Below are 54,838 nucleotides of genomic sequence, written 5' to 3'. Positions count from 1 at the left end.
TCGGACGACTTGTGAGCGCGCCTCGAGGATCTCGCGAGGCCCTCGGCGGGGCCGTCGAGAACTCGACTCCATGCGCCTTTCGCGCGTTATGATGAAACGCCCGCGCGCGCTTCGGAAACGTCTCCAGATCTTCCTCCCGACCCGACAAGGCAGTCGATGACGCTTCAGCCCGGCAACATCATCGAAGGCAAATACCGCATCCTCCGGCTCCTCGGGCAGGGCGGCATGGGCGCGGTGTACGAGGGCGAGAACGAGCGCATCCACCGCCGCGTGGCCATCAAGGTCCTGCACGCGTCCGTCTCGGGCAAGGAGGACGTCGTCCAGCGCTTCGAACGCGAGGCGCAGGCCGCGGGGCGCATCGGCTCCGAGCACATCGTCGAGGTGCTCGACCTCGGCAACCTGCCGACCGGCGAGCGCTTCATGGTCATGGAGTTCCTCGACGGCCAGAGCCTCGGCGATCGCATCAAGAAGCGAAAGCGCCTCACGCCGCAGGAGCTCGCGCCGCTCATCCACGGCCTGCTCGAAGGGCTCGCGGCCGCGCACGACGCGGGGATCGTCCACCGCGATCTGAAGCCCGACAACGTCTACCTGATCAACAACAAGAACCAGCGCGACTTCGTCAAGATCCTCGACTTCGGCGTGTCGAAGTTCTCCGCGCTCGACACCGACATGAGCATGACCAAGACCGGCGCGGTCATGGGCACGCCCTACTACATGTCGCCGGAGCAGGCGCGGGGCGGCAAGATCGACGCGCGCAGCGACCTCTACTCGGTCGGCGTGGTCATGTACCAGGCGATCACGGGACGACTGCCCTTCCAGGCGCAGACGTTCAACGAGCTCGTCTTCAAGATCGCGCTCGAGTCGCCCGACCCGGCCGAGCTCGTCGTGCCGAACCTCGATCCGGGCTTCGCCGCGATCATCGCGAAGGCCATGATCCGCGACGCGAACATCCGCTTCCAGACGGCGCGCGAGTTCCAGGCCGCCGTCGCGCAATGGATGATGGCGAACCCGGCGGGCCCCGAGCTCAGCGCGGGCCGCATCCCCACGATCCAGCCGGGCATGTTCGACCCGCGCATGAGCCAGCAGAACCCGCTCGTCGGCACGGGGCCGCTCGGTTTGCCCGCGGGGTTCGACCCGCGCATGAGCCAGCAGAACCCGATGGTCGGCGCGGGCATCCCCGGGACGTTCGATCCGCGCATGAGCCAGCAGAACCCGATGGTCATGGGTCAGCCCATCCCGGGGACGAGCCTCGGTATGTCGCACCCGAACCTCGGCATGTCGCATCCCGGGCTCACGGTCGTCGGCGCGCCGCCGCAGCGCAGCGGCAACGGCGCGATGATCGCGATCGGCCTGCTCGGCACGCTGCTCGTCGCGGCGAGCGGGCTCATCGTCTGGAAGTTCGTACTCGACAAACCGGCCGCGGGGACGCCGCCGGCCGTGACCACGCAAGCCGCGGCGACCACGCCCCCGCCGATGCCGACGCCCACGCCGACGCTCGCGCCGACGCCCGCGGCCACGCCGACGGAAGCGCCGACGCCGGCCGAGACGAACACGGCCGCGCTCGGCACGGCGACGCCTCCGGTCGGCACGGGCGGGCCGCTCCCGACGGGCGCGCGCACGAGCGGCACCGCGCCGCTCGGCACGGGCACGGGGACCGCGAAGAAGCCGCCGCCCACGCCGACGGCCACGTCGACCGGCGGCGGCCGCAAGATGGGCAGCGACCTCTGATCTAGCGGACGGCCGTGTAGAACGTCGCCTTGTCGCGACGAACCCGCAGGAGGAGCCGCCCGTCCTGCGCCGCCTTCTGCACGTCCGCGGACGTCGGCAGCCGCGCGAAGTCCGCCTCGAGCACCACGTCGCCGCGCTTGAGCCCCGCCCGGTCCGCCGGCGAGTCCGGCGACACGGCCACGATCTGCGCGAGCGTACTGCTGCCGTCGCCCTCCACGTCGCGCAGCGTGATCCCGAGCCCCTGCGGGCTCGACGCCTTCCGCTCGACCGGGAGCGCCGGCGGCGAGGTCTCGCTCTTCGCTTCGAGCGTCACCTTCGTCTGGTAGCGCTTGCCGCTGCGGATCACCTCCATCGCGAGGACCTCGCCGTCGTCGTGCAGGAAGAGCTCGCGGATCACGTCCTGCGCGTCGGCGATCGTGCGCGCGCCGATCTTCGTGACGATGTCGCCCGGCTCGAGGTGCGCCTTCTGCGCGGGCCCGCCGGCGACCACGGTGTTCACGAGCGCGCCCGAGGTCGGCGCGCTCGGGATCTCGGCCGCGAGCTGCGGCGTGAGGTCCTGGATCCCGATGCCGATCCAGGCGCGCATCACGCGCCCCGTCTTCAGGATCTGCGTGGCCACGCGCCGCGCGATGTTCGACGGCACCGCCAGGCCGATGCCCTGGCCCTTGCTCACGATCATCGTGTTGATGCCGAGCACCTGGCCGTCGAGGTTCACGAGCGGCCCGCCGGAGTTGCCCGGGTTGATGCTCGCGTCCGTCTGCAGATAGTCCTCGATCGCGTTCATCCCCACGCCGCCGCGGCCCTTCGCGCTGAGCACGCCCGTCGTCACCGTGTGCCCGAGGCCGAAGGGCGATCCGATCGCCACGACCCACTCGCCGACACGCGCGGCGTCGCTGTCGGCGAACGACGCGACGGGCAGGTTCGTCGCGTCGACGCGGAGCACGGCGAGGTCGGTCGCGGGGTCACGACCGGCCACGCGCGCGGACAAGGTGCGGCCGTCCTTGAGGCGCACGTTGATGGCGCGCGCGTCCTCGATGACGTGGTTGTTCGTGAGGATCGCGCCGTCGGCCGAGAAGATCACGCCCGAGCCCATGCCGCGCGTCGTCGCGTCGGCGCGGAACCAGCGGCCCGCGGAGCTGTCGCCGCTCGAGACCGTCACGTCGATCTGCACGACGGCCGGGCTCGTCTTCTCGGCGACCGCGACGAACGTATCGCCGAGCGCGCGCACCTCGGCTGCCGAGGGCAAACCTCGCGCGGGCGCGGGGAGCGCGGGCGGCGGCGGGGCCTTCGGGCGCGGCGGCGGGACTTGCGCGGAAGCGAGCGAAGAGGCCGAGCCGAGCCCGGCCATGACCAGCATCGAGGCGAGCATGCAGCGAGGGCGCATCGTTCCTCCGAGGAAGGCGGTAGCTCGATTATGGCTCTCCCGGGGCCGCGATGGCACGCGGAAGACGCGCGTGATTCACACCCCGGTCTCGCTCGGCCACGCCTCCCGCCCCTCGTCCGCGAGCGTCACCGAGACCAGGTACAGCCCATCCGGCGGCGCGGTGATGCCCGCGTCCTCCCGGCGCTTCGAGGCGAGCGCGCGCGACACCGCGCCGGGCGCGAGCCGCCCGCGCGCGACGTCCACGAACGTCCCCACGAGGATACGCACCATGTTGTGCATGAACGCGTCGCCCTCGACCTCGATCCGGACGAGGCGTGGATCGTCCCGGTCGACCTCCACCGACACGCGCCGCAGCGTGCGCACCGTGTTCTCCCGTGGATCCGCGGCCGATCGGAACGCGGCGAAATCATGCGTGCCCACGGCGAGGCTCGCCTCGGCCGCCGCGCGCGTGATGGAAGCATCGTCCCGGAGCTGCTCGACGCGCCAAACCCGACCTTCGAGGAACGGATCACGCACGAGGTCGCGCAGGAGCAGATACCGGTACCGCTTGCCCTGGCTCGCGAATCGCGGCGTGAATCCACGCGGCACGAGCGACGCGCGACGCACCGCGATCTCCTTCGGCAAATGCCTCGCCGTGCCGAGCACCCATCCGCGCGGCGGGACCTGGCGCGACGGATCGAACGCGACGCGCTGGCCGAAGGCGTGCACGCCCGCGTCGGTGCGGCTCGCGCCGCGGATCTCGCGGATCGTCGGGTCGAGGGCGCGCAGCGCGGCGAGAAGCTCGCCGGCGATCGTGCGGCGATCGGGCTGGTGCGCGTAGCCCGAGAAGATGCGGCCGTCGTAAGCGACGGTGAGAAGAATGCCGTCGGGCAGAGAGCTCGGGCCGCCCTCGTCAGCGGGCTCGTTCATGGGAAGAGCTGCTGGCTAGTTGCCGCCGCCGCCGCCGTCGCCGCCGCTGCCCGGCGCGGGCCCGGCGCCGTATCCGTAGAGGCAGGCCGCGAGCGCGTAGCCCTCGAGGGGGTTGCCCTGCAGGTCCTCTTTGCAGCACTCGGCCGGCGGCGAGACCTGGCCGTTGACGACGCAGGTGGCGAACGGATTGCAGCCGTTCTCGACGTTGTCGATGTGCCCCTCTCCGTCGAGGTCCTGGGTGCACGTGGGCGTCGTGCCCTCCTCGGAGGCGCACGCCGAGGCGCCGCAGAGCAGCGCCACGAAGATCGCCGCGAGGAGCGGAGAGGCTGGGCCTTTGCCTTTCGAGGAAGCGAAGGGTTTCATCGAGGTCGTGCTCATGGCTGGAAAGGGGTGAGGCGATACCTTACCCATCCGCGGCCCCGGAGGGAACGTCCTCCGCGCGCGTGTACAAGGAGATCGCCGTATCTCCGTAAATCCGGGTCTCGTCGAGCACGAGGCGCCCGGGCTTCGGCGGGGCGTCGCGGCTCGCGTGTTCGAACACGACGCGCGCCCCGGGCGCCGCCAGGTTCGACGTCTCGGCCGCGATCGCTTCGAGCACGCGCGCGGCCTCCGCGAGCGCGGCGTACGGCGGATCGAGCAGGATGAGCTCGAAGGGACCGAAGGGCGAGAGCGACGCGAGGGCGCGCGTGACCGGCTGCGTGACCACCCGCGAGGCGCCTTCGATCCCGAGCGACGCGAGGTTTTGCCGGAGCGCCGCGAGCGCGGGGCGGCCGTTCTCGACGAACACCACGCGCGAAGCGCCGCGCGAGATCGCCTCGATCCCGAGCGCGCCCGTGCCTGCGTAGAGGTCGAGCACGGCCGCTCCGGAGACGTCGCCGAGCACGTTGAAGAGCGCCTCGCGCACGCGATCGCTCGTCGGCCGTGTGGCGTGCCCCGACGGGGCGACGAGCCTTCGTCCGCCGAGCGAGCCGCCGATCACGCGCATGGGTGGAGGGGTGGGGAGAGCGCCGCCGCGTGCTTCGTGGTCAGAAGCGGAAGCCGACGTCGAGCTTGCCGCCGGTCCGATCGACGCGGGGCAGGACCATCAAGCCCGTCGTGGGTTTTTCCTTCGACGCCGTACCACTCGTCGCGACGAGGAAGACGCCGGCGCCGGCCGCGATGGCCGCGAGCGGATAGAACACGAGCTGCAGGAGCTGGCCCATCTCGCCCTTCGAGCAGAGCTCGTCCACCTGGGGTTTGTCGAAGCCGACGACGACCTGCTGGTTGCTGCGCGCGAGCTCGCAGATGTTCGTCTGCTGATCGTAGAACGCCTGGTTCTTATCGTAGTCGGGATCCTTGTTGACCCCGTTCACGGTCACGGTGCCGTAGATCCCGACCGCGCCGAACGCGACGCCCGCGCCGATCGCGGCGAAGCCGCCGATGCGCTTCCAGTTCGTCGGCGTGGTATCGCCGGCGGGGACGGGCGCGACGACCACGTCCGTCGGCGAGTTCGGCTTGACCGTGACTTCCGTGGACATGTCGGCGTAGCCGGGCGCCTTGACCACGAGGTTGTGCTTGCCCGAGGGGACGAAGAACGTGCCCTCGCCGTTCGCGAGCGCGCCGAGCGGCTGACCATCCACGAAGACCTGCCCGGCCACGCTGCCGGCCTTGACCTTCACCTCGCCCTTGGGCGGACCGTCCGTCAGCTTGTTCAGCGCATCGGTGGCGATCTTGCGCAGCGCCTCGTCCTGCGATTCGGTCAGGTTCGCGCTGTACTCGACCTTGTGGTCCGTCGTGCCCTTGCCGCGCACCCAGAAGTGCAGCTCGCCCGTGACGTTGCCGCCTTTGCCCTTGTCGAGCTTGCCCCACACGTACCGGTCGGCGCGGATCTGATCGGCAATGCGCGACTGACACCCGGCGTCCGGCGGATCCGGGCACTTCAGCGAGAGCGTGAGCACCTCGAGCGAGTAGTCCCCTTCGCCCTGCGACCAGCCCGGCGTCGCCCGGACCGCGTTCCGGAGCGCCTTCGTGAGCGCCTCGGCCTGGTCGTCGGCGTCCATCGTCTGGATCGAAATGATGTGGATCGGAAGCGTATCGGGCCCTGGCTCGGAGGCCTGGGCCGCGCCGATGGACATCCACGTCGCAAGCGCGAGCGTCGTCGCCAGACCGTATCGGGGTGCGCGCATGGTCATCTTGCCGCTCTCTCTCCTCCGCGCGACCACGTTATCCTCCCTTGGGCTCGTTCCGCAATTATGCGGTGACGGGGCGACGAGGATCGCGCGCTGTCACAGAGGAGGACGCCTCGCGTCCCCCCTCTCGGCCATGCGAAGCCCGGCCGATTCACCCCCGAGGGAAGATCGCTCCGCGAGCTTCCGCGCATCGAACGGTTCGATGCGCTAGCCGATCTCGACCTTGCTCCACATGTCGCGGCGCATCTTCTCCTTGCGGCGGTCGGTCCGCGTGACGAGCCGTGCCGCGCCCCACGCCGCGAGGAGCTGCCCCTCCTGTCCGAGGCCCGGAAGGACGCTGCGACCGACGAGCAACGTGCGCTCGATCGGCCCCCGGATCGGCTCGCCGCCGAGCCCGAGGTATCCCGGCGGATCGACGTCGAGCTGCCGCACCATCGGCTCCGCCGCGGTCGTCGCGCCCGTGAGCGAGGCTCGATCCACCGAGCGAAATCGGCCGTCCTCGTACACCCAGACCGGCAGGCCATCGTGCACCGAATCGACGACGCGCAGGTGACGCTCGAGGAACGGCAGCTCCGCGGCGAGCGTCGACAGCACCACCTCGCGCATGCCGAGCAGCGGGATCGGACTCCGATCGGGCAAGAGCACTTCGGCGACGAGCAGCGACTCGCCACGCACGCCGGGCATCGCGTGGCGCTCCAGGTGAATCACGGGGCGTAATGCGCCCGGCGGCGCGCTCGAACGAGGGCCCGCGGCCGCGGCCGTGCGTGCAGCATTTCGGAGCGCGGGACGATCGCCGGGCAACACGAAACTCTCCACGCCGAGCGGCGCGGGCAAACCTTCGTCGCGCACCACGAGCGACACGACGAACCTGCCGACCGACGACGTGATCCGTGGCCACTCGCGCTGGGCGCGCTTGTGGATGCCCTCGCCGCCGGAGAGCGCCGCGAGGCCTTCGCCGTCGAGATCGCTGATCACGAAGCTCGCGCCCGTCGGCCCCTCGTCGCCGTCGACGATCACGCCCGCCGCCGACCCGCGTCGCAAGTGGAGCGCCCGCGCGCGGGCCGACAGCACGCAACGACCGCCGTGCGCGGCGATGCGATCGACGAGGAACTGTTCGAGCTCGTCCTCGCCGCCCGGGAGCGTGTAGAGGCCACGCGTCCACGCGCCATGCAGGCGAGCGACCGCGAACGGCGGCGGCAGCGTGGCGAGGTCGGTCGCGAACGACACCGACGACGTCACCACCTGCCGGAAGAAGTGCCCGCGCGGCAGCTCGACCAGGAGATCCGCGTCCGGCTCGGCGCGCACGTACGGCAGCATCGCCGCGTATCGCCCCGTCTCGCGCCGCTCCCAGAACGTGCCCGGCGGCCAGACCGCGTCCCTTTCGAACGCCTCGTCCGCGGCGCCGTTCACACGGGCGAGCTCGGCGTAGAGATCGTCGACCACGCGGCGCACCTCGGGCATCTCGCGATCGATCTCGCGGCCGAAGAGCACGAGGTCGGGCGGGATGTCGAGCCTGCGCCGCGGCGCGAGCACCTGCATCATGGGGCTGGCCGCGACCACGCGCCGCTTCCACGTCTGCGACTGCGCGAGCTCCACGAGCACGCGCGTCCACGCGGGCGAGCTCGCCGCGAGCATCGTGAACGCGCGCCTCTGCAGCGTACGCTCGCCGAGCTTGTAACTCGCGGGCCTGCCGCCCTGACCGAGCACGAGCACCGTGAAGTCGCGCCGCGCGAGCAGCGCGGCCGTCACCAGGGCGCCGAGCGATCGGCCGAGGACGACGACGTCGAAATGCTTCGAGGTCACGACGCGCTCTCCCTCAATCGTCCGTCGCCTCGACGCCGAGCGCGCCCGGGACGCCCAGGAGCTCCACGCGCGACCTCGCCGCGGCCGTGGCCGGCGGATGCACCGTGAGATGTCCCGCGGCGATCGCGGCGAGCACGTGCACGAGCAGCGCGTGCTCGCGGGCGAGGATCCGCTCTGACAAACGCTCCTCCGTGTCGTCCGGCAGCACCGGCACCGCGGCTTGCGCGAGGATCGGCCCCGTGTCCGTCCCGACGTCGACGAGGTGCACCGTGCAGCCCGTGATCCGCACGCCGTGCGCGAGCGCCTGCGCCTGCGCGGACACGCCCGGGAACGCGGGCAAGAGCGACGGATGGATGTTGATCACGCGGCTCGGAAACGCGTCGAGCAGCACGTTCGTCACGATCCGCATGAAGCCCGCGAGCACCACCCACGTGACGCCGGCTTGCTCGAGCGCGGCCACGAGCGCGGCGTCGAACGACGCTCGGTCCGGGTGATCTTTGTGGCTGATCACGACCGTCAGCACGCCGGCTTCGCGGGCGCGGTCGAGTCCCAGGGCGCCTGGGCGGTTCGAGATCACCAGGCGGACGCGCGCGTCGAGCTTGCCCGCGGCGATCGCGTCGAGGATCGCCTGGAGGTTACTGCCGCGGCCGGAGATGAGCACACCGAGGTCGAGGGTCATCGGGGCGTGGCATCGTAGCCGAGGATGGGGGACGCGCATCGCCCGCGCGCTCGATCCGGATATCATCGCGGCGTGCGACCTCGTTTTTCGTGCCCCCTTTTCGCGGCCCTCTTGCTCCCGCTCGCGTGCCAGTCGTCGCGCTCCTCGCCCGTCCCGGCTGGAGACGGCGGCACGCCGCGACAGATCCTGGTGACGGGGACCGACGAGGTGGGCCTCTCGTCGCTCGCGGTCGGCCCCTCCGGCGCGCTCTTCACGATGACGGAGAGACAACCCCTCCTCGTCGAGCTTTCGCCGAGCGGCGCCGTCACCCGCAAGACCCCGGTGAGCGGCGTGCCCGAGGGCGTCGATTTCGAGTCGCTCGCTTGGCTTTCGGGAGAATCGTTCGCGATCGGCACCGAGGGCGGCTGCTCGAAGACGGGCGCGGATCGAATCCTCCTCGCCACGCGCGACGGTGATTCGGCGCGCGTGACGCGCACGCTCGACGTCCCGCTCTCGGCATGGGGCGCGACGTGTGATTCGGGGCATGGCATCGAGGGCCTCTGCGCGGCGGCGGGTCAGCTCGTCGCGGCGATCGAGGACGCGATCGACGGCGAAGGCAAGGCGCGGTATGCGCCGATCGAGCGCATCGACCCGGCGACGGGCGACCGGGCGGCGTTTCGTTTGTCGCTCACGAGCACGAAGGACGAAAAAGGAAAAATCTCCGGACTCGATTGCCGCGCGCAGGGGACGGATCGAATCGAGGTGCTCGCCATGGAGCGCCATTTCGCGGTCTCGCGCATCCTCTCGTTCACGCTCCCCGCGAAGGGCCCGGGGACGACGACGCCGATCGAGCCCCGTGTCCTCGTGGACCTCGCGCCGCACACGAACGGCGGCAAACGCAATTTCGAGGGCATCGTCTGGAAAGACGAGACCCACGCGCTGCTCATCGTCGACAATCAATATGGCGACAACATCTCCGGGCCGAACGAGCTCTTCGAAGTGACGCTGCCGGCGGCGCCGTGAATCTCGTTTTTCCGGGCACGGCACCTGCCATCGAATTTCACCGAAATCAGCCCGATCCCCCGCGCCCGAGCATCCCCACGAGCGACAACCAGAGCTCCTTCACCGTCGGATACCGTTGCTCCGGCTCGATCGCGAGCGCGCGCCCCACCCATCCGTCGATCACCGCCGGCAGGTCCGGCCGGAGCGCGTGCAGGCTCGGCCGCTTGCCGCGCGAGCTCATTTTCACGACGTCGATCAGCGCCTCCGCGGGGAACGGCACCCGGCCTGCGAGCATGCGGAAGATCACAGCGCCGAGCGCGTACACGTCAACCGCGGGCGTGATCCGATCCGGCCGGCCCTGCCAGCCCTCCGGCGCGATGTACGACGGCGAGCCCACGACGAACCCATCCTGCGTGAGCGGCGTCGATACCGACAGCACCTTCACGAGACCAAAATCGAGCAGCCGCACCGGCCCTCGCGCCGTCGAGTCCAGCACGAAGATGTTCGCCGGCTTGATGTCGCGATGCACGATCCCACGCTGGTGCGCGACGTCGAGCGTGTCCACGATCGGCGAGATGAGGTCGAAAAGCTTCGATCGCGGCAGCCTCCCCACGTCGCGCTCGTAGTCGACCAGATACCGCTCGAGATCTTTGCCGCGGAGCAGCTCCATCACGATGTACATCTGCCCCGCCTTCGTGCGGTTCAGCGCGAAGATCTGCACCGCGCTCGTGCCCGACAGGGCGCCCATCGCGCGCGCCTCCCTGCGCATGCGCGTCGCGAAACTCGGGCTCGTCCGCCACCTCGGGACGCAAAAACTTGACGGCCACGGGCGCGCCGATGTCGAGATCCTCGGCCTCGTAGACGGTTCCGTGCCCGCCTTCTCCGATCCGCCGCAGGATGCGGTACTGCCCGTCGATCACCTCGTTCACCTGAAACATCCGCCGCTCCTCCGCAGGCCGCACGGCCAAGGCGAGACCACGACAGGCATCGTACACGGAGCGCTGGACTTGTCAGGACCGTGTGTACAGTAACCCCCCATCCGACGCACAGCTTGGAGCCCCTCATGCTCGAACGACGTTTCCACTTCCTTTCCTCGCATCCCCTCGCCCGCGCCGCCGTGCTCGCGGCACTCACCCTGTTCGGCGCGGCTTGCGGCGCCAAGGTCGTCGTCGATGCCGAAGGCGAAACCGGCGGCGGCGGCACCGGCGGCACCGGCGGCGCGGGCGGCACCGGTGGCCTGGAGTGCGGCGAGGAGCCCAACGTCGGTAAGATCATCGCCGTGTGCGTCTCCATGGGCGGCGGCGACTTCTGCCCCCCTGCGGGCTCGACCCTCGGCCTGCTCACGACGCTCGCCGACGCGGCCGGCATGTGCGCCGAGACGAACCCCACGGCCTGCTGCAACCAGCCCGCGTTCCGCCAGGTCGTCTGCGATTTGCCGCCGCAGGACGACGAGTGTTGTTACCACGTCCATTACATCCCGAACGTGGTTTGTCCGTGAAGCTCGATCGGGTTCTCCTCCTCGCCGCGCTCGTGCTCGCGGGTGGCTGCGCCCCCGCGCCGCCGCCTGCGCGCGCCGCAGAGAGCCCGCAACCCGCTCGCGACGCCCCTCCGGAAGACCTGCTCCTGCTCGCGGATCTCCGTGTGCTGCGCGGGGACGAGCCGGTCGTCGTCCTCCACCGCAACGGCTTGCTCGTGGAGCGCGGCGAGGCGCTCGGCATCCTTCATTCCAATGGTGTCTTCGTCGATCTCGGCGGCACCCTCGAAATTCGTTTGAGCCCCGACGGTACCGTCCCGACGCCCTCAGGGACGCTGTTCATCGACGAAGGCGGGACGGCGACGTTCCGTCTCCCGGAGGTCGAACCCGAGGTGCTACACTTCGACGCCGAGGGCCGCGTCGCCGGCTCGAAGACGCCCCTGCGCGTCGAGGGGCTCACCCTGCGCACGCGCCGGACCGCGATGTTCGCGCTCCTCCTGCCGGATCTCCTCCGCCTCCGGCGCCACAACACGATCAAGTAAACCACATCCTCGCACTCGGACATTTCCTGTCCGATCCAGGACCGCATTTCGCTGGAAATCGCGGGCGCCTGCGGTAATCTGTGCGCCGTTCCAACGAAGAACAACACGCTGCTCGGCGACGCGCGGCGTGACCCAACGGCGGATCATCGAGGGGGGCCGGGTGAGAGGCGCGGAGAGCGCCCCCGCCGCTTCTTTTTTTCGATCCGCCCTCACATCAGGAGGTCCTCGTGACGCTCGCGATGCATCATTTCGACGGCGTTCGTATCCGCATGCCCATGATCGTGGCAGCCATCGCTGCTTTCGTGCTCCTCAGCGCCGTGCTGCTCGGCGTTGCCTCGTGGATCGTGGACTCGAACCGGCATTCCGCTGCGGGGAGCGTGCAGACGTCGAGCGCGTCCGCCCTGGACGCGCCCGATCCGGCGCGCCTCCTCGAGGATCGGGGCCGCCCCGGACGCCGGTACTGATCCACATCCTTCACATCCCCGGGGGGGGATTTTTCGCACGCATCGAACGGGGGCGCTCGCCCGAAGGCGCCTCCGTGCCGGCCCAGGCCCTCCCGCGCATGGCGTAGGCGACGCCCGCTTGCAGCGTCGCGCGCGTGACCACGTCGCCCATGTTGGCGCCGAGCTGCACCAGAGTCTGCGCGACCTCCGAGCGAATGCCGGTGATCACGACCTGCGCCCCGAGCAGCGACACCGCCCTCGCCGCGCGCAAGAGGGCATCGGCGACCTGCGTGTCCACCACCGCGACGCCCGTGATGTCCAGGATGGCGACGCGCGCCTGCGTCCGGCCGACGCCGTCGAGGAGCGTCCCGATCACCTGCTCGGCGCGGCGTGTATCGAGCGACCCGACGAGCGGCATCACGAGCACGTCGTCCGTGATCGGGACGAGCGGCGTCGAGAACTGCGCGAGCGCCGCGGCCTGCTCCTGGATGAGCCGCTCGGCCTCCTTGCGTTCGCTCACGTCCTGCCACGAGCCGACGAACTCGACGGGCCGCCCCTCGTCGTCCTTCACGAGCACGATCTCGTCGTACACCCACAGCCATTGACCGTTTCCGTGGCGGAAACGGTATTCGTGCGTCTGGTGTCCGTGCTCGAAGCTCCCCGCGAGGTCGGCGAGCAGCTGGGGCGCGTCGTCGGGGTGGATCCGATCGGTCCAGAACGCCGGATCACGCAGGAATTCTTCCGGCTGATATCCGAATTGCGAGCGAACGTTGTCGCTGATGTACGTGCACACGAAGTCGAGCGTGCCCGCATAGAGAACCACGCGACTTGCGTTGAGGAGACGCTCGATACGCGTCTGCGTGAGCGCACCGTCGAGGGACTTCTGGGTCACGGTATGACGAGTACCACCGCGCACGTCCCGATCGCAAGGGCCGTTTTTTGGCGTTCAAAACGTTATCGTGTGGACGCACGCGACGTCAATTCAATGGCGGGGGACGGGAGCCGCGCGACATCACGCCCTGCGCGCCGCGTCGTATCGCCTCGATGTAGGCCCGCGCTTCCGACTCGGTGGCGATGAACTTGAACGGGGTCGAGGCGCGCGCGGGTCGGAGCAAGCGGGCGGCCTTGATCGCGAGGTTCGAGATCGCGCGCTGCTGGAAGTTGCCGCCGTAGATCGCCGTGCCCTGCAGGTTTCTGGCCGTATCGGATTCGATCGCGAGCTTGCGCGCCTCGGCGTGTACGTGCCCCATCCGCGCGATGCCCGCGAGCCAGAAGACCGGCCCACCCACGTGCGCGACCCCCGTTTGGATCAGCTCGAACATACGCCGCATGTCTTCCACGGCGACGTCGCCGACGTTCCGGATGTGCACGATGTCCGGCGCCTCGAAGCGATAGACGTGCTCCCCGAACGCCTCCCAGTCCGTATTCGATAGCGCCATGCAATCCCGATTGCGGGCGCTGTGCCCACCGGCACAGGATGAGCCGCTCGCCGCGACCGTGTCAAGCCCCGTTGACGTACGGGCGCCCCCATTGTAATCGGGCCGCCGACGTCGTCCGCGCCTCGCACCCGAAGGCCCTTGCGCCGAGGCCCGTTGCGCCGAACGGACACGAAACAAGCCCCATGCGTACGTCCTTCCTGCTCCTCCTCGCCAGCCCGATGCTCTTCGCCTGCCGCGACGCCGCGCCCGACGCCACGAAAACGCCCGCCGAAGGCACGGCGACGACGGCGACGACGACGGCGACGAGCGCGGCCGAGCCGCCCGCCGCACCACCCGCGAAGACCGCCCCAGAGCCGGCGGCGCCCACGACGAAGCCTGCCGCGCCGACGCAGGGGACGAAGGAGCCCGGGGACACCGCGCCGGAAGCGTTCGAGGGGACGACCGCGGCCGTCGAAAAGAAGATCCCCGAGGTCCACACGGTCGAGCTGCGCTCGGTCCGGGCGGGCCGTCACGCGGGATTCGATCGGACCGTATTCGAGTTTTCGGGCGCATTGCCCGGCTACCGCGTGGAGTACATCGACAAACCCGTCCGCCGCTGCGGCACGGGCGACCCCGTGACGATCGCCGGCGAAGGCCGGCTCCGGGTCCGGATGACGCCGGCGCGGGCGCACGACGACACGGGCCGCTCGACGCTGAGCCCGGTCGAGCAACGCCCGAAGCTGCCCGTCTTGCTCGAGCTCACGCCCACGTGTGATTTCGAGGGTGAGCTCACCTGGGTGCTCGGCGTCGGCTCGCCGAATCGATATCGCGTGCTCGAGCTCCGGGATCCTCCGCGGCTCGTCGTCGACGTCAAACACGGCCGCGCCCCTTGACGCGCCTCGGAGGCGCTCCTACCGCCGGTGCGGGCGGGAGAGCGCGCGGGGGCGTACGGCCGCCCCGCGCCGCGGCGCGCTCGGAGGGAGGACCATGAAGACCGTCGAAGACATCCCGGTCCTGTCGGGACAAACGTTTTCCGGCCACGCGAAGGAGTTCCGGACCACGCAGGCCGCGATCTTCCTGCGCCTCGCGCGCGAGCTCGGCGACGTCGGGCAGATTCGATTCTTCAACTTCCCGCTCGTCGTCCTCTGCTCGCCCGAGCTCGCGCACGAGGCGCTCGTGGAAAAGCAGAAGAGCTTCGAGAAGAGCATCGCCACGAAGATCATGTTTTACCCCTTCGCCGGCCGTGGCCTCTTCACGAGCGAGGGCGAGCCGTGGCGCAAGCAACGCAAGCTCATGGCGCCCCTCTTCCACCCGCGCGCCATCGACGGATATGCGCCGATGATGAACGACGTCATCACGCGTTGCCTCGACGACTGGAAGGACGGCGAGATCATCGACGCCGGGCGCGAGATGACGCGTATCACCATGGGCGTCGCGGCCAGGGTCCTCTTCGACGCCGACACGCTCGACGAATCCGACGAGATCAGCGACGCGGTCCGGACGATGTTCAATTACCTCGGCGACCAGACCGGCAGCGTCTCGATCGTCGTGCGCGCGACGCTGGTCCAGCTCCTGCTCCAGCTACCAAACCTCCCCGCGCCGCTCGAACGCGCCCGCGAAGCCACCGTCGAGGCCCTGAGCCAGCCCGTCCCCGTGCCCACGGCCGAGCGGCGCAAGCTCTTCGCCGCGGTCCGGACCCTCGACGATCGCATTCAACGCATGATCACCGATCGCCGGCAGAAAGGCGGTGACCGGCCCGACCTGCTCTCGCGTCTGCTCGCGGCCCGCGACGAGGACGACGGCTCGTTCATGACCGATCGCCAGGTGCGCGACGAGGCCATGACGCTGTTCATCGCCGGCCACGAGACGACGGCGACGTCGACGACCTGGTGCCTCTACTTCCTGGCGCGTCATCCCGAGGTCAAACGTCGCTGGAAGCAGGAGGTCGATGGCCTGTCCGGAAAAACCCCGACCGCCGCGGACGCGCCCCGGCTCGAATACACGCGCGGCGTCTTCCGGGAAGCGCTGCGGTTTTACCCGCCGGCCTTCGCCGTCGATCGTGTCGCCATCGAGGACGTGGAGGTCGGCGGATTCCACCTGCCCAAGCTGACGTCGATCATCGTCCCGATCCACGCGATCCACCGGCGCGAGGCGATCTTCCCCGAACCGGAACGATTCGATCCGACGCGCTTCTCCCCGGAGAACGAGGCGAAGCGGCCGCGCGGCGCCTACATGCCGTTCGGCGCTGGCCCGCGCATCTGCATCGGCGCGACCTTCGCCACGCTCGAAGCCGAGCTCTTGCTCGCGCAGATCGCCCAGCGCTTCGATTTCGAGCCCGTGAGCGACGCGCCGATCGGCCCCGATTACGCCGCGGCCCTCCGGCCCGAAAAACCCGTCCTCCTCCGCGTCCGCGCGAGGCGCGCCGCGAACTGATCACCAGATCCCGCTGAAGCCCACGAGCGGCCCGCCGCCGGGCAGCGGGCTCGCCATCATCCCCGAGAGCCGCGCCCCTGCTGCGTCTTTGCTCGTCGTCGGCCGGTGCAGCCAGGGCACCACGAACCCGACGGCCGATCCCACGATCGCGCCGATCATCACGTCCGTGAAATAATGTTTGTCCGCGGCCATGCGGAAATACCCCGTGGCCGTCGCGATCGTGAGCCCCGTGGCCCAGATCCACGGCGCCGCGCGATATCCCTTCAGCGTGGCCACCGTCCCGCTCGCGACCGCCGCGGAGAACGTGAACGACGTGTGACCGGAAAAAAAGGACAAGTTGTTGTCGCGGCTGTCGCGTTCGTCCGGGTCCACGGAGCCGTATTCGAGCAGCGGGCGCTCCCGCCCCACGGAAAACTTCACGATCTGGGTTAGGTCCGCGGCCACGACCATCGACTCCAGAATGACGAGCGCGTCCTTCCCCCACTCCGCGAGCGTGCCGCCCGTCGCGTACACGACCGCCGCGTCGAACCCGAACGCCGCGAGCGGGGCGAGCCCGTACAGCCCGACGTCGCTGATCCGGGCCGCCGTCTTCGTATTGCTCCAGTGGACGGCCCTCGCGATCGAATCGTCGATCCCCGGCGGGCTGCACCACCGGCACGAAGCCGGCGCGATCTTCGATTTCAGGACCTCCGTCGTGATCCACGCCGCGCCGCCCACGGCCGTCACGGTGAGATCGATCGGCAGGTTCACCTGCATCATCGGCCGGCCGGGCGGAGGCTCCTCGGCCGAGGCCACCCCCGGCGCGGCGAGGGACGCGACGAACACGAACGAAAGCAGGAAGCGCGTCATGGAGGACATCCGGAGATGCTACAGGAAGTCCCCTCGCGAGCCCCGAACGATGCGCCCGAACGATCGTGACACCCAAAACGACCCGCCCCCGGGTGATGCCGACGAGCCCCGCGAGCCCGCCCGCGCGGCCCCGTCGTGGCGCACGATCGAGCCGCCGCGCGAGGGCGAGCTCCTCGTCGTCGTCGGCCCGACCGCGAGCGGAAAAACCGAGCTCGCGATCCGCCTCGCCGAGCGCTTCGGCGGCGAGATCATCAACGCCGACAGCGTCCAGATCTACCGCGGCTACGACGTCGGCTCGGGCAAGCCCACGGCCGAGGAGCGCGCGCGCGCACCGCACCACCTCGTCGACATCGCCGACCCGCTCGTGCCCCTCGACGCGCAGACCTTCGCCGAGCTCGGCGAGCGCGCGATCGAGGACGTCAAGCGCCGCGGCCGCGTGCCCATCGTCTGCGGCGGGACGTTCCTCTGGATCAAATCGCTCGTCTACGGCCTCGCCCCCGCGCCCCCCGCCGACCCCGCGATCCGCGCGCGCCACGCGGCCATCGCCGAGGCCGAGGGGCGCGCGGCCCTGCATGCGCGGCTCGCCGCCGTCGACCCCGAGAGCGCCGCGCGGCTCGCGCCGAACGATCTCGTCCGTGTGAGCCGCGCGCTCGAGATCCACGAGCTCTCGGGCAAGCCGCAGAGCGAGTGGTTCGCCGAGCACGGCTTCCGCGACAAGCGCCACGACGCGCGCCTCGTCGGCGTCGCCTGGCCGCGCGAGACGCTCGACGAGCGCATCCGCGCCCGCGTCGCGAGGTGGCTCGAAGCCGGCTGGATCGACGAGGTGCGCGCGCTCCTCGACGCGGGCCACGCTTCGGCGCGGCCCATGGGCTCGGTCGGATACAAGCAGGTCCGCGCGCTCCTCGAAGGCGAGCTCCGGCGCGAGGAGCTCGAAGACACGATCGTCCGCGCGACGCGTGTCTTCGTGCGCCGGCAACGCACGTGGCTCCGCGACGAGCCCGTCCTCTACGTCGCGCTCGACGCCTGAGCGATCACGCGCCCTTGTCGCTGATGTCGAGCGTGACCAGCACCGAGAGAAGCGCCGGCCCCTTCGAGGCTTCGAGCTTCTGCTCCGCCTCGCGCACTGCCTCGGCCAGGAGCTCGCGCGCCGTCTTCCGATCGGGCGTCGATCCCCGCCGCTCCACGCTGATCCGCGTGAGCGGCAAGGCCCCCTCGGAGGCGAGCGTCTGCGTGAGCGAGATACGCTTCGTGCCGGCCGACCGCGGCCGCGTCGCGCTCGGCGGCGTCGGCGCGGCGCGCGAGGCCTCGATGCGCACGTCCGCGGGCGCCACCACACTCGCGAGCACCGCGCTCTTCGGCAGCCCGCCTTCCTCGGCATGGCCGTGCAACGCGGCTCCTTCGGCGCTCGGCGTCCCGCTCAGGAGATACGCCTGCGCCGCGCCTGCCACCATGCGGAGCTCCACCGAGAGCGACCTCCGCATCTCGTCCTGCCGCAGGATCGAGCGCGCCTCGCGCAGATACTTGGACGCCGAAAGATCCGCCTTCTCACGCCCCGCGAGTTGCTTGAGCACGCCGAGCACGAGCGGATCGTCGAGCGTCTCGATCGAGTCGTCCGCGGCGCCGAGGCTCGCCTGCACCGCCGACGAGCTCGTCTCGAGCCGCGCGGCGGCGAGCGCCTCGACGATCTCGCGCGCATCGCGCAGCGTCTTGCCGGCGAGCGACTCGCAGAGAGCGCGCGCGCTCCGGGCCGTGCGCAGCCTGTCACAGTCGTGGTCGATGCCGAGCTCGGTCGCGCGCGCTTCGAGCGCCTCGACGAGCTTGCGCGCCGCGGGCAGGATGGCGCGGACGACCTCCAGCACCTTGCGCCCGAGCTCTTCCAGGGCCTTCGCGGAGAGCGTGCGCTCCGTCAGGCTCACGCCGAGGATCCCCGTCCCGAGAACGACGGCCCGCGCCCATGTCGTCGGCTCCGGCAGGGAGCCTGCGCTGCTGTCGATCCCCGTCCTGCTCTTCGCCATTCGACCTCTCCGCGGCGAAGTATAGGCGAAAGGCCCCGCGCTGGGGCCCGTCGCCGCCCCGCGGGGTTCGGCCGGCGCGCCCGCCCACGATCGCTCCCCGCTCGGCCGCCGTTCGTGGCATGATGCATTTCATGCACGTCGACGCGGACCTCTGCGGCGGAAGCATTGTCGGGACCGGCCACCGGCACGGGACCGAGGCCGAGCTCTCCTTGCGCGCCGACAGCGCCGCCGGCATCCGGCAATGGTTCCATTTCCGCGTTCGCGGCGCGCGCGGCCGTGACGTCGAGCTCACGATCACCGACGCGGGCCAGGCGATGCACCCCGACGCCTTCCACGGCTACCGCGCGCTCGCATCGTATGACCTCGAACGATGGTTCCGCGTCCCCACCGATTTCGACGGCCGGCGCCTCGTCCTCCGGCACCGCCCCGAGCACGACACGGTCCATTATTCGTATTTTGCTGCCTATCCGCTCGAGCGCCTCGGCTCGCTCCTCTCGGTCGTCGATCGCAACCCGCGGGCGCGCGTGCGGTCGATCGGCGCGAGCGCCGAGGGCCGCCCGATCCCCCTCGTCGTCTTCGGCGAGGAGGCCCCGGGCAAACGACGCCTCTGGCTCGCGGGGCGCCAGCATCCCGGCGAGACGATGGGCTCGTGGTTCGTCGAGGGCGCGCTCGCCCGGCTCCTCGCCGAGGACGACCCGGTCACGGACACGCTGCTTCACGAGGCCGTGGTGTACGTCGTGCCGATGGTGAACCCGGACGGCAGCACGCGCGGCAATTTCCGCACGAACGCGGCCGGGCGTGACCTCAATCGTGAATGGCAGGCGCCGAGCCCCGAGGCGAGCCCCGAGGTCCTCGCCGTGCGCAGCGTCATGGAGCAGACCGGCGTCGACCTCTTCCTCGACGTGCACGGCGACGAGCACGCCGACGTCGCCTTCGCCATCGGCTGCGCGGGAAACCCTGGCTACTCCGAGCGCCTCTACGAGCTCGAACGACGCTTCGCGCGGAGCCTCGCCCGGCGCGACGGCGGTTTTTCTTCCGAATTCGATTATGGCGCGGACGACCCGGGCAAGGGCGATCTGCGCATCGGCAACAACTGGGTCGGCGAGCGCTTCGATTGCTTGTCCCTGACGATCGAGATGCCGTTCAAGGAAGGCCCGAGCGGCTTCGGGCCCGATCGTGCCGAAGGGCTCGGGCGCACCTCGCTCGAGGCCGTGCTCGAATCTTTGGGCGTGCTGCGCTAGGGTAGCGCCCCTCGATGCTCGCTCGGCTCCTCACCCTGTGGCGGCGCCTCCCCGCCTTCCTCGGCCGCGTCCTGCCCTGGCTCGTCGGCGTCGGCGCCGTCGCGTACGTCGGCATCTATCTCGTGCTCGCGGTCCTGCACCTCCGGTATCCATTCGAGCTCGAATGGATGGAGGGCGGCGCGGTCGACCACGTGCGCCACATCCTCTCGGGCAAACGCCTCTACGACCGCCCCACGATCGATTTCGTCCCCTTCATCTACACGCCGCTCTACTTCTACGTCTCCGCGGCGGTGAGCAAGCTCTTCGGCGTCGGGTTTTTCTCGCTGCGCCTCGTCTCGCTCCTCTCCTCGCTCGGCTGCATTGCGCTCATCGGGCTCTTCGTGCATCGCGAGACGAAGAGCCGCGTCGCCGCCGTCCTCGCGGCGGGCCTCTTCGCGGGCACGTACCGGGAGAGCGTCGCGTTCATGGATATCGCGCGGGTCGACTCGCTCGCGCTCCTCTTTTTGCTCCTCGGCCTCTACGTCCTGCGCTTCCGCGAGGGACTCGGCTTCCGGCTCCTCGCGGTGGCCCTGTTCCTGGCCACGTTCCTCACGAAACAATCGATGCTCGTGGCCGCGGCGCCGCTCGCCGCGTATGCGCTCTTCGCGGACGGCTGGAAGCGCGGGCTCGGGTTTGGCGTGGCGCTCTTCGGCACCATCGGCCTCTCGATCCTCGCGCTCGATCGCCTGCACGGCGGCTGGTTCCGGTATTACGTCTTCTTTTTGCCCTCGCAGCACCCGAACGTGCCGGCGATGTGGGTCGATTACTGGATCGAGGACCTCTTCGCGCCGCTCGCGGTCTCGTTCGCGACGGCCCTCTACTGGTTCGCGGCGTCGGGCGAGGACGCGCGCAAGGCGCGTGTCTTCTGGTTCTTCGCCGCGGCCGGCGCGCTCGGGACCTCGTGGGGCGGGCGCCTGCACGCGGGCGGCTGGCCGAACGTCCTCATGCCGGCGTTCTCCGTGCTCGCCATTCTCTTCGGAATGGGCATCGGCACGGCCCTCGAACGCATCGCAGAGGCGCCGGAGGCCCTCCGCGCGCGCCTGCGCGCCGCTGCGTTCGGCGTCGCGGCCCTCCAGCTCGCCTGCGTCGTCTACAACCCTCGGCCCCTCGTGCCCTCGCGCAGCGACGAGCAAGCGGGCCACGCCTTCGTGAAGAGGCTCGCCCAATTGCCTGGCGACGTCTGGGTCCCGGCGCACGGCCACCTCTCGACGCTCGCGGGCAAGCGCCCGTTCGCGCACGAAATGGCGATGCAGGACATCCTCGGCATCGGCGGCGGCCCGGCGGGCACCGCGCTCCGGGACGAGCTACGCGAGGCGCTGAAGACGCAGCGCTTCGGCGCGGTCATACCGGACACCGATTTCTACAAGAAAGAGATCAACCTGTTTTACCAGCGAAACGAGAAGGACCCGCCGCTCTTCGGGGGAAACGATTTCTTTCCGGTGACGGGGATGCGCACGCGGCCGCGGGGGGTGTTTCATCCGCGGCCTCCGGCGCAGCGACGGTGACAGGGTTCACGGCCCGATCGAAAACGTCACCGCCTCCCCCGTGAACGGCCCCGCGTCCTGCGCCACGCGATTGTCCTCGAAGATCGCGTTCGTCACGACGAGCGTCACCGGCTCCCCGGTGAGCGCGAGCTTCGTCCACGTGGCCGCGTCGAACGTGTACGAGAGCTCCGTCGTGAAGACACGCACGAGCTCGGGGCTCTTCGGCGTCGAGAACACGAGCAGATACGCGCGGCCGTTCACCGGCGCCCCGTGCGCCCACGCCTCGCGCGGGCCGAACAACGAGGCGATCGCCTTCGCGGCCCCGACAAACCTTTCTCCGGCCGAGGGCGCGCGCGACGCGGAGGAGCCGCTCACGTGCCATTCGATGGTCGGCGGCACGTCCTTCGGCAGCGTCGCGCCCGCGGTCGGCGTGTCGACCACCGCGGCTTGTGTCGGATCCGTCTTCGGCGTGGCCAAAAGCAGCGCCTCGAGCGCCTCGTCCGTCGCCACGCCTGCGTAGATCACGCCTGTCAGGTCGGGCTCGTTCGTGGCGGGCGGGTTCTCCGTCCCTCCTCCGCACGCGCCCACGCTCGTCCCGACGAACACCACCCCCGCGAGCGCCACGATTCCTGCCATTCGTCCGATCTTCTTCACGGCATTCCTCCCGCGCTGTCCTGCTTCCACGGGTCCGCGAACCGTGGATCGACGAGCAGCGCCTCGTCCGTCAGCGACGCGAGGAAAGCGAGCACGTCGGCCTTCTCCGCCTCGGTCAACGTGAACCCATTGATGAGCTCGCTCTTGTACGGGTTCGTGCTCCCCACGCCCGCATAGGGCCCCTCCGCGATCGTGCGCCCGCCGGCCGCGTAATGGTCGAGCACCTCGCCGAGCGTGGCGATGCTCCCGTCGTGCATGTAGGGCGCCGTGAGCGTGATGTTGCGCAGCGTCGGCGCGCGGAACCGGCCCATGTCCGTGGAGACCTGGGTCACCTCGTAGACGCCTCGATTGTTCTCCGGATACGCGCCCGTGCCGCCGATGTTGTAAAGGCCGGTGTTGTGGAACATCGTCTCGGTGAACGTGGTCCCGTCGTGCTCCACGGAGTCGGAGAAATTGAAGCCGCCGTGGCAATGGAAGCACTCGAGCTTCTCCGAGAAGAACAGGTCCTTGCCGCGCTTCTGGGCCTCCGACAGCGCCATCGAATCGCCGCCGTAGTTGTACCGATCCCAGGCCGATCGATAGGAGATCACGCTGCGCTCGAACGCGCCGATCGCCCGGACCACGTTCGGAAGCCGCACGGGGTCTGCCTCGTCCGGAAAGACCTTCGGGAAGAGCGCCTGGTACACCGGATCTTCGCGCAATCGTTCGAGCAGCACGTCTTCTTTCCCCGCGAGCCCGAGCTCGACCGGCGTCTCGCCGAAGAGCGGCAGGAGCGCCTGCTCTTCGAGCTCCGTGATCAAGGGGTTTGCCCAGGTGAGCGTGGACAGGTAGCCCACGTTCACGATCGACATCGAGCCCCGGGGGTGGACCTCGCCCGTCGATCCGAGCCCGCCCGCGCGCCCGTCCGTGAACGCGAGCTTCTGGTCGTGGCACGAAGCGCAGCTCTGCGTCTCGTTCCCGGACAAACGTTTGTCGTAGAACAGGCGCCGGCCGAGCTCGACCTTGTCGACCGTCATGGGGTTGTCCGCGGGGATCTTGGGCTTGGGATACCCCGCGGGCAGGCCGAAATCCCAGGTCGCGGGGATCTCCGGCGGAGGCGCGGGCGGCTCCCCATCCTCCCCGCCGCAGCCGGCGAAGGAGCCGAGGAGCAAGAGGGCGACGAGAGGCCCGCGCGCGGCCGCGGTGAGGAGGGAGGGGATTTTCATGGATTCACTCCGCCGTGAAGAGCTTCTGTTCGTCCGGATGAACCGATCCGTCGTCCACGTGAATGCCGAGCCGACCCATGATGGACTTGCATTCGGTGTCGTCGGCTCCCGCCATGCAGCCCGGCGCGCCGTCCACGTTCTGCGAGAGGTCGCTGTCCGCGACGAGCGCCGCGTAATCGACGACGATCTTGCTCTTCAGCGGATCGAAGCCCGTAAGGCGCACCTCCGGGCGATTCGGCCGATCGCACGCCGTGACCGCGCCCGACGCGTCCTCCGTGCACCCCGTGCTGCCGATGTGCACGTTGAACGCCCCGCCGCCCGCCGCCGTCGGCGCCGCGTCCACGCGGAGGAACTTGTACCCGCCGTTCCAGTTCCAGAACAGCGCGCTCAGGTTGAGCGGCGAGGGCGCCGCCGACGCGTCGCCGTGGTTCAGATCGAAAGGCACGCCCACCTTGAATGCGATGCCGGTGTAGGTCACGTCCTCTACCTGGCCGCGAATCACGCCGTTCGTCTCGCTCGTGCCGTTCGCGCAGGCGCCCGTCTTGTTCTCGAAATCGAGGAGCGCCAGGCTCTCGTGTTGCCAGAGCCCGTCCTGTGTGAGCTCGACCGGGACGTCGCTGCCATCCGTGCGCAGGAGGCGCACGTCGTGCACGTAGAGACGAAAATCGGTGATCCTCACCTCGGTGGACGCGCTTCCCGTGGTGAAGGTCTTTCCACAATCGAATACCTCGTTTCCGACGCGCCCCTCGAAAGCGAGCTCCACGTCGATGCGGCCCGGCCCGCCGCCGCCCGGTCCGCCGCCGCCTGCGCCGCCTGCGCCGCCCGATCCGCCGTTGCCCCCGTTGCCGCTGTCTCCGTCGCCTCCGCCGCACCCTGCGACGAGCGCCGCGCCGAGCGCCACGATGAGCCACCATCCTCGCGAAGTACCAAGTCTACAAGCCACGTGTCACCTCCGTCCGAAAGCCATGAACCCGTTTCCGCGTCCAGGCAATGCGACAAATTGATGCATCCCCCGTGCCACGAGGCTCCGGGCTTTCCTTCGCGTGCGCGGCGCCATTGACGGAACGTCCTCGGGCATGTTGAAGCCGCGTGGATCCGCGCGCAAGCCGCGTGCGTCGCGACGTCGTTTCCTGTAGGGTGCCGGCCATGCTCGTGAAGCTCTTCCGAATCGGGTTCGTGACGGCCCTCTCGGCCGCGACTGCCTGCGGCCAGGCGCCTCCGCCCCCGGCTGCGACGCCCGGCGCCGAGTCCCAGGGGACCGCCGACAAGGGCGCAAACACCGCCACCGCTGGAAAGGGCGCCGAAGAAGCCGCCCAGGGCGCCGACAAGGGCGGCGCGCCCCGAGGCGCGGCCGAAGGCGACGGCGAGAGGATCGGCGTCGCCGGCGGCGCCTTCCGCGGGGCGAACGACGACAACCCCGGCAGCGGTTTCCCCGTGCGCACCGTCGCCCCGGCCGAGGCCGGCACGTGGACCGGCGGAAACGAGGTCGACACGGGCGAAGGCGCGAAGAGCCCGGTGCCCGTCACGGCCGCGGATCCGAGCTGGGGCAGCCCCAAGGCGCCCGTCACGATCGTCGCGTTCTCCGACCTCGAGTGCCCCTTCTGCGCGCGCGCCTCGGGCACGCTCGCGGAGCTCGCGAAGATCTACGGCAAGGACCAGCTCCGGATCGTCTGGAAAAACTTCCCGCTCCCGTTCCACAAGAACGCGCGCCCCGCGGCCGAGGCGGCGATGGCCGTGTTCAAGCAGAAGGGCGCGCCCTGGTTCTGGGCTTATCACGACGCGCTCTTCGCCGGCCGGATCGACCCGCAGGTCATCGACGGCTCGCTGCCGCGGGGCATCACGCGCAAGACCGTCGACGCGACGCTCGCGAGCGGCGAGATCGGCAAGAAGATCGACGAGGACATCGAGCTCGGCAAGAAGATCGGCGTGACGGGCACGCCCGCGTTCTTCATCAACGGCGTGTTCCTCTCCGGCGCGCAGCCGATCGACAAGTTCCGCGCGATCGTCGACGAGCAAATCGCGGCCGGGCGCAAGGCGACGGCGGGCGGGACCACGCCCGAGAAGGTCTATGCGACGCTCTCGGCGAAGAACTACCAAAAGCCCGAGGATCGACCCGGATTCGCCGGCTCGGCGGCCGCGGCCGAGGACACGAAGACGGTCTGGCGCGTGCCCGTCGACGGCTCGCCGGCGCGGGGCAAAAACACGGCGCTCGTGACGCTCGTGATGTTCACGGATTTCCAGTGCCCGTTCTGCGTCAAGGTGACGCCGACGCTCGAGCAGCTCGCCCGCGATTACGGGGACAAACTCCGGATCGTGTACAAGAACAACCCCTTGCCGTTCCACAAGGACGCCGAGCCCGCGGCCGAGCTCGCGCTCGAGGCGCGCGCGCAAAAGGGCGACGCGGGGTTCTGGAAGGCGCACGACCTGCTCTTCGCCGCGAACGGCAAGCTCGCGCCCGAGGACCTCGAGGGCATCGCGAAAAACCTCGGGCTCGACCTGAAGAAGGCGAGCGACGCGATCGAAAAGAAGAAGTACAAGGACCGCATCGAGCAGGACCAGGACCTCGCCGACGACGTGCAGGCGAGCGGCACGCCGCATTTCTTCATCAATGGTCGCCGCCTCGTCGGCGCACAGCCGATCGAGAAGTTCAAGGCGCTCATCGACGAGGAGATCACGAAGTCGGAGGCGCTCGTCAAGAAGGGCACGCCCGCGGCGAAGCTCTACGACACGATCATCAAGGACGGCAAGACGACGACGCTCGAGAAGGTGAAGGCGATCCCCGCGTTCACGAAGGAGAACCCCACCCGGGGCCCGGCGAACGCGAAGGTCACCGTGCAGATCTTCTCCGATTTCGAATGCCCGTTCTGCAAGCGGGTCGAGCCCACGCTCGCCGAGCTCGAAGCGGCCTTCCCGGGCAAGATCCGGTTTGTCTGGCGAAACAAGCCGCTCCCGTTCCACAAGAACGCGATGCCCGCGGCGCTCGCGGCCATGGAGGCGTACAAGCAGAAGGGCAACGACGGCTTCTGGAAGATGCACGGCGCGTTTTTCCAGGACCAGACGCAGCTCGACCGCGCCGGCATCGAGCGGACGGCGACCGCGCTCGGGCTCGACGGGCAGAAGGTCCTCGCCGCGGTCGACGGCCAGACGCACAAGGCGCTCATCGACGCGGACATCAAGGCCGGCGAGGATGTGGGGATCACGGGCACGCCCGCGTTCGTGATCAATGGCTATCTGGTCTCGGGCGCGCAGCCGCTCGCCAAATTCAAGAAGGTCGTGAACCTCGCGCTCAAGGAAGCGAAGTAACCGCCGCGGGGCGGGCCCGCGTCGGGTTTTCGACGAGGCCCGCCTCGTGCCGCACCCCGTGCGGCACGGATCTTGATTTCCCGGGCGCCGATGCGCACACGCCTGCTGCTCGGCTCCGCCCTCGCCCTCGCCACGATTGCCCTCGCGCCGCGCACGAATGCGCAGGAGCCGGGCGCCGCGCCCCCACCGCCTCCGCCTCCCGCGGCGACGAACCCGGCTCCGCCCCCGCCGGCGTCCGCGACAACCCCGGCGCCTCCGCCGCCCCCGGCCCCCACGGCGTGGTCGCAGGCGAATCCGGTTCCTCCGCCGCCCGCGACACCGCTGTCAGGGATGCCGGCGCCGCCGCCTGCGGGATCGGCTGCGAATGGGGCTTCGCTTCCGCCGCCGCCGGCCGCGCCTCCGGGCGCCGGGCCTTACGCGCCTTATCCGCCCGGCCCTTACGCGCCTTATCCGCCGGGGCCCTATGCGCCGCCGCCGAATGGGGCCTGGGGACCGCCGCCCGCGGGGCCGCTGCCCGGCTGGGGCGCGGAGCCTCCCACGCAGAAGGTCAAACGCTGGTATGGGTGGCAGACGTTGATTGGCGTGCTGGTGAGTGACGTCGTGCTGATCGCCGGCCAGGGGAGCGTGGTCACGTACTTCGGCTTGGCGGGCCACGTGCTCACGGGGCCAATCGTTCATTGGGCGCACGGTCACCTCGGCAATGGATTCGCTAGCCTCGGCCTGAACGTCGGCCTTCCGCTCGGAGGTGGCCTCATTGGGATCATGGCCGGCGCAGGGTCGTCGTATGATTCCTGGGAAACCGTCGGGTATGCCGCGATCGGAGCGGCCATCGGATACGTCGCCGCACCCGCGCTCGATATGGCCATCTTCTCGACGGAGACCGTGGACGCGCCGATCGAGCCACGAAAAGGCGCGCGCGCGCTTCTGCCGAGCTCGGTCGCGGTCATGCCGATGATGGGGCAGGATCGGGTGGGGCTGTCGGTCGTGGGGTTGTTCTAGGCGGGGTCAGCGGCGGCGGAGGTCGATCTCGGTCAGGCCGCGGAGGATCACGGGCGCTTCGAGGACGAGCGCGCGCTTGACGGCGTCGACGCTCAATCGATCGAGCGAGGCGCTCCCGGGATTGCCGTGCGCGGCGTCGTTGCGGAGCTTGCGCAGCGTCAACGACGAATCGCTGCCGAGAGGCGTGATCGGGTCCCGCAGCCGCCGGAGGTCGTTCAAGGCGCCACGGCAAGATCGAACTTGCTCCCGCGCGAAATCGACGCCCGGATCGGTGGGCGCCCCGGCGCAAAGCTCCTCGACGATGACAAGGGCGTCTCCGAGGGGCGCGTGATGACGATCGGTGGGGCGCTTTCGAAGATACTTGGTCGTTTTGGAATCACCTGTGGGCCGTGAACCGAACGCGCTCCGATAGCGCTCGTACAGCGGAACGAGGAGCCGGTCGCGGAGCTCACGCTCGATCACGAGCGCGAGCAGGTGCGCGCTCCTCGGCAAATCGTCGATCGCGCCGTGATAGGCGACGTCGGCCCTGACGAGGTCCTCCCGGCTTTGCTTATCGAGCCGATCGTAGACCTCCTTCGAGAGCAGGTTCGACCATCGCTCCCGGCTCCCCTCACGGATCGATCGTTGCCATTCCCAGACGTCGTCGACGCCGGGCATTGCCGCGGAAAATGGTTTTCCCGTGATGGACTCCACGACCTTTTCCAGATCCGCGAGGTCCTCCTCGGGGCGCTCGACGCGGCGGGCCTCGTCGACCAGGCTGCTGGCGAGGTCGGAGAGCTCGGCGAGACGGGTCTGCGCCATGTCGCGGATGCGCGCGTTGTCGAGCAGCGGGCGATACATCGCGTTTCGAAGCTCGACGGTCTTGCGCAGGTAAAAGAGCGCCTCGCCGTGAAGCGCGCATTGCTGGCAAAGCCGCGTGAGCGCATGACAAACCTCGGCCTGGAGGTACGTATGCCCGTGGCTTTGGCCCAGCTTCAGCGCCTGCACGAATTTTCCGTGCGCCTCGGCCCACCTCCCTTCCGCCTGGAAGAGACGGCCCCAATGGTACAATGCGTCCCCGCAGCGGTGGGTTTGCTCGAGCCTCTCCGCCTCGCTCAGCGCCTCCGCGAACCATCGATGGGCCGCCTCGAAATGACGCGCGCGGACCGCACCGACGGCCCTCCGCCCGAGCTCGCGCTCGATCTTGCCCTGATGGAGGATCGCCGAGAGCTTCTTGATCGCGTCTCCGCACGAATCGGCCAATCTATGCTCGTCGTCGTGCTTCGCCTTCGCGGTGTCGAGGTCCCCGCGACGGGAGGCGGCGCGCGCCGAGAGCGCCCTCGCATTCGCAAGTCGCGCGAGATCGTCGCTGTCCCCCGAACCGACGATGAGCTCGACGAGCTCCTCGTACCGGGCGTAGCAATCGTCCGCCGCGCGCAGATCGCCGATGACGTCGAGCAGCGCGCCGAGGTTCCCGAGCAGGCGCGCCCGCGCGTCCAGATCGGCGGGCAACTGCGTGCTGGCGAGGCTCGCCTTGAAAAGATCGTGCGCGTCCGCGAGCCGGTCGAGACGCCGCACGGTCGCGCCGAGGTGGTTCGAGATGTAAAGCACTTGCGAACGGCACTCACGCTCACGCGCGAATGCGAGTGCTTCCTGCAGCCACCGCTCCGAGGCCTCGTACGAGCCCATCCGATACTCGCACAGCCCCACGAACCGGAGCCCCAGCACCTCGCCGAGCGCCGAGCCGAGCTCGCGGCTCCGGTCGCGGAGGGCGAGGTTCTTCGCTCGGGCACGCGCGAAGTCCCCTTCCCGCGCGTGCTTCTTGGCCTCCTGCCGCAGCGATTCGAGCTCCGCCGGGAGATCGAGCGGCGCGGACGAGAGCGAGGACGAGGACGACATGCGAGCCATCTTACCCGCCCTGGCACGTCCCGGAACAACATTCAGCTCTCGACGGGCGCCCACGTATGCACGGGCTCGCCGGTCGCCGCGCGCGCCTCGTAATGGGCGAGCATCCGCCGGAGCGCCTCCTCGTGCGAATGACGAGCCCGCAGGGCTTCCAGCGCCGCGCGTTGCCAGCGCGCGCCGGTTTGTCCAGATCGGACCCGCGCCGTGAAGACGTCGAGCCAGCGGTCGGCCTCGCTTTCGAGGACACCCGCGCCCACGAGGCCACTTCGGGCGAGGGGCACGAGGCGCTCGCAGAGCGCGGCGATCGGGGTCGCGCGTGGGGAGGGCGCCTCGTCGCACGGAAAAGGCACGACGGCGTCGAGGCCATGCTGCGCGGCGCGATGAAAAGCGTGGCGCGCGAGCTCGAACGGATAGGCGGGCAAGAGGCGGTCGATCTCGGGGGCGAGGCCGAGCGTCGTGCCGAGGAGAAACGCGGCGCTCGCGAGCATGTCGACCACGGTGGGCCCCGCGGGCAAGGCGCGATATTCGATGCGAAAATGGCCACCGCTGCCCGGATCGTACACGGCGCGGTTCCAGCGCCAGACGGTGCCGTGATGCAACCGGAGCTCGGCGAGCGCGGGAATGCCGCCCGAGGCGAGGGTTTGTCGGGGGTCTTCGTCCCCGAGCACGGGGAGAAGCGGGGCGTGGAGCCGGACGCTCTCGGCGAAGAGCTCGGCGGCCCCGTCGCGGACCCAGCCATATCCGAAGGAGACACGCGACGGCGGGTGAAAGGCCGCCGGCACCTCGAGTCGATCGTCGACGGCCTGGCGAAAGAGCGCGATCCGCGTCTCGTCCCAGAGGCGATGGCCGATCAGGATGGGCGCGTTGCACGATGCGGCGAGGGCCGGGATCGTGGCGATCTGCGCTGCATTGTAATACCTGGAGAAACAGGTGGGCGGGACGCGCAGGTGGACCTGGAACGAGGTGCCGGCGCCCTCCATGGCGACGTCGTCCGTATCGAGGGCGAGCGTGTCTTCGCCGTGAATGCGCACGTGAAAAGGACCGCCGCGCAGGCGACGGATGCGCTTGCCGAGGGCGCGATATCGGGGGACGTCGGTCATCTCCGCGGCCGTGAGATCCTCGCGGCGCAGCGTGGGCAAAATGCCGATCGGCACGATACGTCCGCCTTGCTCCCGGGCGGCGCGCGAGATCTCCACGAGCGCGCCGGTGAGCTCGTCCGCGAGCGTCGTGAACGGACGACCGGCGAGCGGACAGGGGCTCGCGTTGAATTCGAGGTTGAAGCGGTCGAGCTCGACGGTGAAGCGTCGATCGACCGTACGCGCGAGGACCTCGCGGTTCGCGGGGAGCGGCAGGCCGGCCGGGTCGACGAGGAAAAGCTCGACCTCGGCGCCGACCGTGGCCGGCCCCTCGCCGAAGCCGGGACGTTTGGCGAGCGTGCCCAGGACGTCGAGCTGATCGGAGAGACACCCGGAGAAACGAGCGAACTCGTCCTCGGTGAAATCGTCGCGCGTGATGAGGAGGCCCATGCCCACCGAGCTTTGCGTTCACGCGCGGCGGGCGGGAGCGGGGGAGGCGCGATCTTCCCTCGGGGTTGAATCGGCCGGGCTCGCGAGGCGACTTCTCGGGACTAGTCGATGAACTCGATGCCCGTCGCCTCGATGTTCACCTGGGCCAGCTTGGCGCTGCCGCCCTGGCCGCAGCCGTCGTCGGCGCCGCAGACGCCCTTGTCGCCGCCCTCGGGCGCGAGGACCTTGCCCTGAATGACGGCGCGGTGGCCCGAGCTCTCGCGCGGGACGAAGAAGCTGTGGCCCGCCATCTTGATGTGCGCCTTGCCCGTGGTGTCGGCGATCTCCATCCAGCAGCCCATCGACTTGCAGACCGCCGAGACCACGCCCTCGGTGCGCACGGTCTGCTCGGCGAACTTGGCGGGCTCCTTCGTGAGATCCGTGAGCGCCGTCGTCTTCGTCTCCGTCACCGGCTGGCCGAACTTCTTCTGCGTGAGCGGCTTGATGCTCTCCGCCGTCGCGCCCTGCGGCTGCCCGGGCGCCTGCGTCGGCAGGGCCGCCGGCTGATCGGGCTGCGCGGTCGCAGGCGCTTCGGACTTGCTGCAAGCCGCGAGAAGGAGGGTGAGACCCGCGAGCGAAACGAAAAGCCGAGACGTGTGCATGGCGGGCGGAGTGTGCCGCAGATTTCGGGAGCGTGCCAGAAGGGTTCGAACTCGCTCAAAGCCGCGGTCGGTCGACCGAGGTGCCCGAACTTTGCTACAAGGTGCACGCGATGCGAGCACGGGTGAAGCGCCTCGATGAGCGACGGCGAAAAGGCCGACGTACGCTCGCGTCCGCAGCGGCGTTCACGCTCGCGCTCGGCGGCGCGACGGGGACGGCGCGCGGCGCGGGTGCGACCGAGGAGCCCAGCACGGCGGAGGCGGCGCCCCCGGCGCCCGAGCCGCCGCCACGCCCGAAGGAGCTGCCTCCGCTCGAGATCGGTTCGCCTCCGTTCACGCGGCACCTCGACTTCGGCGGAGGCGTGGCGCTCGTGCATCGCATCCCGAGCGGCGACACGGGCGTGCGGTATCCGGCGTCCGTGGGCATGGGGCTCTGGGCGCGCGTCGACATCACGAGCTACCTGCGCGCGAGCCTGTACGCGGTGCGCGCCGAGCGCGACTTCAACCTGCCTTCCGGCGCGCTCGGGCTCGTCGGCGATCCGGGCGAGGTCGAGTTCTACACGTACTCGCTCGGCCTGCGCCTCATGCCGACGTGGCACATCACGCCGCGGGCGCGCGCGTGGGTGGCGGCGGGCGCGGGCTGGGGGCGGCTCGAGCTCGGGCGGTTCGACGTCACGGCGCCGGGCGGCGGCGTGTTTCCCGTGCGCGAGCGAGCCGCGTCGTTCGTGGAGATCCCGCTCGGCCTCGGCGCTTCGTTCGACGTGGTGCCGCGGTGGCTCGCGATCGAGCTCGAGACGACGGGAGCGTTTTACCCCGAGGTAGCGCAACGAGGGCGGGCGTTCGAGGATGGGCAAGCGATCGACGCCTCGGGGCGCCGCGTGACGGTGGGACCTTACCCCAAGTTCGCTGGGGGATTCGTGACGACGCTCGGGCTTTCGCTCGTGCTTTGAAGGGGCGGAGGACGGGATGAGCGAGAGCCTTCGGGACGGCGCACGCCCCCGGATCATCGCGGTGGCGGGCAACATGGGAGCTGGGAAATCGAGCCTCGTGAAATGGCTCGAGCAGCAGTTCCGAATGGTGCCGTTCTTCGAACCCAACGAGGAGAACCCGTACCTGTCCGACTTCTACGGGGACATGTCGCGCTGGGCGATGAGCTCGCAGCTCTTCTTCCTCGTCCGGCGCTTCCACATCCACCGCGACGTCGTGCGCCGCGCGGCCGTGGATCATCGGCCGATCGTGCAGGATCGGACGCTCTACGAGGACGCCGAGATCTTCGCCGCGCACCTGCATCGGGCCGGCTACATCGACGACCGCGACTGGCAGATGTACGACGACCTCTATCGGACGCTGCGCGAGGAGATCCGGCCGCCGGACTTGATGATCTACTTGCGGTGTCCGCTGCCCACGCTCGTACGGCGGATCCGAAAGCGGGGACGCGACTTCGAGCGAAAGGTGCCGAAGAGCTACCTCGCCGCGCTGGACAAGCTCTACGAGGAATGGCACGCGCGCTACGATCTCTCGCCGACGATGGTCATCGAGACCGATCGGCTCGACTACGTGGAGCGGCTCTTCGACAGGCTCGAGGTGATCCGCGCGATCGAGAAACACCTCGGCTGAAGATTTCGCCCGCCCGCTGCGCCATTGCGTGTCATTACGACACGGAACTTCGGTGTCAACCCATTGGCACACCGTGGCAAAATGCCGCACGCGTGCTTTGGCGCTTGCGCAATGCTCTGTGATGCGCGACGTAATGGAATTCCTGGAGCGCGAGTGGGGTTCATTGGCAGGACGATGGGAACGACGGCGGAACAAGGGGGCTCCGCACGGCGATCACGCGTGCTGCTCGTCGACGACGAGCCGTTCATCGTGACTTCGATCCGGCGGCTGCTCAGCAGCGAGCACGAGGTGATCTCGGTGTCGAACGGGCTCGAAGCGCTTGCGGCGGTGGAGGCGGGCGCGCGCTTCGACGTGGTGCTCTGTGACGTGCGGATGCCGGTGATGAACGGGTTCGAGCTCTACGAGCGGCTGCTCGAGACGGCGCCCGAGGTCGCGAAGCGGATCGTGTTCCTCACGGGCGCCGCGTTCACGAGCGAGGTGCGCGCCTTCTTCGCGCGCGTAGAAAACCTTCTCCTCGAAAAACCCTACGACCCGTCCGAGCTGCGCGCGCTCGTGCGCACGCTCGCGACCGGGAAGCGGGACGCCCCATCGAAGCTTTGAGGTCGAAGAAGCGGCGGGTCTGGTGACTCAGGAAAGCGCCAGCATGCGGTCGATCGGCAGGCGCGCGCGCTCGCGTAGCGCGGCGGGCATCTCGATGCGGGGCTCGAGGTCGCGCAGCGCGAGGTAGACCTTCTCCATCGTGTTGAGGCGCATGAAGGGGCACTCGTTGCAGGCGCAGTTCTTCTCGGGCGGCCCCTCGATGAACGTCTTGTGCGGCGAGGCCTTGCGCATCTGGTGCACGATGCCGCTCTCGGTCGCGACGATGTAGGCCTCGGCGTCGTCGGTCTGCGTGTACTTGAGCAGCGCGGTGGTCGAGCCGATGAACGCGGCCATGCGCAGGATCGGCTCCTCGCACTCGGGATGCGCGATGAGCTTGGCCGCGGGGTGCTGCTCGCGGAGGGCGATGATCTTGCGCAGGCTGAAGGTCTCGTGCACGACGCAGCTGCCCTGCCAGAGGCGCATCTTTCGGCCGGTCTTCTGCTCGAGCCAGCGGCCGAGGTTCTTGTCGGGCGCGAAGAGGATCTCCTTGTCCTCGGGGATCGCGCGGACGATCTTCTCGGCGTTCGACGAGGTGCAGATGTAGTCGCTCTCGGCCTTCACCTCGGCCGTGCAGTTGATGTACGTGATCGAGACGGCGTCGGGGTACTTCGCGCGCCAGGCGCGGAACCTGTCGACCGGGCAGCCGTCGGCGAGCGAGCATCCGGCCTCGAGGTCGGGGACGACGACGATGCGATCGGGGTTCAGGATCTTCGCGGTCTCGGCCATGAAGTGCACGCCCGCGAAGAGGATGACGTCGGCCGTGGTCTTCTTCGCCTGCTGGGCGAGCTGGAGCGAGTCGCCGAGGAAGTCCGCGAGATCCTGGATGTCGCCCTCCTGGTAGTAGTGGGCGAGCAGGACGGCGTTGCGTTCCTTCTTGAGCCGCACGATCTCGGCCTCGAGATCGAGGCTCGGGTCGATCTTGCCTCGGACGGTTTCGCTCATCGTGGGGCCCAACGTAGAGGCTCCGCGGGCGCCGCGCCAGGGGGGTGCGACGCGTCGCGGGCAAGGTGTTCGAGGGCATCACGAAGGAGCGTGGAGGGCTCGGCGCCGAGAGAAGCGACGTCGAGCGCGGGGCCGATCGTGACACGCACGTCGACGTCCCCGAAGCCAGGGAGCGTGAGCTGAAGGAGCGGAACGAACGCGTCGGTCAAACCCGCGCGGCCCGCGAGCGCAGAGGCGACGGCGCGCGCGCGGAGCGAGACCACACCCGAGACGATCACGGGCACGACGACGAGGTCGGGCCGCGCGCGGGAAGCCATCGCGAGGAGCGCGTCGAGTCCGGGCTGGAAGGCGTGGAGCGCGCTCTCGCCGGGAGGAACGAGGCGCGGGTCGGGCTCGATGCAGCCCGCGGGGAAATGCAGGAGCGCGCCGCCGCGGGTGAGGTGACGCGCAGCCGCGCGGAGCGTGAGGCCGGCGCGCGCGTCGGGCGGCGCGGAGAGGAGGTGCTTGCGGACGTGGGGCAAGGCGAAGAGCAGATCACGCGCGGCGGCGATGACGGCGAGGTCGTCGCGACCCACCGCCGAGAAGAGCGCGAGGGCGTCGTAGAGGCCAGGATGGTTCGATACGACGAGGAGCGGGCCACGCTCAGGCAAAGCAGCTCGTCGCGCGGCGAGGTCGCGCGGGCCGCCCGAGGCGTCGAGGATGCGCGCGCGCACGCCGTATCGATCGAGCATCGCGAGCGAGGCGCGGCGGAGCGAGCCGAGTCGCACGAGGTCGTGATCGAACGCGACGAGGTTTTTCGCGAGCGAGAGCGCCGCGGGGTGGAGGACGAGCTCGGCGGCGCGATGAGCGAGCGGGCCGCGATCTTTCGCGAGGTGCCCGGCCATCTCGGCGCGCGCGATGTGGAGGATCTCGGCGAGGTCGGCGTCGCGCGTGGTGGTCACGGCGCGTCTCTCCTGTCGAGGCCCGCTGCGCGGAGGTCGTATTCGAGATCCTCGATGCGGTCCTGACCCCAGTAGAGCTCGCCATGGAACACGAACGTCGGCACGCCCCAGTGGCCGAGGTTTTCGAGCCGCCGGGTCGAGGCTTCCACGCGCTCTCGATATGAAGCATTCGCCATCGCCAGGACGCACGCGTCCCACCCGAGGCCAGCTTCTTCGCACAGCGGGCGCAGCACGTCGTCGTGGATGACGCGCGCGCCTTCCGACCAGATGGCGCGAGACACGCGGAGCACGAAGGGCCCGACACGGCCGACGTCGGCCGCGTGCTCGGCGATCGTGAGACAGCGAAAGACGGCTTCGCCGAGCGGATCGAAGATGTTCCCGAAGGGCAAACCCAGCCGGCGCGCCTCGCGGGTCGCGTCGCGCATGATGTAGAGCTGCTTCGCGAGCGGAAGCGGTTGCCCGCGCATGGCCATCGGCCTGACGCCGCGCCACACGAGCGTGATGTCGTACCGCTCGGGGAGGGCGAACGCGCGTGGCCCCGCGAGGTACGAGTACGGCGAGCGGAACGAGAAGAAGAGCTCGACCTCGTGATCCATCAGAAGCCGCCCTTCGCGAGGCGCTCGTCGATCTGCGCGATGCGCTCGTGCGCGAGGTACCACGCGCCCTCGACCCAGCACGCGGGCGACTCCCAGTGCCCTCGCCGGGCGAGGCGCGCGTGGTTTTTCGCGAGCGCCCGATCGAGCGCCGCATCCTCGCGAAACGTGCTCGACGGCGATGCGCCCGTGATGCGCTGGAGGAGCGCGCGCATGTCGCTCGGCGAAGGCAAGCGTTCGCCGAACCAGACGGCATCGAGCGCGGCTTCGGCGAAGTCGGCCTGATGCGGGCCCTTGCGGAGCGACTCGGTGAGGCGCGCGAGGTAGGCCATCGATGCGGCGGAGATTGGCTCGGACCGCTTCAGGACACGGCCGGTTCGACGCGCGAGGCGCCGCGCATCGACGAGGGCGTACGGCGCGCGATGGGCCGCCGCGGGATCGTTCTCGATGCCACGCGAGACCAGCGGGTAGAGCGAAAAATCCACGAAACGCCGGCGAAGCACGTCGCGCAGCGGGCCGAGGGCCACGGCCGCGTAGGGATCATCGAAGGCGAAATAAAGCTCCACGCGCGCCGGGCGGCCGAGCGCGTGGCAGAGGCGCCCCCGGAGCGCGTGGCCGAGCGCGGCGTCCTCGGCCGCGACCACGGCACGCATCACGAGCCCTCGCTTGATCCGTTCGAGCGGATTCATCCTGCGATGCCAGGATACTCTGCTTGCCGCGGACGAGCGTGCTCGACATGATGTGTTTCATGCGCGCCGTTTCACGCCGTTTCGCCCTGTGCTTCGTGGCTTTCGGGATCGTGTTCACGCCGGGCTGTCGCGAGGCGACGAATCCGCCCCCGGTGGCGGCCGAGGAGCCAAAGGCCGCGTCCAATCCGCAGCGGACGGAAGAGGGCGTCGAGACACGCGAGGGGGAGCTTTACAAGAGCAAGGGGTTCGGCGCGGTCGCCGACGTGCTTCTCCCGGACGACGTGCTGGGAGAGAAGCTCGGCCGCGATTGGCGGACGACGATGGTGGGGAAACGCGTGCGGGTGCGGGGCAAGCTCCGGATTCACAAGTGCGGGCCGCAAGAGCAATGCCTCATTCAAGGCGAGCTGCCCATTCTCACGCCGGATTCGATCGAGGTGCTCCCGTGAAGCGGAGCTCCATGACGAGCCGGGGATCGTTCTCGCCGAAGTAATTCGGGTCCTTCGTGATGACCTCGAAGCCGAGGTTCTGGTAGAGCGTCACGGCCCGATTGTCCGGGTGCACCGTGAGCTTGGCCGAGGCCACGCCCCGGGCCTTCATGGCCGCGAGGACCTCCTGCATCAGCGCTTTGCCAATACCGCGCCCCCGGGACGCGCCTCGAACGGCGAGGGAAAGCACCCACATCACGCCGGGCTCGTGGGACGGGGCGCCGATGACGTAGCCGTCGAGCGCGCCGTTTTCGCCGTCGGCCACGAAAAACGTATCGCCCCAGAGGTCGAGGGCCTGTCGGAAGAAGAAGTCCGGATAGACGTGCGTGCCGAAGACGTCACGCTCGACGGCGAAGACGGCTTTGATGTCGGACGTGCCAGGACGACGAATCATTTCCGCCCGATCCTCCAGGTCAGGAACGAAAACACGTCCGCGAGCTCCTCCTCGCGTTGCGTCTTCGTCGAGCCGTTCCCGTGTCCCGAGCCGTAATCGACCCGCAACAGGATCGGGTTTTCCCCGCGCACGGCTTGCAACTTCGCCGCCATCTTCGCCATTTGCCAGGGCGAGACGCGCGGATCGGTGATGCCCGTCGTGAGGAGCACCGCGGGGTACTTTTTGCCTCTCTCCACCGCGTGATACGCGTCGATCGCGAGCAGCATGTCGAAGCCCTCTTTCGTGGTGACCGTGCCGAACTCGCCCGTGTTGAAGGGTCCGATCGGGATCTGCTCGAATCGCAGGGCGTTCACCATGCCCACGCGGATCACGGCGGCGCCGAAGAGATCGGGCCGGCGGACGATCGCGCCGCCGATCATGATGCCGCCGGCGCTCGTGCCCTGTCCGGCGAGGTGCGCGGGCGAGGTCCACTTCTCGGCCACGAGGTGCTCGGCGCACGCCACGAAATCGGCGATCGTGTTCGGCTTCGTCGCGAGCTTGCCCGCGCGGTGCCAGTCCTCCCCGTATTCGCCGCCGCCGCGGACGTGGCAGACGGCCACGATGCCGCCGCGCTCGAGCCAGGCGAGGTTCATCGGCTCGAACGAGGGCTCGTAGACCGAACCATACGAGCCGTAGCCATTGAGGTACGTGGGGTTCTTCCCGTCGCGCGGCAGGTCCTTCGCATGAATGATGGAAAGCGGCACGAGCGTGCCGTCCGCGCTCTTCGCTTTCGTCTCCGTGGCGACGATGTCCTTGAAGACGACGGACGAGGGCGGAATGATCGGCGTGACCTCGGCCGATTTCTTCGCGGGATCGAACGCGAGCATCCGCGGCGCCGCGGTCCACGCGTCGAGGCGGACGAGGGCGCCGGGGATCGACGCCTCCGTGACGAACCCGCGCACCGAGCCCTCCCCACCGAGCTCGACCGGCTCGGGTTTGCCCTTATCGAACGGCACGCGAAAGAGGCGGCCGATGCCGCCGTCGAGCTTGCGCACGTAAAGCGCGTCCTTCGCGGCGCCGATCCAGGAGACGACGGCCTCGCTCGCCGGGACGACCTCCGCCGCCTTCGCGAGATCGGGCTTTTTGAGGCTCGTACGGAGGACCTTCGAGCGGGAGGCGCCGTGGTGCGAGACGAGGAAGAGGTCGTCGCCGTGGATTTCGAATCCGGTGATCTCGTCCTTCGAATCGACGAGCTTTTTCCAGGGCGTTTTCGCGCCTTTGAGAGATTTTTTCGGCGCGTAATAGAGCGATACTTCCGGCTGCACGCCGTGTTCCAGGCTGACGAACGCGTACGGGCTCGACGCGGGCGCGTAGGGGAGCGGGAACGCTTCGTCGGGCACGGGGATCTCGGACGAAACGCCCGAGCCGAAGAGCGGCTCGTCCTTTTCGGGATCCTGGCCGAGGACGTGCAAATGGACGCGGGCCTTCGTGAATCGCTCCGTGGCGGGCGCGCCCTCCGGGAGCTTGCGGCCCCGCTTGTAGAGGAACGATTTGCCGTCGAGCCAGGAGACGTTCGCATAACGCGCCCGGTCGATGACGTCCGATAGCTCCTTGCCCGTCGTGGTCTCCAGCACGTGGATGGAGCTCATCTCGGAGCCGCCCTGGGAGAGGCCATAGGCGACGTATTTCGCGTCGTAGGACGGGCTGTAATAATCGATCGAGACGTGGGCGCCGTCCTTCGAGAGCGCCTCGGGGTCGACGAGGAGGCGTTTGTCCGCGAAGAGGCCCTCGCGGACGTAGAGCTTGTAATTGTCGCGGCCGGGCTCGGCCTCCAAGGAGAACGTCTTGCCGCCCCAGCGCTGGACGTTGGCGACGCGGGCCCCCGCATTGTCGAGCTCCCGCACACGCGCACGGAGCCGGGCCTGGACCTCGATCGCGTCGAGGACCTTGCGCGTGTGATCCGATTGCCCCTTCATCCAGGCGGAAAACTCGGGCGAATCGGTCTCCATCCACCGATAAGGATCGAGGATCTCCTTGCCGAAATATTCGTCCCGGGTCTCCTTCACGGCCGCGACGGGCGGCCCCGCAGGCGCAGGCGCCGACGCAGAGGGCGCCGCGGACGGGGGCAGAGGCGCGGACGAGGCCACGGGCTCAGGAGGCGGAGGCGGAGGCGCCGAGGAGCACGCCGAGGCGAGGAGCGCGGCGAGGAAGGCCGGAGGAAGGACGCGCATGCCGTCCGTTTTACCCGAGATCGCGCGGGCCCGTCCACGTCGTCGAGCGGCGCGTGATCAGCCGAGCACGCGCCGGAGCGCGCCATACGAGATGACGTCGCCGATGCGCTCCACGAAGGCAATGTTCTCCGCGACGCCGCTCGCGAGCGAGCCACGAAGGACGATCGGCGTGAAGTCGTGATCCTGCGCGCCGCGATAGGTGGAAAGCACGCAATACTCGGCGCAATACCCGGTGAGGATGACGGTGTCGACGCCGAGCTCGCGCAGAGCGCCCGCGAGGGGCGTCTTGTTGAACGAATTGCCGTACGTCTTGTGAATGTGCAGGTCCGACGGGAGGACCTTCACGCTCTCGGGCACGTCGAAGCTCGGGGCGCCCGGGACCCGTTTGTCCTCTTCGTCCACGTCCTGCACGCAGATGACGGGCAGGTTTTTCGCGCGAAAAAGCGCGATGGCCGCATTGATGTACTCGATCGCGGCGTTCAGCGAGCGAGCCGTCTCGGGGCTTTCGTCGAAAAATTGCTTCTGTACGTCGATGACCAGAAGGGCAGGCTTCATCGGGAGCTCCTCGGTTCACGGGCCCATGCGCGCCCGCTCACGAGGGTGCGACGGTAGCGCGGCGGGCCTTTGGCCGTCTACGGCATGATTTCCTCGGCGCGAGGGGCCATATCCCTTGACGATGCTGGTCGACCAAGCCCAAGTAACGGTGCAGCGCCCCAAGGCGCCGCGCCCCCGCATGGCCGACGAAAAGCCCAAGGACAAGCCGCCGACCTCCCGGCTCGGCCGGATCGCGAGGCTCGCGAGCCTCGCGCCGCGCTCCATCCCCTTCGCCCTCGAAGGCGCGAAACGCGCGCTTTCGAAGAGCCCTCGCACCGAGGACGAGGAGGCCGCGGCGAAAGAACGCATGGCCGCCGAGGTCAAGAAGACCGCCGAGGCCATGCTGAAGACGCTCGGCGAGATGAAAGGCCTGCCCCTGAAGCTCGGTCAGATGGCGAGCTACATCGACGGCCTCGCCCCGCCCGGTCACGAGGACAAATTCCAGGCTGCGCTGAAGAAGCTGCAAGACAAGGCGCCGCCGCTCTCGGCCGAGTCCGCGGCGCAGATGATAAAGACCGAGCTCGGCGCGCCACCCGAGGAGGTCTTCGCGGAGTGGGAGCGCGAGCCGTTCGCCGCGGCGAGCATCGGTCAGGTGCACCGCGCCGTCACGAAGTCGGGCGCGCGCGTGGCCGTGAAGGTGCAATACCCCGGCATCGACAAGGCGATCGAGAACGACCTGAAGAGCATCGCGCTGCTCGAGACGATGATCGCGCCGCTCTCGCGCAAGCTCCACGCGAAGCAGGCGCTCGACGAGATCCGGAGCGTCTTCATGTCCGAGCTCGACTACGGGCGCGAGGCCGAGATGGCCGACCTCTTCCGCCGTCTCAACACGGACGTGCCGGACATCCTGATCCCCGAGGTGCATCACTCGCTCACGACGAGGCGCGTGATCACCACGAGCTTCGCCGACGGCGCGCCGTACGCCGACTTCTGCAAGGAAGGCAGCCAGGAGGCGCGCAACCGCGCCGGCGAGGCGATCTGGCGCTTCACGTTCCGGTCGATGCTCCGCTACGGCGTGCTCTACGCCGATCCGCACCCGGGCAACTACCGCTTCCTGCCCGACGGGCGCGTCTGGTTCCTGGATTTCGGCTGCGTGAAGATGCTGCCGGCCGATCTCGTGAACGACATGAAGCGGTACATGCGCGCCGCGCTCGACAACGACTGGGTCGAGTTCGATCGCGCGTGCATCGAGGTGCTCGGCTACGATCCGAACGACGAGACCTGGGATCTCTACCGGAGCTACACGATGGAGCTCATGATGCCGCTCACGACGAAGGGCACCTGGGTCTGCTCGCGCGAGAAATCACGCGAGACGGTGCAGTACCTCGCGCGCGGCATCAAGAGCCTGGCCTTCAAGCAAGGCGAGGCAATCCCGAACATCCCGCACGTGCCGAAGATGCCGCAGGACTTCACGTTCGTGAACCGCCTGCAATGGGGCCTCGCCTCGGTGATGGCCGGGCTCGGCACGGAGGCGTCGTTCCGGAACATCAGCGAGGGCTGGATCCGCGACGGGGTGCATCCCATTCCCACATCCTAGGGACATCGAGGGACGAACCATGACCGTACGGCTCACGCAGGTCGCCAAGCGCGCCGGCTGCGCAGCGAAACATCCGCCCGGCTACCTGTTCCCGCTCCTCCGAGGGCTGCCGCCGATCAGCGATCCGAACGTGATGATCGGGACGAGCACCGCGGACGACGCGGCCGTCTACCGGCTCTCCGCGGACACGGCGCTCGTGCTGACGACGGACTTCTTCACGCCCGTCGTGGACGATCCGTACGACTTCGGCGCGGTCGCCGCGACGAACGCGCTCAGCGACGTGTACGCGATGGGCGGCAGGCCGCTGACCGCGCTGAACCTCGTGGGCTTCCCCGACGACACGCTCGACGCCTCGATCCTCGCGGAGATCCTGCGCGGCGGCGCCGAGAAGGCGCGCGAGGCGGGGATCGATCTCGTTGGTGGTCATACGATCAAGACGGACGAGCCGATCTACGGGCTCGCCGTGACGGGCGTGGTGCATCCGGATCGCGTGGTGTCGAACGCGGGAGGTCGTCCGGGCGACCTGCTCGTGCTGACGAAGCCGCTCGGGATCGGGATCCTGACGACGGCGGCGAAGCAGAACAAGGATACGCTCGGCGCGATCGGGAAGGCGATCCGGCTGATGTCGACGCTGAACCGCGCAGCCTGCGAGGCGATGACGGCCGCGTCTGCGCACGCGGCGACGGACGTGACGGGCTTCGGGCTGCTCGGGCATCTGCGGAACGTGGTGGCCGCGAGCGGCTGCGGCGCGACGGTGTGGCTCGACGCGGTGCCCGTCGTGGAGGAGGCGTGGACCTACGTGCGCGAAGGCATCGCGCCCGGCGGGACACACGCGAACTGGCGCTTCCTCAAGGACCACGTGACGTACGAGGACGGGATCGACAAACCCGCCGAGCTCGTGCTCTCCGACGCGCAGACCTCGGGCGGGTTGCTCATCGCGGTGGAGCCGTCGCGCGTCGATCAGCTCGTCGCCGAGCTCGAAGCGCGCGGCACGCCGGCGCGGGCGATCGTGGGCCGGCTCGACGAGGGGCCAGCCGGGAAGATCCGCGTCACGGCGCGAGCGAGAGGATGAAGCCGTCCGCGTCGCCCGTGCCCGGGAGCGTCTGAGAACCGCTCGGCGAGAGCTCGGTCTCGTACCAGCCGGATACGACGGCACTGCCATCCGAGAGGGCAACGATCGAAGCAGGGAACTGCTGCTGCGGTCCGCTCAAGCTCACGGCCCAGACGACCTTCCCCGTCGGATCGAGCTTCGTGGCGAAGCCGTCCCAGGCCGAGTCCGCGACGTCGACGTTCACGAACGCGTTTTCGCCGAAAAACTCGAGCGCGCCCGCGTAGATGCCCGTCACGAGGACGTTGCCGTCGCCGTCGATCGCGACGCCGCGCCCGCTCTGCGTGGCGGCGCCTCCGAAGCGACGGCTCCAGCGATGTTTGCCCGCGGGGTCGTAGAGGGCGACGAACATGTCGGCGCCGCCGCCGCTCTCGAGATCGACGCCGCCGAAGTTCACGGTGCCCGACATGTCCCCGGTCATCACGACCTCGCCGGCCCTGCCGGCCGCGACGCTGTAGCCCCGTTGCCGGGTGCCCATCGCGCCGTACGACTCGCCCCACACCGCCTTGCCCTCGGCGTCGATGACGACGAGGAACGCGTCCCCCTGCCCCTTCGCCGTGAGCGCGAGCGGCGGAAACGCGAGCAGCCCCTCGGAGCCGCCGGTCACCGCGACCTTGCCCTCGCCCACGTGCGTGACGGCGATCGTCGGGTTGAAGTAGTTGAGGTCCGCGGCGCGGCCCGGGCGGATGGCCCAGACGTTGGTGCCCCCGGGATCGAACTTGGCGACGAAGAGGTCCTGGTCGGATACGGGCGTGACGGGGCCCAGGCCGAAATCGATCGCGCCCTTGGCGTACCCGACGACGATGATGTTGCCCTCGTCGTCGACGGCGACGTCCGTCGCGATCTGGATGTCCCCGTCGCCGAACTGCTTGACCCAGAGCGCCTTGCCCTCCGGATTGAGCTTCGCGAGGAACACGTCGACGCCGGCCGCGTTGAGCTGCGTGCCCGCGAGATCGAGGTTGCCCTGGAAGGCGCCGGCGACGACGACGTTGCCCGCGACGTCGATCGCGGCCGAGACGCTGGCCTGCTCGCCGGTGCCGCCGACACGCGCGCCCCAGCGCGGGACGTCGCCGTCCGCCGGGTAGCGAAGGACGAGCCCGTCGGTCCCGCCCGTGGTCATGAGCGGCGTCATGGGCAGTCCGACGACGTCGAGCATCGAGGTGAACTCGATGGTCACCACGAGCTCGTTGCTCTTCGGATCGAACGAGACGTCGCGGGCGCGTTGCGGGGCGGCCGCCGCGTCGCCGAAGGTCCGAGCCCACGAGACGTCGGTCCCGACGACGGTCGAAGGGCCGCCCGGTCCCGTCGTGGGCCCCGTGTTGCCGCCGCCTCCGTCGCCGGGAACGGCGTCCGGCGCGGCGCAGCCGAAGGAGGCGATCGCCGTCGCGAGCGTGATGCCGAGCCGAGCGAGGTTCGCGCGCTTCATCAGAAACGACCTCCGATCCCCGCGCCCGCGCCGTCCGGGCCGACCCACGGCCACGTCGTGAGCTTCGCCGTGCGCGGCGCGCCCGTCTTCGGCGCCGTGACGAACCCGACGACGGCCGCCGAGAGCGCGGCCACGCCTCCCATGCCGAGCCCGATGAAGAGGGCGTTGTCGCGGTTCTTGCGCGCGTTGTCGTCCGCGGCGTCGTACACGGCCTGCGAGGGACAGTGCTTCGTGACGTCGCCGCCGCAGATGCCGGACTGCTTGCCCTCGACGTACGCCTGATCGATCCGGAACGCCGCGGCGCCCGCGAGCAGCACGACGCCCGCGCCTCCGGCCGCCCACGCCCAGATCGGGATGCGCCGGCCGCCCGCGGCCTCCTCGTCGGTGCGCAGCGCGATCGCGACGTCGACGACCTTGCCCTCGGCGACCTCCACGGTCTGCGTGAACGGCTCGTAGCCGGGCGCGTCGGCGCTGATCGACTGCGGGCCGGGATCCACGGGGAGGATCGTGCCGAGCATCGCGACGGGCACGTCCTTGCCGTTGTGCGTGATGCGCAGGCCCGGGGGCGCGCCGCCGCTCACGGCGATCTTGATGCGCGGCAGGCGCGGCTCGATCTTCGTGAGCCCCTTGCGCGCCACGTCCTCGAGCGCGCGCTTGCGCTCCTCCCCTTGCGTCTCGCGGTTGAGCACGAGCGCGCGCTGGTACGCCGACCACGCGAGCGCGAGCTTTCCTTCGTGCTCGTAACATCGCGCCATGTTGAGCAGCGTGCTCGCGGCGGGGTAGAGGATCATGCTCGCCTCGAACTTGGCGCAGCCCTCCTTCCAGTTGCCGCGATCGAGCAGATCCCGGCCCGCCTGGAAGAGCGCGGCGGCCGCGGGATCGGGGACCGACGCGCTCTGCGCCTGCGCGGCCCTCACCGGCGCGAGGACGAGCGGCGCGACGAGACACGTGGCGAGCACGGATCCGACGCGCGCACGAAACGCGCCCGCCGAGCGGATGTTCCGCGGGGAGCGAGCGACGTCTGGGCACGAAGGCGCGAGGGGTCCGCGTGGCTCAGAGCTCACGGAGCGGATCATACCCGGTTTGCTTCTTCGTCGTGCCTGCCTTGGACGCGGCGTTCGTCTTCGTGGTCGGCGTCGGGCTCACCGATTTGCCCGTGGTCGCGGCCGCCGGCGTGATGGCGCTCGCCGAGGAGGGCGCAGGTGACGCGGTCGTCGCCGCGGGAGGCGCCTCCGCCGTCGCGGCGCTCGAAGGTGCGCGGGCCTCGGGCGTCGCCGCGGCGACGGTGGGCGCGACGGTCGGGGCGACGCCGCCCGCGGCCGTCGCGCTGCCCGGCGCGGAGAGGTACAGGACGATCGCCGCGACGCCGATGCCCACGACGAACGCGACGAGCAGCACGGCCCCGATCGCCTTGCGGTTCGACTTCTTCGCGTGCGGCGCGACCGGGGTCGCCATCGCCGCGTTGGAGTACGGCCCGTACGGCGCCGCGCCCGACGGCCGGAGCGCGGGCGCGGGCGGAAGCGGCGGCACCGGCGCGGGCATGCCAGGCCCCGACGAAGGCGCGCCGGGCACCGGCGGACGATAGAGCCCACCCGCGAGCTTGCGGGTCCCCGTCGCCGTGAGATCCCAGTCGCCGGTCGACGTCATCGGCCGCGCGTCGAGCGGAACGCCGAGCACCTGCGCGAGGGCGAGGACGAGGTCGGAAGCTTTCGCGAACCGCCCTTCCGGCTTGGGCCAGGTCGCGCGGACGAACCAGGCATCGAAGGCCTGCGGCAGCTCGACGCCGTAGCGGCGCGCGCGCGCCGAGGCCGGCTCCTTCGCGCCCTCCACGATGTGCAAGAGCAGCGTGTAGAGCGACTCGAGCTTGCGGCTGTCTTCGAGCCAGTACGGCTCGCCGACGAGCAGCGCGTAGGCGATGTGGGCGAGCGCGTAGAGGTCGGCGCGATGATCGATCGTGCCTTCGCCAAGGATCTGCTCGGGCGACATGTACGGCGGCGTGCCGAGGTTGATCGTCTGCTGCTTCATGCCTCCGTGCTGGCCAGAGGCGAGCACCTTGGCGATGCCGAAATCGAGCAGCTTGATGCGGGGCGTGCCGTCGTCGCGGTACGTGATGAAGATGTTCTCGGGCTTGAGATCGCGGTGCACGATGCCCGCGGCGTGCGTCTTGTCGAGCGCGCGCGCGGCCTGCGAGAGCACGAGGACGATCTCGGGCGGCGAGAGTTTTCCCCGGTCGCCGAGCACGTTCGCGAGGTCGTCGCCGCGCAGGAGCTCCATCACGAGGAAGGGGGCGCCGGTCGCTTGATCGACGTCGGCGTCGAACGTCTCGACGATGTGCTCGCTGACGATGTCGGCGGTGACCGTGGCTTCGAGCTTGAAGCGCTCGCGCATCTCGGGGCTGCCGACGAGGCCGGGCAGCATCACCTTGAGGGCGCGACGCCGGAGCGTCTTCTGGTCGAGGACCTCGTAGACCGCGCCCATGGCGCCGGTGCTGACGCAACGCACGACCTCGTAATGGCCGTGGAAGATCTTGCCGGGGGCGAGCAGCCCCGCATCCGGTTCCGCCAAGGGATCTTCCTTCTAAGCGCGCGGTGTTCCGCTTTCAATAGCCGCGCCGCGCCGCTCGCCTCGTCTCGCGCGCGTCCACCCGACCCACGGGAAACAGGCACGCTCGGCCGATCATTTTCCGCAGCTCTTACAAATATTTACCATTATGCCGTGGGCACCGACACAAGGAAGCCGTCGGATCCGTGGCGTTCGCGTCGGGGCCGCGCTAGACCCGCCGCCTGCCGAGGAAGTGATGCTCGACGACAAACTCCGCGAATGCCTGACCTTCGACGACGTACTCCTGGTCCCGGCCTATAGCGAAGTGCTGCCGAACCAGGTGGACGTGCGGGCGCGCTTCAGCCGCCGCATCCCGCTCAACATCCCGCTCGTGAGCGCGGCGATGGACTCGGTCACCGAGGGACGCACCGCCATCGCCATGGCGCGCGCCGGCGGCCTCGGCATCATCCACAAGAACCTCACGGTCGCGCAGCAGGCGCGCGAGGTCGAGCGCGTCAAGCGCGCCGAGAGCGGCATGATCACCGCGCCCGTGACGGTGCGACCCGACCAGTCGCTGCGCGACGCGCTCGGCGTGATGAACGAGCACGACATCAGCGGCGTGCCCGTCGTCGAAGGCGGCAAGCCCGTCGGCATCCTGACGGCGCGCGACATCCGGTTCGAGAAGAACCTCGATCAACCCGTCAGCGCGCTCATGACCCGCGAGCTCGTGACGGTGCCGCCCGGCGTCTCGAACGACCGCGCGAAGGAGCTGCTCCACGCGCATCGCATCGAAAAACTGCTCGTCGTGGAGAACGGCAAGCTCATCGGTCTCATCACGATCAAGGACCTCCTGCAGGCCGATCGAAACCCCGACGCGCTGAAGGACGAAGCCGGCCGCCTGCGCGTCGGCGCTGCGCTCGGCCCGGGCCCGGACTCGGACGAACGCGCGGAGGCGCTCGCGGCGGCGAACGTCGACGTGCTCGTCGTGGACACGGCGCACGGGCACTCGCGCGGCGTGCTCGACACCGTGAAGCGCGTGAAGCACCGCTTCCCGCACATCGACGTGGTCGGCGGGAACGTGGCCACGCCCGAGGCGGTCGAGGCGCTCGTCGACGCGGGCGCGGACGCGGTGAAGGTCGGCATCGGGCCGGGCAGCATCTGCACGACGCGTGTCGTCGCGGGCGTCGGCGTCCCGCAGATCACGGCCGTCTCCGACTGCGCGCGCGTGGCCGATCGGCACGGCATCCCGATCATCGCCGACGGCGGCATCAAGTACTCGGGCGACGTGACGAAGGCGCTCGCTGCGGGCGCGTGGAGCGTGATGGTCGGCTCGCTCTTCGCGGGCACGGACGAGGCGCCCGGCGACCTCGTGCTCTACCAGGGCCGCAGCTACAAGGTGTACCGCGGCATGGGGTCGCTCGGCGCGATGCGCAAGGGCTCGAAGGATCGCTACGGGCAGGGCGGCGCGGCCGACGAAAAGCTCGTGCCCGAGGGCATCGAGGGCCGCGTGCCGTACCGCGGCTCGCTCGGCTCGATCGTCTACCAGCTCGTCGGCGGCCTGCGCTCGGGCATGGGCTACACGGGCTGCGCGACGGTGGCCGAGCTCCGGCAGAAGGCGCGCTTCGTGCGCATCACGTCGCAAGGGCTCCGCGAGAGCCACGTGCACGACGTGATCATCACCGAAGAGGCGCCGAACTACCGCACGTGACGAGCGCTCGTCGGGGGCAGCGGCTTGTCGCGGCCCTCGCTGAGATCGAAGCGGTAGAGCAGGCCCACGCGAAAGAGGAGCGCGTTCGTCGTGCCTGCGCCGGGCGCGCAGCCCTCGATGACCTCGCTCGAGAGGCGATAGGCGTCGAACGATCCTTCGCCGGTGAACGAGACGGTCTTGCCGATCGGCACCTCGACGCCCGCGCCGACGCGCATGCCGAGGTTCAGGCTGTCCCTCGCGGAGCAGGAGAACGGCTGCCCGCCGCGCAGCCCTCCATCCATGAGGAAGACGCCGTCGGCGTGCGCGCTTTGCCACACGGCGCCGAGACCCGCGCCGAAGAACGGCACGACGGGCTCGAGTCCGGAGAGGCGCACGCGGAGCGAGGCCCACACGGTGTCGGTCGAGCGAGCGATGCGCACGGCGCCGAAGGGGACGACGCCGCTCTCCTCGCGGCCGAGGCCCACGTGCTCGTACGTGAGCCCGATCCAGATGGGGTGCAGGAGGTAGGCGAGCCCGAGGCCGAACATGCCCCCGCCGCGCTGCGTGACCGGGAAGTTGGGCGCGTCGCCGAGGCGAACGCCGCCGCCGACCGAGGCCGAGAGGTCGACGCCGGTCTGTCGGGGCTTCTTCGGCTGGGCCGGCGGTGCGGCCTGGGCATGCGCGTGGTCGGCACCGACGAGGGACACGAGGAGCGCGGCTGCGCCAAACGCACGGGCCTTCTGGGCCTTCAGGGAGAGCGGGAACATGCCCCGAGGCTTACGCTGGACATTTCTTCGTTGGCAAGGACGGACGATGCTTGACCAGCCGGCCGCCTTTTGCCATCTTCGCCCGCGGAGAGGTGACCGAGAGGCCGAAGGTGCCTGATTCGAAATCAGGTGTACCCTCACGGGTACCGCGGGTTCGAATCCCGCTCTCTCCGCACAGACCAGCGTAAACGTGACGCGCGCCGATGGCCCCAAGCTGCCGGCGCGTTGTTACGAGTGCGCTTGGAGAGGTGACCGAGTGGTCGAAGGTGCACGACTGGAAATCGTGTGTACGGCAACGTACCGCGGGTTCGAATCCCGCCCTCTCCGCCCAACATGAGGGGCTCCGGTCGGCCCGAAATCTCTCGATTTCGGGCCTTCCTCTGCCCCCCATACCCCCCGCGTTCGTCTCCCTTGCCGAAGGGCCATCCCTGCAAGGACGGGAAAGGGTCTGCCACCAGGCAGACCCTTTCTTGTTTTGTGCCTCAACCTTTTGACGTCAAAACGATTTCAGGTTCGACACGATCCGCTTCGAGATGACCACGCGCTGGATGTTCCCGGTGCCCTCGAAGATGTCGTAGACCTTGATGTCGCGGAACCACTTCTCGAGCAGCGCGTGCTCGCTCGAGAGCGTCCCGTGCGCGCCGCAGATCTCGATCGCGTCGATGCACGCGAGCGTCGCCGCCTGCCCCGCCGCGGCCTTCGACATGCTCGCCTCCTTCGCGTTCGGGATGTTCATGTCCGCGAGGTACGTCGCGCGATGCACGAGCAGCCGCGCCGCCTCGAGTCGCCGCCCGATCTTCGCGAGCTTGTCCGCGATCGCCGCGTACCTCGGGATCGGCCGCGTGAGCACGTAGTTCTGCTTCACGAAGTCGCGCGCGTACTCGTACGCCGCGCGCCCGATGCCCACGGCCATCGCCGCCACGAGCGGCCGCGTGTTGTCGAAGGTCTTCATCGCCGTCATGAAGCCCTCCTTCGTCCGATACGCCTCCTCGCCGCCGAGCAGGTTCTCTTCCGGCACACGGCAATCCTCGAGCACGAGCTCCGCCGTCTCGTTCGCGCGAAGCCCCATCTTGTCCTCGATCTTGCCGACCTCGAACCCGGGCGTTCCCTTCTCCACGACGAACGCGCGATGCCCCGCGCGCCCGAGCGACGGATCCACGGTCGCGAAGATGACGGTCCACACCGCGCGACCGCCGTTCGTGATGTAGCACTTGCGCCCGTTCAGCACCCAGTGCGACCCGTCCTTGCGACAGCTCGTGCGGATGCCGGCGACGTCGCTGCCCGCGCCCGGCTCCGTCAGACCGTACGCGCCCCACTTGAGCGGGCCCGTGTCCATGTCGCGAAACATCCCGAGGAAACGCTTCTTCTGCTCCGGCGTCCCCGTCGCGCGCACCGGCGGCGCGCCGAGCCCCGGACCCGGCATGCTGAGCGGGATCGCCGCGTCCGCCCACGCGAGCTCCTCGGCCGCGATCACCGCCGTCCGGTTCGACTCGGAGGGCTTGCTCGGATCACGCTCCTTGCGCGGCGTGCCCTCGTGGAACTCCGCGATGTCGTCCGAGCGCACGCCCCTCGACATCATCATGAAGTTGCGCAGGAACGACTCCGGCACCTCCTTGTTGCGATCCATGTCGAGGCTCATCGGCCGGATCACGTGACGTCCGAGCGAGTGGAGCGCCTCTTTCAGCTCCTGTTGCTTCTTGCTCAAAGCAAATTCGATCATCGTCGGCTCCTCGTTCGGTCCGTCAGGTGAAGATCGCCTGCGTGTCGGGGGTGGGCAGCACGAGCGCGGGGTCGAGCTTCTGCCCGAGCTCGATCGCGCTCGCGAGTTGATCGAGCTGCTCGGCCGTCGGCGCCGCCAGCATGAGCTGCTTCGCGTCGCGCATCAGCTTCTCGGCCACGAGGTCGCGGATGAAGCCCGAGCCGCCGAAGAGCTGCACGCAGTCGTCCGCCGTGCGCATCGTCGCCTCGAACGCGTGCGCCGCCGCGCGCGCCGACGCGAGCAGCGCCTCCCGCTCGTGCAGCCCCGCGTCCCACGCCGCCGCCGCCTTCCACACGAGCCAGCGCGACGTCTCCACGTCCATCGCCCGATCCGCGAGCGTGAACGCGACGGCCTGGAAGTGGCCGATGGGCTTTCCGAACGCGACGCGCGTGTCGCAGTGCTCTCGCGCGAGATCGAACGCGAAGCGCGCGAGCCCCACCGCCCGCGCCGCCACGACGAGCGCGTGCTTCACGAAGAAGCGCAGCGCCGCCCGGGTAAAACCCTCCTCGCTGCCATCGCCGTGCAGCCGATCCGCCTCGCGCACGACGGCGCCTTCCAGCACGACCTCGCCGAAGCTCGCCGCGTCGAGCCCGAGCGTCTTGTGCCGCTCCCCTGCGCGGAGCCCCGGGTTGTCACGCCGCACCACGAACGCGCCGATCCCGCCCCACCCGCGGTCCGGCTCCACCTGCGCGAACACGACGAACCGATCGGCGAGCGCCGCGTTCCCCACGAACGCCTTCTTCCCCGTGATCCGGTACCCCTCGTCGATCCGCTCGGCCCTCGTGGCGAAACCTTCGTGCGTGCGACACGGCGCGGGCTCGCTCCACGCGACCGCGCCGAACCGGTCCCAGCCGCCCTCGTCCGCGAAGCCGGCGAGCAGCTCCGCGGCGCGCTCTGGTCCGTCGAGCTCGATCACCGCGCGCCCGAACGCGCCGGGCCCTGCGAGGCCGAACGCCGCGGCTGCGTCGGCTGCGCCGAGCTCCTCCTCGATCAGCACGGAGGTCACGAGCCCTTGGCCCTGCCCTCCGGCGGCCTCGGGCGCCGTGACGAGCCCGAGGCCCATCTCGTGGGCCGTGCGCCGGATGTCCTCGGGCACGCCGCGCGCGTGCTCCAGCTCGCGTGTCCGGGGCAGAAGCGTGGCTTTCGCGAATTCCGCCACGGCTTGCTGCATGAGCCGCTGGTCTTCGGTCGGTTCGAAGGCAATCATGGGTCCGAGCAAGGTCGGCCAAGGGTGACCCTGCCGTCAACGCGGCGGGTTTTACGCACTTTTCGGTGGGGTAGCCGGGTAGTCGATGGGTGGATCACGAACGATCCGATGCGGTTTTACCCTCGTCGATCCTTGACAGACCGCCACCCCGCCTGTAGAAGTTGCGCCCCTTTCAGCTAGCCGGTGTCCCTCGGAGTCCGAGCGATGAATCCAGTCCCCAAGTCGTACAGCGCGAAGCCTGCGCAGGCGCTCGCAGATCGTAAGTGGTGGGTGATCGACGCGGAGGGCAAGCCCCTCGGCCGCCTCGCCTCGCAAGTCGCGACCATCCTGCGCGGCAAGAACAAGCCCACGTTTACGCCCCACGTCGACACGGGGGATTTCGTGATCATCGTGAACGCCCAGAAGGTGGCGCTCACGGGACGCAAGCTGGAGCAGAAGCAGTACGTCCGGCACAGCGGTGAGCCGGGAGGCTTCCGGACCGAGGCGTACGGTCATCTGCTCGAGCGCAAGCCCGAGCTGCCGATCGTGAAGGCGGTCAAGGGCATGCTCCCGAAGAACATCCTCGGCCGCGAGCTCCTCACGAAGCTCAAGGTGTACGCCGGACCGGATCATCCCCATGCGGCGCAGAAGCCGCAGCCCCTTGCGTGAACTGAGGCCGATCCATGCCCGAGAACAATCGCATCTACGCTACCGGTAAGCGCAAGACGGCCGTCGCGCGCGTGTGGATCTCGCCGGGCTCCGGCAAGATCTCGGTGAATGCTCGCGGCGCGAACGACTACTTCGTGCGCGAGACCAACCAGATGATCATGCGTCAGTCGCTCGAGCTCCTCGAGCTCGTCGACCAGTACGACGTGCAAGCCACGGTGTCCGGCGGCGGACACAGCGCCCAGGCCGAGGCGATGCGCCACGGCATCGCGCGCGCCCTCTGCCTCGCCGATCCGGAGCGCCGCGCCTCGCTGAAGCGCGCCGGCTTCCTGACGCGCGACGCGCGCAAGAAGGAGCGCAAGAAGTACGGTCAGCCGGGCGCCCGCAAGCGCTTCCAGTACTCGAAGCGCTGATCGCTCTTCGCTCGGTCCCCAAAACCCCCTCTCCGGAAGGACAGGGGGTTTTGGTGTTTTGTCCCCAGAACCAGGATGGGGCGCGCTCAGTCCTTCTTCGACATGAGCTCGGCGCGCTGCGCGTAGAGCCAGGCCCGCGCGGTCGCCTCGTCCCCGAAGAACCGCACGTTCGTGTCGCTGTGCGTGAGCAGACGCACCGCGCGCATGGTCAGGTCGACGAGCATCTGCGTGTAGCGGTTCCCGCCCGCGACCGCGATCACGCGGTTCCTCGTGCCGACCCCGGGCTCGGTGCTCGCCCTGCGCGCGTCCATGGTCGAGCTGACCATGCGCGAGATGTCGACCAGCGCGAGCAGGTGCGTCTTGCCCACGCTCCACTCGGCCTCCGCGCGGCGCAGCGCCCGGAGATGGGGCCCGTCGACGCTCCCACCGAGGCGGTAGATCACGAGGTCGGGCTCCTCCACCTCGAGCACGCTCTCCCCCGCTCGCGCGAGCTGCACGGGTTTCGGCGATTCGTTTCTGCTCAAACGGTCCACGCCGCGTTCAATGAGCCTCGGACTCCTCACCCGGATCATCCGGGGGCGCCTCGGGCGCAGGGCCCGACGGCGGCTTCTTGCCGGGGCCCGCGATCGGCGTCGCCGACGACGGCCCCATGGGCAGGCCGTTCAAGAGAGGCGCGGGGATCGGAATCCCGCCGCCTTCATCATCGTCGTCTCCCGTCTCCTCGACGAAGCCCGGCGGCGTGGCTGCGGCTGGCTCCCCTGCCGGCTGCGAAGGCGGCGCGCCCGGCACAGCGGGCGCAGCGCTCCCCGCGGGCGACGGCGACGCGCCCGGCGCGGCGGCCGCGG

Annotated in this window: 55 protein-coding genes, 2 tRNA genes and 1 pseudogene (1 of these 58 cut by a window edge); 25 read left to right on the top strand and 33 right to left on the bottom strand. The window is 69.6% G+C overall.

The features are described from left to right. Window positions 1–15 carry the final stretch of a serine/threonine-protein kinase gene (locus tag QHF83_RS30265; RefSeq protein ID WP_282421458.1) on the top strand. 1,470 nt of this gene lie to the left of the window's left edge, so the window shows 15 of its 1,485 coding nt (coding positions 1,471–1,485); its start codon lies off the left edge, out of view; its stop codon occupies window positions 13–15. Between the two features lie 141 nt (window positions 16–156). Then, window positions 157–1,728 (top strand): serine/threonine-protein kinase, encoded by a 1,572-nt coding sequence (locus tag QHF83_RS30260; RefSeq protein WP_282421457.1) that lies wholly within the window; start codon window positions 157–159, stop codon window positions 1,726–1,728. Between the two features lies 1 nt (window position 1,729). Here the strand turns inward: QHF83_RS30260 and QHF83_RS30255 are convergent, their stop codons facing one another. From QHF83_RS30255 to purN, 7 genes are all read right to left on the bottom strand, one after another. Continuing rightward, window positions 1,730–3,112 carry a trypsin-like peptidase domain-containing protein gene (locus QHF83_RS30255; RefSeq protein WP_282421456.1) on the bottom strand — a complete coding sequence of 461 codons (1,383 nt, stop codon included), beginning with the start codon at window positions 3,110–3,112 and terminating at the stop codon, window positions 1,730–1,732. 75 nt (window positions 3,113–3,187) lie between these two features. Next, window positions 3,188–4,021: a tRNA pseudouridine(38-40) synthase TruA gene (gene truA, locus QHF83_RS30250; protein WP_282421455.1), complete on the bottom strand. Its 834-nt coding sequence runs from the start codon at window positions 4,019–4,021 to the stop codon at window positions 3,188–3,190. A gap of 15 nt (window positions 4,022–4,036) precedes the next feature. After that, window positions 4,037–4,399 carry a hypothetical protein gene (locus QHF83_RS30245; RefSeq protein WP_282421454.1) on the bottom strand — a complete coding sequence of 121 codons (363 nt, stop codon included), beginning with the start codon at window positions 4,397–4,399 and terminating at the stop codon, window positions 4,037–4,039. A 25-nt stretch (window positions 4,400–4,424) separates the two neighbouring features. After that, window positions 4,425–5,006 carry a 16S rRNA (guanine(966)-N(2))-methyltransferase RsmD gene (gene rsmD / locus QHF83_RS30240; protein WP_282421453.1) on the bottom strand — a complete coding sequence of 194 codons (582 nt, stop codon included), beginning with the start codon at window positions 5,004–5,006 and terminating at the stop codon, window positions 4,425–4,427. 40 nt (window positions 5,007–5,046) lie between these two features. Continuing rightward, a complete protein-coding gene (locus QHF83_RS30235; RefSeq protein ID WP_282421452.1) occupies window positions 5,047–6,186 on the bottom strand; it encodes a PEGA domain-containing protein in 1,140 nt (379 codons plus the stop codon). A 210-nt stretch (window positions 6,187–6,396) separates the two neighbouring features. Continuing rightward, the gene (locus QHF83_RS30230) at window positions 6,397–7,992 is read right to left on the bottom strand and encodes an NAD(P)-binding protein (protein WP_282421451.1); all 1,596 of its coding nucleotides are present in this window, start codon (window positions 7,990–7,992) and stop codon (window positions 6,397–6,399) included. 13 nt (window positions 7,993–8,005) lie between these two features. Further along, window positions 8,006–8,671: a phosphoribosylglycinamide formyltransferase gene (purN, locus tag QHF83_RS30225; protein ID WP_282421450.1), complete on the bottom strand. Its 666-nt coding sequence runs from the start codon at window positions 8,669–8,671 to the stop codon at window positions 8,006–8,008. A 72-nt stretch (window positions 8,672–8,743) separates the two neighbouring features. On the opposite strand from purN, the gene QHF83_RS30220 reads away from it, so the two are divergent. Next, the gene (locus tag QHF83_RS30220) at window positions 8,744–9,673 is read left to right on the top strand and encodes an esterase-like activity of phytase family protein (RefSeq protein ID WP_282421449.1); all 930 of its coding nucleotides are present in this window, start codon (window positions 8,744–8,746) and stop codon (window positions 9,671–9,673) included. 46 nt (window positions 9,674–9,719) lie between these two features. Here QHF83_RS30220 and QHF83_RS30215 read toward each other — a convergent pair whose 3' ends face one another. Further along, window positions 9,720–10,421: a serine/threonine-protein kinase gene (locus QHF83_RS30215; RefSeq protein WP_282421448.1), complete on the bottom strand. Its 702-nt coding sequence runs from the start codon at window positions 10,419–10,421 to the stop codon at window positions 9,720–9,722. Between QHF83_RS30215 and QHF83_RS30210 the strand changes: the two genes are divergently transcribed. The 4 genes from QHF83_RS30210 to QHF83_RS30195 all read left to right on the top strand — a co-directional run bounded on the left by QHF83_RS30210 (window position 10,420) and on the right by QHF83_RS30195 (window position 12,132). Beyond that, window positions 10,420–10,683 carry a hypothetical protein gene (locus QHF83_RS30210; RefSeq protein ID WP_282421447.1) on the top strand — a complete coding sequence of 88 codons (264 nt, stop codon included), beginning with the start codon at window positions 10,420–10,422 and terminating at the stop codon, window positions 10,681–10,683. The two genes, QHF83_RS30215 and QHF83_RS30210, sit on opposite strands and share 2 nt — an antisense overlap. A 32-nt stretch (window positions 10,684–10,715) precedes the next feature. Next, complete coding sequence (locus QHF83_RS30205) at window positions 10,716–11,150, top strand: hypothetical protein (RefSeq protein WP_282421446.1); 435 nt, start codon at window positions 10,716–10,718, stop codon at window positions 11,148–11,150. Then, the gene (locus QHF83_RS30200; protein WP_282421445.1) at window positions 11,147–11,668 is read left to right on the top strand and encodes a hypothetical protein; all 522 of its coding nucleotides are present in this window, start codon (window positions 11,147–11,149) and stop codon (window positions 11,666–11,668) included. The genes QHF83_RS30205 and QHF83_RS30200 overlap by 4 nt, the downstream gene beginning before the upstream one ends. Before the next feature lie 227 nt (window positions 11,669–11,895). Then, a complete protein-coding gene (locus QHF83_RS30195) occupies window positions 11,896–12,132 on the top strand; it encodes a hypothetical protein (RefSeq protein WP_282421444.1) in 237 nt (78 codons plus the stop codon). Window positions 12,133–12,142: 10 nt separating this feature from the next. Here the strand turns inward: QHF83_RS30195 and QHF83_RS30190 are convergent, their stop codons facing one another. Together QHF83_RS30190 and QHF83_RS30185 are read right to left on the bottom strand one after the other, a co-directional pair. Beyond that, window positions 12,143–13,003 (bottom strand): PAS domain-containing protein, encoded by an 861-nt coding sequence (locus QHF83_RS30190; RefSeq protein ID WP_282421443.1) that lies wholly within the window; start codon window positions 13,001–13,003, stop codon window positions 12,143–12,145. 85 nt (window positions 13,004–13,088) lie between these two features. Next, window positions 13,089–13,550, bottom strand: coding sequence for a hypothetical protein (locus QHF83_RS30185; protein WP_282421442.1), 462 nt, complete (start codon window positions 13,548–13,550; stop codon window positions 13,089–13,091). A gap of 182 nt (window positions 13,551–13,732) precedes the next feature. On the opposite strand from QHF83_RS30185, the gene QHF83_RS30180 reads away from it, so the two are divergent. Continuing rightward, complete coding sequence (locus QHF83_RS30180) at window positions 13,733–14,422, top strand: hypothetical protein (RefSeq protein WP_282421441.1); 690 nt, start codon at window positions 13,733–13,735, stop codon at window positions 14,420–14,422. Between the two features lie 94 nt (window positions 14,423–14,516). Beyond that, a complete protein-coding gene (locus QHF83_RS30175) occupies window positions 14,517–15,962 on the top strand; it encodes a cytochrome P450 (protein ID WP_282421440.1) in 1,446 nt (481 codons plus the stop codon). Here QHF83_RS30175 and QHF83_RS30170 read toward each other — a convergent pair whose 3' ends face one another. Beyond that, window positions 15,963–16,820, bottom strand: a complete 858-nt coding sequence (locus QHF83_RS30170; RefSeq protein ID WP_282421439.1) for a phosphatase PAP2 family protein — start codon at window positions 16,818–16,820, stop codon at window positions 15,963–15,965. It lies immediately after the preceding gene. Between the two features lie 40 nt (window positions 16,821–16,860). On the opposite strand from QHF83_RS30170, the gene miaA reads away from it, so the two are divergent. Then, the gene (gene miaA / locus QHF83_RS30165; RefSeq protein WP_282421438.1) at window positions 16,861–17,838 is read left to right on the top strand and encodes a tRNA (adenosine(37)-N6)-dimethylallyltransferase MiaA; all 978 of its coding nucleotides are present in this window, start codon (window positions 16,861–16,863) and stop codon (window positions 17,836–17,838) included. Between the two features lie 4 nt (window positions 17,839–17,842). Here miaA and QHF83_RS30160 read toward each other — a convergent pair whose 3' ends face one another. Continuing rightward, a complete protein-coding gene (locus QHF83_RS30160; RefSeq protein ID WP_282421437.1) occupies window positions 17,843–18,826 on the bottom strand; it encodes a hypothetical protein in 984 nt (327 codons plus the stop codon). Window positions 18,827–18,957: 131 nt separating this feature from the next. Here QHF83_RS30160 and QHF83_RS30155 point away from each other — a divergent pair, with 131 nt between their 5' ends. Together QHF83_RS30155 and QHF83_RS30150 are read left to right on the top strand one after the other, a co-directional pair. Beyond that, entirely contained in the window at window positions 18,958–20,067 is a 1,110-nt protein-coding gene (locus QHF83_RS30155; protein WP_282421436.1) for a M14-type cytosolic carboxypeptidase, read from the top strand. Window positions 20,068–20,081: 14 nt separating this feature from the next. Then, window positions 20,082–21,611, top strand: a complete 1,530-nt coding sequence (locus QHF83_RS30150) for a glycosyltransferase family 39 protein (RefSeq protein WP_282421435.1) — start codon at window positions 20,082–20,084, stop codon at window positions 21,609–21,611. A gap of 6 nt (window positions 21,612–21,617) precedes the next feature. On the opposite strand, the gene QHF83_RS30145 is transcribed toward QHF83_RS30150, so the two are convergent. Genes QHF83_RS30145 through QHF83_RS30135 form a run of 3 tightly spaced genes read right to left on the bottom strand, consistent with a single transcriptional unit; the run spans window position 21,618 to window position 24,392 of the window. After that, entirely contained in the window at window positions 21,618–22,244 is a 627-nt protein-coding gene (locus QHF83_RS30145; RefSeq protein WP_282421434.1) for a hypothetical protein, read from the bottom strand. Next, window positions 22,241–23,449, bottom strand: a complete 1,209-nt coding sequence (locus QHF83_RS30140) for a methanobactin export MATE transporter MbnM (protein ID WP_282421433.1) — start codon at window positions 23,447–23,449, stop codon at window positions 22,241–22,243. Before QHF83_RS30140 ends, QHF83_RS30145 begins: the two co-directional genes overlap by 4 nt. Window positions 23,450–23,453: 4 nt before the next feature. Further along, window positions 23,454–24,392, bottom strand: coding sequence for an MbnP family copper-binding protein (locus tag QHF83_RS30135; protein ID WP_282421432.1), 939 nt, complete (start codon window positions 24,390–24,392; stop codon window positions 23,454–23,456). Between the two features lie 203 nt (window positions 24,393–24,595). Here QHF83_RS30135 and QHF83_RS30130 point away from each other — a divergent pair, with 203 nt between their 5' ends. Both QHF83_RS30130 and QHF83_RS30125 read left to right on the top strand, forming a co-directional pair. Then, on the top strand, window positions 24,596–26,752 hold the full coding sequence (locus QHF83_RS30130) for a thioredoxin domain-containing protein (RefSeq protein WP_282421431.1): 2,157 nt from the start codon (window positions 24,596–24,598) through the stop codon (window positions 26,750–26,752). Window positions 26,753–26,842: 90 nt separating this feature from the next. After that, window positions 26,843–27,751, top strand: a complete 909-nt coding sequence (locus QHF83_RS30125) for a hypothetical protein (protein WP_282421430.1) — start codon at window positions 26,843–26,845, stop codon at window positions 27,749–27,751. 6 nt (window positions 27,752–27,757) lie between these two features. Here the strand turns inward: QHF83_RS30125 and QHF83_RS30120 are convergent, their stop codons facing one another. The 3 genes from QHF83_RS30120 to QHF83_RS30110 form a co-directional block, all read right to left on the bottom strand. Beyond that, window positions 27,758–29,629, bottom strand: a complete 1,872-nt coding sequence (locus QHF83_RS30120; RefSeq protein ID WP_282421429.1) for a hypothetical protein — start codon at window positions 29,627–29,629, stop codon at window positions 27,758–27,760. A 41-nt stretch (window positions 29,630–29,670) separates the two neighbouring features. Continuing rightward, entirely contained in the window at window positions 29,671–31,161 is a 1,491-nt protein-coding gene (locus QHF83_RS30115) for a glutamate-cysteine ligase family protein (protein WP_282421428.1), read from the bottom strand. 101 nt (window positions 31,162–31,262) lie between these two features. Continuing rightward, window positions 31,263–31,802, bottom strand: coding sequence for a DUF4920 domain-containing protein (locus QHF83_RS30110; protein ID WP_282421427.1), 540 nt, complete (start codon window positions 31,800–31,802; stop codon window positions 31,263–31,265). A 110-nt stretch (window positions 31,803–31,912) separates the two neighbouring features. Between QHF83_RS30110 and QHF83_RS30105 the strand changes: the two genes are divergently transcribed. The 3 genes from QHF83_RS30105 to QHF83_RS30095 all read left to right on the top strand — a co-directional run bounded on the left by QHF83_RS30105 (window position 31,913) and on the right by QHF83_RS30095 (window position 34,016). After that, a complete protein-coding gene (locus QHF83_RS30105) occupies window positions 31,913–32,749 on the top strand; it encodes a hypothetical protein (protein ID WP_282421426.1) in 837 nt (278 codons plus the stop codon). Window positions 32,750–32,765: 16 nt separating this feature from the next. Beyond that, entirely contained in the window at window positions 32,766–33,416 is a 651-nt protein-coding gene (locus tag QHF83_RS30100; RefSeq protein WP_282421425.1) for a deoxynucleoside kinase, read from the top strand. A gap of 219 nt (window positions 33,417–33,635) precedes the next feature. Beyond that, a complete protein-coding gene (locus tag QHF83_RS30095; protein ID WP_282421424.1) occupies window positions 33,636–34,016 on the top strand; it encodes a response regulator in 381 nt (126 codons plus the stop codon). 27 nt (window positions 34,017–34,043) lie between these two features. On the opposite strand, the gene nadA is transcribed toward QHF83_RS30095, so the two are convergent. From nadA to QHF83_RS30075, 4 genes are read right to left on the bottom strand one after another with little or no spacing between them, the layout of a single operon-like run. Further along, window positions 34,044–34,997 carry a quinolinate synthase NadA gene (gene nadA / locus QHF83_RS30090; protein WP_282421423.1) on the bottom strand — a complete coding sequence of 318 codons (954 nt, stop codon included), beginning with the start codon at window positions 34,995–34,997 and terminating at the stop codon, window positions 34,044–34,046. Beyond that, a complete protein-coding gene (locus QHF83_RS30085; protein WP_282421422.1) occupies window positions 34,994–35,938 on the bottom strand; it encodes a 1-acyl-sn-glycerol-3-phosphate acyltransferase in 945 nt (314 codons plus the stop codon). The genes nadA and QHF83_RS30085 overlap by 4 nt, the downstream gene beginning before the upstream one ends. Next, window positions 35,935–36,534, bottom strand: a complete 600-nt coding sequence (locus QHF83_RS30080; RefSeq protein ID WP_282421421.1) for a DsbA family protein — start codon at window positions 36,532–36,534, stop codon at window positions 35,935–35,937. The genes QHF83_RS30085 and QHF83_RS30080 overlap by 4 nt, the downstream gene beginning before the upstream one ends. Continuing rightward, on the bottom strand, window positions 36,534–37,220 hold the full coding sequence (locus tag QHF83_RS30075) for a hypothetical protein (RefSeq protein ID WP_282421420.1): 687 nt from the start codon (window positions 37,218–37,220) through the stop codon (window positions 36,534–36,536). Before QHF83_RS30075 ends, QHF83_RS30080 begins: the two co-directional genes overlap by 1 nt. 59 nt (window positions 37,221–37,279) lie before the next feature. Between QHF83_RS30075 and QHF83_RS30070 the strand changes: the two genes are divergently transcribed. Further along, window positions 37,280–37,666: a hypothetical protein gene (locus QHF83_RS30070; RefSeq protein ID WP_282421419.1), complete on the top strand. Its 387-nt coding sequence runs from the start codon at window positions 37,280–37,282 to the stop codon at window positions 37,664–37,666. Here QHF83_RS30070 and QHF83_RS30065 read toward each other — a convergent pair. The 3 genes from QHF83_RS30065 to QHF83_RS30055 are packed head-to-tail and all read right to left on the bottom strand — an operon-like array spanning window position 37,635 to window position 40,864. Continuing rightward, entirely contained in the window at window positions 37,635–38,099 is a 465-nt protein-coding gene (locus QHF83_RS30065; RefSeq protein WP_282421418.1) for an N-acetyltransferase, read from the bottom strand. The two genes, QHF83_RS30070 and QHF83_RS30065, sit on opposite strands and share 32 nt — an antisense overlap. Continuing rightward, on the bottom strand, window positions 38,096–40,309 hold the full coding sequence (locus tag QHF83_RS30060) for a prolyl oligopeptidase family serine peptidase (RefSeq protein ID WP_282421417.1): 2,214 nt from the start codon (window positions 40,307–40,309) through the stop codon (window positions 38,096–38,098). The genes QHF83_RS30065 and QHF83_RS30060 overlap by 4 nt, the downstream gene beginning before the upstream one ends. Window positions 40,310–40,366: 57 nt before the next feature. Beyond that, on the bottom strand, window positions 40,367–40,864 hold the full coding sequence (locus tag QHF83_RS30055; RefSeq protein ID WP_282421416.1) for an isochorismatase family cysteine hydrolase: 498 nt from the start codon (window positions 40,862–40,864) through the stop codon (window positions 40,367–40,369). Between the two features lie 121 nt (window positions 40,865–40,985). On the opposite strand from QHF83_RS30055, the gene QHF83_RS30050 reads away from it, so the two are divergent. After that, window positions 40,986–42,440 carry an AarF/ABC1/UbiB kinase family protein gene (locus QHF83_RS30050; RefSeq protein WP_282421415.1) on the top strand — a complete coding sequence of 485 codons (1,455 nt, stop codon included), beginning with the start codon at window positions 40,986–40,988 and terminating at the stop codon, window positions 42,438–42,440. Between the two features lie 19 nt (window positions 42,441–42,459). Next, window positions 42,460–43,512, top strand: a complete 1,053-nt coding sequence (gene selD / locus QHF83_RS30045) for a selenide, water dikinase SelD (RefSeq protein ID WP_282421414.1) — start codon at window positions 42,460–42,462, stop codon at window positions 43,510–43,512. Here selD and QHF83_RS30040 read toward each other — a convergent pair. The 3 genes from QHF83_RS30040 to QHF83_RS30030 form a co-directional block, all read right to left on the bottom strand. Next, on the bottom strand, window positions 43,490–44,974 hold the full coding sequence (locus tag QHF83_RS30040; protein ID WP_282421413.1) for an SBBP repeat-containing protein: 1,485 nt from the start codon (window positions 44,972–44,974) through the stop codon (window positions 43,490–43,492). The genes selD and QHF83_RS30040 overlap by 23 nt on opposite strands. Continuing rightward, window positions 44,974–45,933, bottom strand: a complete 960-nt coding sequence (locus QHF83_RS30035) for a hypothetical protein (RefSeq protein ID WP_282421412.1) — start codon at window positions 45,931–45,933, stop codon at window positions 44,974–44,976. The genes QHF83_RS30040 and QHF83_RS30035 overlap by 1 nt, the downstream gene beginning before the upstream one ends. A gap of 94 nt (window positions 45,934–46,027) precedes the next feature. Next, a complete protein-coding gene (locus QHF83_RS30030; protein WP_282421411.1) occupies window positions 46,028–47,539 on the bottom strand; it encodes a serine/threonine-protein kinase in 1,512 nt (503 codons plus the stop codon). Between the two features lie 232 nt (window positions 47,540–47,771). Here QHF83_RS30030 and guaB point away from each other — a divergent pair, with 232 nt between their 5' ends. Further along, window positions 47,772–49,223, top strand: coding sequence for an IMP dehydrogenase (gene guaB / locus QHF83_RS30025; protein ID WP_282421410.1), 1,452 nt, complete (start codon window positions 47,772–47,774; stop codon window positions 49,221–49,223). Here the strand turns inward: guaB and QHF83_RS30020 are convergent. Continuing rightward, window positions 49,211–49,969 carry a hypothetical protein gene (locus QHF83_RS30020; RefSeq protein WP_282421409.1) on the bottom strand — a complete coding sequence of 253 codons (759 nt, stop codon included), beginning with the start codon at window positions 49,967–49,969 and terminating at the stop codon, window positions 49,211–49,213. The genes guaB and QHF83_RS30020 overlap by 13 nt on opposite strands. A gap of 86 nt (window positions 49,970–50,055) precedes the next feature. Between QHF83_RS30020 and QHF83_RS30015 the strand changes: the two genes are divergently transcribed. Further along, window positions 50,056–50,142 (top strand) — tRNA-Ser (locus QHF83_RS30015). A 69-nt stretch (window positions 50,143–50,211) separates the two neighbouring features. Next, window positions 50,212–50,296 (top strand) — tRNA-Ser (locus QHF83_RS30010). Between the two features lie 169 nt (window positions 50,297–50,465). Here the strand turns inward: QHF83_RS30010 and QHF83_RS30005 are convergent. Both QHF83_RS30005 and QHF83_RS30000 read right to left on the bottom strand, forming a co-directional pair. Then, window positions 50,466–51,689, bottom strand: coding sequence for an acyl-CoA dehydrogenase family protein (locus tag QHF83_RS30005; RefSeq protein WP_282421408.1), 1,224 nt, complete (start codon window positions 51,687–51,689; stop codon window positions 50,466–50,468). Window positions 51,690–51,711: 22 nt separating this feature from the next. Next, window positions 51,712–52,935, bottom strand: a complete 1,224-nt coding sequence (locus QHF83_RS30000; RefSeq protein ID WP_282421407.1) for an acyl-CoA dehydrogenase family protein — start codon at window positions 52,933–52,935, stop codon at window positions 51,712–51,714. A 204-nt stretch (window positions 52,936–53,139) separates the two neighbouring features. Here QHF83_RS30000 and rplM point away from each other — a divergent pair, with 204 nt between their 5' ends. Together rplM and rpsI are read left to right on the top strand one after the other, a co-directional pair. After that, window positions 53,140–53,583, top strand: a complete 444-nt coding sequence (gene rplM, locus QHF83_RS29995; RefSeq protein ID WP_282421406.1) for a 50S ribosomal protein L13 — start codon at window positions 53,140–53,142, stop codon at window positions 53,581–53,583. Window positions 53,584–53,597: 14 nt separating this feature from the next. Continuing rightward, window positions 53,598–53,993: a 30S ribosomal protein S9 gene (gene rpsI / locus QHF83_RS29990; protein ID WP_136927400.1), complete on the top strand. Its 396-nt coding sequence runs from the start codon at window positions 53,598–53,600 to the stop codon at window positions 53,991–53,993. Window positions 53,994–54,079: 86 nt separating this feature from the next. Here rpsI and QHF83_RS29985 read toward each other — a convergent pair whose 3' ends face one another. Together QHF83_RS29985 and QHF83_RS29980 are read right to left on the bottom strand one after the other, a co-directional pair. Then, on the bottom strand, window positions 54,080–54,490 hold the full coding sequence (locus QHF83_RS29985) for a hypothetical protein (RefSeq protein WP_282421405.1): 411 nt from the start codon (window positions 54,488–54,490) through the stop codon (window positions 54,080–54,082). A 43-nt stretch (window positions 54,491–54,533) separates the two neighbouring features. Further along, window positions 54,534–54,838: pseudogene (locus QHF83_RS29980) on the bottom strand (hypothetical protein); the annotation flags it as partial.

Origin of the sequence: Polyangium sp. 15x6, assembly GCF_029960785.1 — a bacterium.
GTDB lineage: Bacteria > Myxococcota_A > Polyangia > Polyangiales > Polyangiaceae > Polyangium.
The sequence above is the reverse complement of the archived record's forward strand: the minus strand, read 5'-3'. Positions and strand labels throughout refer to the sequence as shown.

What these genes read in the sequence shown, in the direction of transcription:
- QHF83_RS30180 (WP_282421441.1), top strand. Translation starts at nt 13,733, where the DNA reads ATGCGTACGTCCTTCCTGCTCCTCCTCGCCAGCCCGATGCTCTTCGCC.
- QHF83_RS30075 (WP_282421420.1), bottom strand. Translation starts at nt 37,220, where the DNA reads ATGAATCCGCTCGAACGGATCAAGCGAGGGCTCGTGATGCGTGCCGTG.
- QHF83_RS30100 (WP_282421425.1), top strand. Translation starts at nt 32,766, where the DNA reads ATGAGCGAGAGCCTTCGGGACGGCGCACGCCCCCGGATCATCGCGGTG.
- QHF83_RS30110 (WP_282421427.1), bottom strand. Translation starts at nt 31,802, where the DNA reads ATGCACACGTCTCGGCTTTTCGTTTCGCTCGCGGGTCTCACCCTCCTT.
- QHF83_RS30055 (WP_282421416.1), bottom strand. Translation starts at nt 40,864, where the DNA reads ATGAAGCCTGCCCTTCTGGTCATCGACGTACAGAAGCAATTTTTCGAC.
- QHF83_RS30150 (WP_282421435.1), top strand. Translation starts at nt 20,082, where the DNA reads ATGCTCGCTCGGCTCCTCACCCTGTGGCGGCGCCTCCCCGCCTTCCTC.
- purN (WP_282421450.1), bottom strand. Translation starts at nt 8,671, where the DNA reads ATGACCCTCGACCTCGGTGTGCTCATCTCCGGCCGCGGCAGTAACCTC.
- QHF83_RS30125 (WP_282421430.1), top strand. Translation starts at nt 26,843, where the DNA reads ATGCGCACACGCCTGCTGCTCGGCTCCGCCCTCGCCCTCGCCACGATT.
- QHF83_RS30160 (WP_282421437.1), bottom strand. Translation starts at nt 18,826, where the DNA reads ATGGCGAAGAGCAGGACGGGGATCGACAGCAGCGCAGGCTCCCTGCCG.
- miaA (WP_282421438.1), top strand. Translation starts at nt 16,861, where the DNA reads ATGCGCCCGAACGATCGTGACACCCAAAACGACCCGCCCCCGGGTGAT.
- QHF83_RS30210 (WP_282421447.1), top strand. Translation starts at nt 10,420, where the DNA reads ATGCGCGTCGCGAAACTCGGGCTCGTCCGCCACCTCGGGACGCAAAAA.
- rpsI (WP_136927400.1), top strand. Translation starts at nt 53,598, where the DNA reads ATGCCCGAGAACAATCGCATCTACGCTACCGGTAAGCGCAAGACGGCC.
- QHF83_RS30185 (WP_282421442.1), bottom strand. Translation starts at nt 13,550, where the DNA reads ATGGCGCTATCGAATACGGACTGGGAGGCGTTCGGGGAGCACGTCTAT.
- QHF83_RS30065 (WP_282421418.1), bottom strand. Translation starts at nt 38,099, where the DNA reads ATGATTCGTCGTCCTGGCACGTCCGACATCAAAGCCGTCTTCGCCGTC.
- QHF83_RS30205 (WP_282421446.1), top strand. Translation starts at nt 10,716, where the DNA reads ATGCTCGAACGACGTTTCCACTTCCTTTCCTCGCATCCCCTCGCCCGC.
- QHF83_RS30255 (WP_282421456.1), bottom strand. Translation starts at nt 3,112, where the DNA reads ATGCGCCCTCGCTGCATGCTCGCCTCGATGCTGGTCATGGCCGGGCTC.
- QHF83_RS30060 (WP_282421417.1), bottom strand. Translation starts at nt 40,309, where the DNA reads ATGCGCGTCCTTCCTCCGGCCTTCCTCGCCGCGCTCCTCGCCTCGGCG.
- QHF83_RS30175 (WP_282421440.1), top strand. Translation starts at nt 14,517, where the DNA reads ATGAAGACCGTCGAAGACATCCCGGTCCTGTCGGGACAAACGTTTTCC.
- QHF83_RS30235 (WP_282421452.1), bottom strand. Translation starts at nt 6,186, where the DNA reads ATGCGCGCACCCCGATACGGTCTGGCGACGACGCTCGCGCTTGCGACG.
- QHF83_RS30105 (WP_282421426.1), top strand. Translation starts at nt 31,913, where the DNA reads ATGCGAGCACGGGTGAAGCGCCTCGATGAGCGACGGCGAAAAGGCCGA.
- nadA (WP_282421423.1), bottom strand. Translation starts at nt 34,997, where the DNA reads ATGAGCGAAACCGTCCGAGGCAAGATCGACCCGAGCCTCGATCTCGAG.
- guaB (WP_282421410.1), top strand. Translation starts at nt 47,772, where the DNA reads ATGCTCGACGACAAACTCCGCGAATGCCTGACCTTCGACGACGTACTC.
- QHF83_RS30120 (WP_282421429.1), bottom strand. Translation starts at nt 29,629, where the DNA reads ATGTCGTCCTCGTCCTCGCTCTCGTCCGCGCCGCTCGATCTCCCGGCG.
- QHF83_RS30170 (WP_282421439.1), bottom strand. Translation starts at nt 16,820, where the DNA reads ATGTCCTCCATGACGCGCTTCCTGCTTTCGTTCGTGTTCGTCGCGTCC.
- selD (WP_282421414.1), top strand. Translation starts at nt 42,460, where the DNA reads ATGACCGTACGGCTCACGCAGGTCGCCAAGCGCGCCGGCTGCGCAGCG.
- rsmD (WP_282421453.1), bottom strand. Translation starts at nt 5,006, where the DNA reads ATGCGCGTGATCGGCGGCTCGCTCGGCGGACGAAGGCTCGTCGCCCCG.
- QHF83_RS30130 (WP_282421431.1), top strand. Translation starts at nt 24,596, where the DNA reads ATGCTCGTGAAGCTCTTCCGAATCGGGTTCGTGACGGCCCTCTCGGCC.
- QHF83_RS30115 (WP_282421428.1), bottom strand. Translation starts at nt 31,161, where the DNA reads ATGGGCCTCCTCATCACGCGCGACGATTTCACCGAGGACGAGTTCGCT.
- QHF83_RS30050 (WP_282421415.1), top strand. Translation starts at nt 40,986, where the DNA reads ATGCTGGTCGACCAAGCCCAAGTAACGGTGCAGCGCCCCAAGGCGCCG.
- QHF83_RS30080 (WP_282421421.1), bottom strand. Translation starts at nt 36,534, where the DNA reads ATGGATCACGAGGTCGAGCTCTTCTTCTCGTTCCGCTCGCCGTACTCG.
- QHF83_RS30155 (WP_282421436.1), top strand. Translation starts at nt 18,958, where the DNA reads ATGCACGTCGACGCGGACCTCTGCGGCGGAAGCATTGTCGGGACCGGC.
- QHF83_RS30005 (WP_282421408.1), bottom strand. Translation starts at nt 51,689, where the DNA reads ATGATCGAATTTGCTTTGAGCAAGAAGCAACAGGAGCTGAAAGAGGCG.
- QHF83_RS30140 (WP_282421433.1), bottom strand. Translation starts at nt 23,449, where the DNA reads ATGAAAATCCCCTCCCTCCTCACCGCGGCCGCGCGCGGGCCTCTCGTC.
- rplM (WP_282421406.1), top strand. Translation starts at nt 53,140, where the DNA reads ATGAATCCAGTCCCCAAGTCGTACAGCGCGAAGCCTGCGCAGGCGCTC.
- QHF83_RS30020 (WP_282421409.1), bottom strand. Translation starts at nt 49,969, where the DNA reads ATGTTCCCGCTCTCCCTGAAGGCCCAGAAGGCCCGTGCGTTTGGCGCA.
- QHF83_RS30245 (WP_282421454.1), bottom strand. Translation starts at nt 4,399, where the DNA reads ATGAGCACGACCTCGATGAAACCCTTCGCTTCCTCGAAAGGCAAAGGC.
- QHF83_RS30040 (WP_282421413.1), bottom strand. Translation starts at nt 44,974, where the DNA reads ATGAAGCGCGCGAACCTCGCTCGGCTCGGCATCACGCTCGCGACGGCG.
- QHF83_RS30070 (WP_282421419.1), top strand. Translation starts at nt 37,280, where the DNA reads ATGCGCGCCGTTTCACGCCGTTTCGCCCTGTGCTTCGTGGCTTTCGGG.
- QHF83_RS30000 (WP_282421407.1), bottom strand. Translation starts at nt 52,935, where the DNA reads ATGATTGCCTTCGAACCGACCGAAGACCAGCGGCTCATGCAGCAAGCC.
- QHF83_RS30260 (WP_282421457.1), top strand. Translation starts at nt 157, where the DNA reads ATGACGCTTCAGCCCGGCAACATCATCGAAGGCAAATACCGCATCCTC.
- truA (WP_282421455.1), bottom strand. Translation starts at nt 4,021, where the DNA reads ATGAACGAGCCCGCTGACGAGGGCGGCCCGAGCTCTCTGCCCGACGGC.
- QHF83_RS30215 (WP_282421448.1), bottom strand. Translation starts at nt 10,421, where the DNA reads ATGCGCAGGGAGGCGCGCGCGATGGGCGCCCTGTCGGGCACGAGCGCG.